Source organism: Streptomyces sp. NPDC059010 (assembly GCF_042740355.1).
In the GTDB taxonomy this organism is placed as follows: domain Bacteria; phylum Actinomycetota; class Actinomycetes; order Streptomycetales; family Streptomycetaceae; genus Streptomyces.
Genome location: NZ_JBHYJA010000023.1, coordinates 1 through 53,187, shown reverse-complemented (window position 1 = coordinate 53,187; position 53,187 = coordinate 1). Strand labels below are relative to the sequence as shown.

General features: G+C 71.1%; 30 protein-coding genes and 3 pseudogenes. 22 read left to right on the top strand and 11 right to left on the bottom strand.

What is annotated here, in order from left to right:
- Positions 1-172: 172 nt before the first annotated feature.
- Complete coding sequence (locus ACFWYS_RS24795; RefSeq protein ID WP_384772890.1) at positions 173-1,705, bottom strand: helix-turn-helix domain-containing protein; 1,533 nt, start codon at positions 1,703-1,705, stop codon at positions 173-175.
- 310 nt (positions 1,706-2,015) lie between these two features.
- Here ACFWYS_RS24795 and ACFWYS_RS24790 point away from each other — a divergent pair, with 310 nt between their 5' ends.
- The 5 genes from ACFWYS_RS24790 (at position 2,016) to ACFWYS_RS24770 (ending at position 7,104) form a co-directional block, all read left to right on the top strand.
- Positions 2,016-2,636 carry an L-threonylcarbamoyladenylate synthase gene (locus tag ACFWYS_RS24790; protein ID WP_384772887.1) on the top strand — a complete coding sequence of 207 codons (621 nt, stop codon included), beginning with the start codon at positions 2,016-2,018 and terminating at the stop codon, positions 2,634-2,636.
- 124 nt (positions 2,637-2,760) lie between these two features.
- Positions 2,761-3,516, top strand: a complete 756-nt coding sequence (locus ACFWYS_RS24785; protein WP_384772884.1) for a dienelactone hydrolase family protein — start codon at positions 2,761-2,763, stop codon at positions 3,514-3,516.
- A gap of 63 nt (positions 3,517-3,579) precedes the next feature.
- A complete protein-coding gene (locus tag ACFWYS_RS24780) occupies positions 3,580-4,770 on the top strand; it encodes an MFS transporter (protein WP_384772881.1) in 1,191 nt (396 codons plus the stop codon).
- Positions 4,771-4,894: 124 nt separating this feature from the next.
- Complete coding sequence (locus tag ACFWYS_RS24775) at positions 4,895-6,103, top strand: MFS transporter (protein ID WP_384772878.1); 1,209 nt, start codon at positions 4,895-4,897, stop codon at positions 6,101-6,103.
- Between the two features lie 68 nt (positions 6,104-6,171).
- Positions 6,172-7,104: a hypothetical protein gene (locus tag ACFWYS_RS24770; protein WP_384772875.1), complete on the top strand. Its 933-nt coding sequence runs from the start codon at positions 6,172-6,174 to the stop codon at positions 7,102-7,104.
- Between the two features lie 109 nt (positions 7,105-7,213).
- On the opposite strand, the gene ACFWYS_RS24765 is transcribed toward ACFWYS_RS24770, so the two are convergent.
- From ACFWYS_RS24765 to ACFWYS_RS24745, 5 genes and pseudogenes are all read right to left on the bottom strand, one after another.
- Entirely contained in the window at positions 7,214-7,705 is a 492-nt protein-coding gene (locus ACFWYS_RS24765) for a universal stress protein (protein ID WP_384772872.1), read from the bottom strand.
- A gap of 70 nt (positions 7,706-7,775) precedes the next feature.
- Positions 7,776-8,987 carry an SLC13 family permease gene (locus ACFWYS_RS24760; RefSeq protein ID WP_384773113.1) on the bottom strand — a complete coding sequence of 404 codons (1,212 nt, stop codon included), beginning with the start codon at positions 8,985-8,987 and terminating at the stop codon, positions 7,776-7,778.
- Positions 8,988-9,137: 150 nt separating this feature from the next.
- Positions 9,138-10,064 carry an arginase family protein gene (locus ACFWYS_RS24755; RefSeq protein ID WP_384772869.1) on the bottom strand — a complete coding sequence of 309 codons (927 nt, stop codon included), beginning with the start codon at positions 10,062-10,064 and terminating at the stop codon, positions 9,138-9,140.
- Positions 10,065-10,154: 90 nt separating this feature from the next.
- A pseudogene (locus ACFWYS_RS24750) lies at positions 10,155-11,161 on the bottom strand (IS481 family transposase).
- The gene (locus tag ACFWYS_RS24745) at positions 11,158-12,336 is read right to left on the bottom strand and encodes a Cmx/CmrA family chloramphenicol efflux MFS transporter (RefSeq protein WP_384772866.1); all 1,179 of its coding nucleotides are present in this window, start codon (positions 12,334-12,336) and stop codon (positions 11,158-11,160) included. Before ACFWYS_RS24745 ends, ACFWYS_RS24750 begins: the two are co-directional and overlap by 4 nt.
- Before the next feature lie 445 nt (positions 12,337-12,781).
- On the opposite strand from ACFWYS_RS24745, the gene ACFWYS_RS24740 reads away from it, so the two are divergent.
- From ACFWYS_RS24740 to ACFWYS_RS24730, 3 genes are all read left to right on the top strand, one after another.
- Positions 12,782-13,687: an MHYT domain-containing protein gene (locus tag ACFWYS_RS24740; protein WP_384772863.1), complete on the top strand. Its 906-nt coding sequence runs from the start codon at positions 12,782-12,784 to the stop codon at positions 13,685-13,687.
- 83 nt (positions 13,688-13,770) lie between these two features.
- Positions 13,771-15,273 (top strand): metallophosphoesterase family protein, encoded by a 1,503-nt coding sequence (locus ACFWYS_RS24735; protein WP_384772860.1) that lies wholly within the window; start codon positions 13,771-13,773, stop codon positions 15,271-15,273.
- Positions 15,274-15,383: 110 nt separating this feature from the next.
- The gene (locus ACFWYS_RS24730; RefSeq protein WP_384772858.1) at positions 15,384-16,478 is read left to right on the top strand and encodes an LLM class flavin-dependent oxidoreductase; all 1,095 of its coding nucleotides are present in this window, start codon (positions 15,384-15,386) and stop codon (positions 16,476-16,478) included.
- On the opposite strand, the gene ACFWYS_RS24725 is transcribed toward ACFWYS_RS24730, so the two are convergent.
- Together ACFWYS_RS24725 and ACFWYS_RS24720 are read right to left on the bottom strand one after the other, a co-directional pair.
- Entirely contained in the window at positions 16,423-29,088 is a 12,666-nt protein-coding gene (locus tag ACFWYS_RS24725; RefSeq protein ID WP_384772856.1) for an amino acid adenylation domain-containing protein, read from the bottom strand. The two genes, ACFWYS_RS24730 and ACFWYS_RS24725, sit on opposite strands and share 56 nt — an antisense overlap.
- Before the next feature lie 103 nt (positions 29,089-29,191).
- Complete coding sequence (locus tag ACFWYS_RS24720) at positions 29,192-31,453, bottom strand: BTAD domain-containing putative transcriptional regulator (protein ID WP_384772853.1); 2,262 nt, start codon at positions 31,451-31,453, stop codon at positions 29,192-29,194.
- A gap of 309 nt (positions 31,454-31,762) precedes the next feature.
- Between ACFWYS_RS24720 and ACFWYS_RS24715 the strand changes: the two genes are divergently transcribed.
- The gene (locus ACFWYS_RS24715) at positions 31,763-32,641 is read left to right on the top strand and encodes an alpha/beta fold hydrolase (protein ID WP_384772850.1); all 879 of its coding nucleotides are present in this window, start codon (positions 31,763-31,765) and stop codon (positions 32,639-32,641) included.
- Positions 32,642-32,676: 35 nt separating this feature from the next.
- Here ACFWYS_RS24715 and ACFWYS_RS24710 read toward each other — a convergent pair whose 3' ends face one another.
- Positions 32,677-33,651: a TauD/TfdA dioxygenase family protein gene (locus ACFWYS_RS24710; RefSeq protein WP_384772848.1), complete on the bottom strand. Its 975-nt coding sequence runs from the start codon at positions 33,649-33,651 to the stop codon at positions 32,677-32,679.
- 82 nt (positions 33,652-33,733) lie between these two features.
- Positions 33,734-34,102, bottom strand: coding sequence for a hypothetical protein (locus ACFWYS_RS24705; protein WP_384773128.1), 369 nt, complete (start codon positions 34,100-34,102; stop codon positions 33,734-33,736).
- Positions 34,103-34,141: 39 nt separating this feature from the next.
- Here ACFWYS_RS24705 and ACFWYS_RS24700 point away from each other — a divergent pair.
- From ACFWYS_RS24700 to ACFWYS_RS24660, 9 genes and pseudogenes are all read left to right on the top strand, one after another.
- A pseudogene (locus tag ACFWYS_RS24700) lies at positions 34,142-34,573 on the top strand (TraM recognition domain-containing protein); the annotation flags it as partial.
- Positions 34,574-34,620: 47 nt separating this feature from the next.
- Positions 34,621-35,223 carry a hypothetical protein gene (locus ACFWYS_RS24695; protein ID WP_384772845.1) on the top strand — a complete coding sequence of 201 codons (603 nt, stop codon included), beginning with the start codon at positions 34,621-34,623 and terminating at the stop codon, positions 35,221-35,223.
- 61 nt (positions 35,224-35,284) lie between these two features.
- Positions 35,285-36,097 carry a hypothetical protein gene (locus ACFWYS_RS24690; RefSeq protein WP_384772843.1) on the top strand — a complete coding sequence of 271 codons (813 nt, stop codon included), beginning with the start codon at positions 35,285-35,287 and terminating at the stop codon, positions 36,095-36,097.
- Positions 36,098-36,233: 136 nt separating this feature from the next.
- Complete coding sequence (locus tag ACFWYS_RS24685; RefSeq protein ID WP_384772841.1) at positions 36,234-36,998, top strand: hypothetical protein; 765 nt, start codon at positions 36,234-36,236, stop codon at positions 36,996-36,998.
- Positions 36,999-37,356: 358 nt separating this feature from the next.
- Positions 37,357-37,605 carry a hypothetical protein gene (locus ACFWYS_RS24680; protein ID WP_384772838.1) on the top strand — a complete coding sequence of 83 codons (249 nt, stop codon included), beginning with the start codon at positions 37,357-37,359 and terminating at the stop codon, positions 37,603-37,605.
- A gap of 97 nt (positions 37,606-37,702) precedes the next feature.
- Complete coding sequence (locus ACFWYS_RS24675) at positions 37,703-38,575, top strand: hypothetical protein (protein WP_384772835.1); 873 nt, start codon at positions 37,703-37,705, stop codon at positions 38,573-38,575.
- Between the two features lie 5 nt (positions 38,576-38,580).
- Positions 38,581-39,844, top strand: a pseudogene (locus ACFWYS_RS24670) (DNA cytosine methyltransferase).
- A complete protein-coding gene (locus tag ACFWYS_RS24665; RefSeq protein WP_384772832.1) occupies positions 39,844-40,968 on the top strand; it encodes a DnaB-like helicase N-terminal domain-containing protein in 1,125 nt (374 codons plus the stop codon). Before ACFWYS_RS24670 ends, ACFWYS_RS24665 begins: the two are co-directional and overlap by 1 nt.
- A gap of 169 nt (positions 40,969-41,137) precedes the next feature.
- On the top strand, positions 41,138-41,992 hold the full coding sequence (locus ACFWYS_RS24660; RefSeq protein WP_384772829.1) for a hypothetical protein: 855 nt from the start codon (positions 41,138-41,140) through the stop codon (positions 41,990-41,992).
- A 33-nt stretch (positions 41,993-42,025) separates the two neighbouring features.
- On the opposite strand, the gene ACFWYS_RS24655 is transcribed toward ACFWYS_RS24660, so the two are convergent.
- Entirely contained in the window at positions 42,026-42,481 is a 456-nt protein-coding gene (locus ACFWYS_RS24655) for an NUDIX domain-containing protein (RefSeq protein ID WP_384773110.1), read from the bottom strand.
- Positions 42,482-43,358: 877 nt separating this feature from the next.
- Here ACFWYS_RS24655 and ACFWYS_RS24650 point away from each other — a divergent pair.
- From ACFWYS_RS24650 to ACFWYS_RS24635, 4 genes are all read left to right on the top strand, one after another.
- Positions 43,359-44,942 (top strand): hypothetical protein, encoded by a 1,584-nt coding sequence (locus tag ACFWYS_RS24650; protein ID WP_384772827.1) that lies wholly within the window; start codon positions 43,359-43,361, stop codon positions 44,940-44,942.
- Positions 44,939-45,754: a hypothetical protein gene (locus ACFWYS_RS24645; RefSeq protein ID WP_384772824.1), complete on the top strand. Its 816-nt coding sequence runs from the start codon at positions 44,939-44,941 to the stop codon at positions 45,752-45,754. Before ACFWYS_RS24650 ends, ACFWYS_RS24645 begins: the two co-directional genes overlap by 4 nt.
- A gap of 24 nt (positions 45,755-45,778) precedes the next feature.
- Complete coding sequence (locus ACFWYS_RS24640; RefSeq protein ID WP_384772821.1) at positions 45,779-50,236, top strand: hypothetical protein; 4,458 nt, start codon at positions 45,779-45,781, stop codon at positions 50,234-50,236.
- A 176-nt stretch (positions 50,237-50,412) separates the two neighbouring features.
- Positions 50,413-51,291, top strand: coding sequence for a Wadjet anti-phage system protein JetD domain-containing protein (locus tag ACFWYS_RS24635; protein ID WP_384772818.1), 879 nt, complete (start codon positions 50,413-50,415; stop codon positions 51,289-51,291).
- Positions 51,292-53,187: the final 1,896 nt, after the last annotated feature.

Here is a 53,187-nt window from a genome sequence, read left to right as displayed (position 1 = left end):
GGGGGGGCCAGTTGGGGGGGGGGGGGGGGGCGGGGTGTGGGGGTCGCACGCGGGGGGGGCGGGGGCCGGGCGGCGGACCCGGGATGCGGAGCGCCCCCCGCGGCAGGTTGAACCTACGTCCAGGGCGGCGTGATGGGTATCGCATTGATGCCCGCTGTGCCGTCCGCGGGGCTCACCCGTGCACAAGTGAGTCCGGAAGGCCCGACTTGCCCCTGGGCAGTGCGGGCTGATCCAGGTCACCCACGGCGAGATGGGCCAGGACGACCTCGTACAGGTCGCTGCCGCCGGCTAGGAGCTGGCGTTCGAGCACGGGTTCCGCGCTGCGGACGTGCTCGCGGACGGTCTGGGCGTGGACGCCGAGGGTGTGCGCGGCGCGCTCGGCGTTGGCGCCCTCGGCGATCCAGGCGCGCACGGTGCGGCGCAGGTCCCGGGTGTCGTGGCCGAGGCGGGCGAGGAGGTCCTGCGCCCAGGTGCGCATGCCGGGCCCGGAGAGCAGGTCGCGCAGCGAGACGCGGGGCGTGGGCGGGGTGCCGGTGCCGGCCGGGGTGTCGGCCAGGCCCACCTGGATGTTGAGCGCCAGGTGGACCACGGCGCGGGCGGTGAGGTCGGTGAAGTCCGCCTTCAGCAGGGCCTCCACGCGTTCCATGCGGGCGCGGACGGTGTTGCGGCTGACGCCGAGGACCTTGGCCGCGCTGACGGCGGTGAACTCCAGGCCCAGCCGGGTCGTGGCGAGCAGTTCGGCGCGGGTGTGGTGCGGCAGCGTGTCGAGCGGGCGCAGCAGCCGGGCCGTCCAGCACTGCAGTGCCACCGGGTCGATGAGGCGCTCGGGGTGGGTGCGTTCGGCGTAGACGGCGGCCTTGTCGGGGCTGAAGTGCGCGACGGCGAGGGCGCTGACGGCCTGTCCGTACGCGGTGGCGGTGCGGGCGAGGCTCTGCCGGGCGCTGCCGCCGATGAACGTGCGCGGGCGCGGGCCGATGAGCGCGCGCAGTTCCCGGGCCTCGGCCTCGCCGGGTGTCACGACGATCACGTGCTCGTCCACCGCCGGGCAGAGCACCACCAGTGCCCGCTCGCCGGTCGCGTCGATGCACTCGTCGGCGAGCCGGTCGCGGTCCTGGACGGTGCCCTCGACGACATGGACGCAGGCGGTGTCCGTGTCGAGCAGGCCGGGCCACAGGCCTGCGGCGACGCGGCGCGCGGAGACGGTGTCCTCCACCATCAGCAACTGCAGGATGGCCAGCCGCAGATCGGACGTCGCCTGTTCGAGCCGGCGTCCGGCGGCGGTCGTCTCGCCGGCCCTGAGCAGGAGCTCGATCACCTGGACGGTGTGCATGACGATGTCGGAGGCACGCCGGTCGAACGGGGTGTCACGGGACACCGCGAGGACGCCCGCCGACGAGGAGCCCGGGTACTCCACGCCGACCAGCCGCAGATGACGGTCCTGCCCCTCCCAGGCGGCGGAGGCGATTCGGCCGGCGGCGACGGCGGCGACCAGGTGACCGTCCATGGGCGGACGCGTGCCGGCGAGGAGCGCACCTCTGTCGTCCTGCAGCGCGACGGTGCCCCGCACGGTCTCCGCGAGCCAGGCGACGACCCGGCGGACGTCCCGCCCGGTCGGCCGCAGATGATCCAGCAGTTCCCGCGTCCACACCGAGTCCTCGGCACTGCCCGCCCCCGCCCGACGAACCCCGTCCTCTCCGCCAGCCATGTCGGCCTTCACCTCGTCCTGCATTTATCCACGACGTACCGGTCGGGGACGTTACCTCACCCCCGGGCGACGGCACGCCGACGTGCGCACCGGGTCCGGGTTCCCAGCCTCGCGGCGCTCATCCCCACGGCTCAGGGATCGCGGCCGTGAGGGCGGGTGGCGGGGGTGGCACGTCCGTTGACACATCGTCATGACGGTACGCCCGCCAGCGCGCGGTACGCCCGCCACCGAACGCGCTGTACGCCCGCCACCGAACGGTCGCCGCCCGGGCGTGCGCGGCCCCCGGCCGTTCAGGGCATAGGCTCGGCGAATGGCGAAGTACTTCGACGTGCACCCCGACAACCCGCAGGCGCGCACCATCGCGCAGGTCGCCGAGAGCATCCGGTCCGGTGCGCTCATCGCGTATCCGACGGACTCCTGTTATGCGCTGGGCTGCCGGCTGGGCAGCCGTGACGGCATCGAGCGGATCCGGACCATTCGCCGCCTGGACGACCGGCATCACTTCACTCTCGTGTGTCAGGACTTCGCGCAGCTGGGCCAGTTCGTGCGGGTCGACAACGACGTGTTCCGGGCGGTCAAGGCGTCGACGCCGGGCAGTTACACCTTCATCCTGCCGGCGACGCGGGAGGTGCCACGCATGCTGCAGCACCCGAAGAAGAAGACGGTGGGCGTGCGCATCCCCGACCATGTGGTGACGCAGTCGCTGCTGGCCGAGCTCGGGGAGCCGTTGCTGTCGAGCACGCTGCTGCTGCCCGACGAGGAGGAGCCGATGACGCAGGGCTGGGAGATCAAGGACCGGCTCGACCATGTGCTGGACGCCGTGGTCGACTCCGGGGACTGCGGCACCGAGCCGACGACGGTGATCGACTTCTCGTCCGGCGAGGCGGAGATCGTACGGAAGGGAGCGGGCGACACCTCCCGGTTCGAGTAAAGCCGCCGCCAAGCGGGAGGGGGTGCCGCGCAGCCGTTCGGATGGTGCGTGCAACCATGCCTGCGGCCCGGTTCCGCCGGGGCCGGCGACCCGTTCGCCGAGGACTGCGCAGAGAGGCACCCCCATGACCTCCGTACAGACGACAGACGTGGACGTCCCCACCGAGGACGGCGTGGCGGACGCCTACTTGACCCATCCGGGCGACGGACTTCCCCGGCCCGGCGTCCTCCTCTACCAGGACGCCTTCGGGCTCCGTCCCCATCTGCGGTCGATGGCCGACCGGCTCGCCGGGGCCGGTTACACGGTGCTCGTGCCGAACGTCTTCTACCGTCACGGCCGCAGCCCGGTCTTCGAGCTGCCCGAGTTCATCGACCCGGCCGCGCGGCCGCAGCTGTGGGAGAAGATCGGCCCGGTGATGCAGTCGCTGACGCCCGAGCTCGCGATGCGGGACGCCGGTGCCTATCTGCGCTGGATGGCCGAGCGGCCCGAGGTCGCCGACGGTCCGGTCGCGCTCACCGGCTACTGCATGGGCGCGGCGCTCGCCCTGCGCACCGCCGGTACCTACCCGGACCGGGTGGCCGCCGCGGCCGGTTTCCACGGTGGACGGCTGGCGACCGACGCGCCGGACAGCCCGCACCTGGTCGCCGAACACATCACCGCGGAGCTGTACTTCGCGCATGCCGACGCGGACCAGTCGATGCCTCCCGAGCAGATGGAACTCCTCGACGCCGCGCTGACCGCGGCCGGGGTCCGCCACCGGTCCGAGGTCTACGAGGGCGCCCACCACGGTTACACCCAGGCCGACACCGCCGTGTACGACGAGGCCGCGGCCGAACGGCACTGGGCGGCGCTGCTCGATCTGCTGAAGCGGACGTTCTGACAGCACCGTGCCGGTGGCGCGGCGGCCCGGGGCGGGGCCGGGTGCGGGGTTATCGTCGGCGGCGTGGACGGTGATCGGCGAGGGTGGCGGGCGTGTCTGCTCAGCGGGGCGGTGTTCGCCGTGTGCATGGCCGGCACCACCCTGCCGACCCCTCTCTACCCCCTCTACCAGGAGAAGTTCGGGTTCTCCGAGCTGACGGTGACCGTCGTGTACGCCGTCTACGCCTTCGGGGTCATCGGCGTACTGCTGCTGATGGGCAACGCCTCGGACGCCGTGGGCAGGCGGGCGGTGCTGCTGTGCGGTCTGGGGTGCGCGGCGGCCAGCGCCGTGTGCTTCCTCGGCGCCACCGGGCTGGGGTGGCTGTATGCGGGGCGGCTGCTGTCGGGCCTGTCCGCGGGGTTGTTCACCGGCGCCGCCACCGCGTATGTGATGGAGCTGGCGCCGTCCGGCGGTGCCTCCCGGGCCACGTTCGTGGCGACGGCCGCCAACATGGGCGGGCTGGGCTGCGGTCCGCTGCTCGCCGGGGTGCTCGCGCAGTACGCCCCCTGGCCGCTGTACCTGCCGTTCGCCGTGCACCTGGTCCTGGTGGCCGCCTCGGCCGCCGTCCTGCTGCGGCTTGCGGAGACGGTGCGGGAGCGGGTGCCGCTGAGCAGCGTACGGCCGCGGCGCCCCGGTCTGCCCGCGCCCGTACGGGCGGTGTTCGGGCCCGCGGCGATCGCCTCGTTCGTGGGGTTCGCGCTGTTCGGGGTGTTCACCTCGGTCAGCCCGGAGTTCCTCGCCGATTCCCTGGACGTGACCAATCATGCCGTGAGCGGACTGGTCGTCGCGCTGGCCTTCTTCGCCTCGACCGCCGGGCAACTGGCGGTCGGCCGGGTCGGGGTGGGGCGCTCACTGCCGCTGGGCTGCGCCGGGCTCCTCGCCGGGCTGGCGCTGCTCGCGGGGGCGCTGCGATGGGATCTGATGGCGCTGGTGGTGCTCAGTGCCGTCGTCGGAGGGGGCGGGCAGGGGCTGGCGTTTCGCGGGGCGCTGGCCGCGGTGGCCGGGGCGTCTCCGGCGGACCGGCGTGCGGCGGTGATCTCGACGCTGTTCGTGGTGGCCTACGCGGGCATTTCGGTGCCGGTGATCGGTGTGGGGATGCTGTCGGGCCGGATCGGCCTGGAGAACGCGGGGCTGGTGTTCATCGCGTGCATGGCCGTCCTGGTCTCGACCGCGGCGGCCTATCTGCTGCGGAGGCCGGTGCCGGCGAACGCGTAAGCGGGTGAGCGCGTGAGCCAGTGAGGAGACGGCGGCCCGGTCGTCCCCGCCGCTCTCACTTTCGTCCAAGCGTCGTCGATCTTTGTCCATCGACTGATCCGCCACCGGGGATGAGGGTGGGTCCATGAAGGAAGGTGGACTCTTCGCGCTGGCCCTCGGCGGTTTCGGCATCGGACTGACCGAGTTCCTGATCGCCGGTCTGCTGCCGCAGGTGGCGTCGAGTTTCGCGGTGTCCGAGGCAGCCGCGGGCCGGCTGATCTCCGGGTACGCGCTGAGTGTGGCGGTGGGGGCGATCGTGCTGACGGCGGCCACGGCGCGGCTGCCCCGCAAGGGTGTCCTGGTCGGTCTGGTGGCGTTGTTCGTCATCGGCAACCTGTTGTCGGCTCTCGCGCCGAGCTATGCGGTGATGCTGCTGGGGCGGGTCGTCGCGGCGTTGTGCCACGGCTCGTTCTTCGGCATCGGCTCCCTGGTCGCCCGCGCCCTGGTCGCACCGGAGCGGAAGTCCCGCGCGGTGGCCGTCATGTTCGCCGGTCTGACGGTCGCGAACGTGCTGGGCGTGCCGTTCGGCGCACTGGTCGGAGAGCGCTGGGGCTGGCGGGCCGCGTTCTGGGCGGTCACCGCGATCGGTGTGCTGGCGCTGGCGGGCATCGTCGCCCTGGTCCCCGGCGGGGCGGGGAGTCCGGGCTCGCCTCCGCCCGCGGATCCGTCGGCCCCGGTACCGCCCAGCGGCCTGCGGGCCCAGGTCCGTGCCTTCCGGTCCGGGCAGGTCTGGCTGACCCTGGCGGCCACGGCGCTCGGCTACGGCGGGATGTTCGGCGCGTTCAGCTACTTGGCGTACACGTTCACCGAGGTCGGCGGCTTCTCCTCCGGGGATGTCGCCTGGCTGCTCATGGTGTACGGCGTCGGCCTGGTCGTCGGGAACCTGATCGGTGGGCGGGCCGCCGACCATGACCGTGACCGGGCGCTGGTCCTCTCCCTGCTGGGCCTCACCGTCACGCTGGTGGTGTTCGGTCTGCTGGCCGCCAGCGCCGTCGCCTCGGTGGTTCTCGTGTTTCTGACGGGCCTGTTCGGGTTCGCCGGTGTGCCCGGCCTGATCACTCGCGTCACCGACTTCGCCCAGGGAGCGGCACTGGCCGCGAGCGCGAACGTGTCCGCGTCCAACATCGGCAACGCCCTCGGCGCCTGGCTCGGCGGCCTGGCCATCACGGCGGGCCTCGGCTACAGGGCGCCGCTCTACGTCGGCGCCGGGACCGTGCTGGCCGCCGTCGTCATCATGGTCATCGCCTCGAACCAGGTCAGGGCATCGGGCCGGCGGACCGGCCGGCCTTGCTGACACCCTCCCGGTCGGCGGGTCGCGAGGTCCGGGATGCGGGGCCACCGGCTGCGGGTGAGGCTGGTGCCATGTCCGCGCGCAAGAGCACTCGGGACGGCCAGGACCCCGATGTGGAGGCGGTGCTCGACGAGCTCTATGTCACCCCTCCGGCCCAATTCGTCTCCCGCCGTGCGGAGATGGCGCTCGCGGCCAAGACGGCAGGCCGGGGCGAGGACGCCCGCCGCATCCGTGCCGCCCGCCGCCCCACCCTGGCGGCCTGGGCGGCGAACCTGCTGCTGCGTTCCCGGCCTGTGGAGAGCGGCCGGCTGCTGGAACTGGGGCCGGTGCTGCGGGAGGCGTACCGCACGCTCGACGCCTCCGGCATCAGCGAGCTGTCGGAGCAGCGGCGGCGTATGGTCTCGGCGCTGTCCCGGCAGGCCGCGCAGCTCGCCCTTGAGTCCGGGCACAGGCTGTCGGCGTCCGTACTGCAGGACGTCGAGTCCACCCTGCGCGCCGTGCTGGCCGATCCGGAGGCCGCCGACCTGTGGGCCACCGGCCGCCTGGAGGGCGCACTCACCCCGCCGTCGGAGTTTCCCGCCGGCGCCGAACGGTCCGTCGGCACTGCGCCGAAAGCGACCCGTACGGCGACTCCCCCGCCCTCGGCGCGCCCCCGGACGAAGGACGAACTCGCCGAACGGCGCCGCCAACGCGAGGAGCGGCTCGACCAGGCCCGGAAAGCGGCCGAAGAAGCCGCGCAGCGGCTGCAGGACAGACGGGCCGAACAGGCCGCTGCCGACGTCGGTTTGCGGCAGGCCCGTGACCGGCACGACAAGGCCCGGCAGCAGGTGTCGGCTGCCGAGCAGCACCTGCAACAGGCCCGGGAAGAGCTCCGGCAGGCCGACCACGGACAACGGGAGGCCGAGAAACAAGGCCGGGCGACCGCTGCCGCACTGACCCGGGCGGAGCGGGAAGCACACGAGGCCGAACAGACGGTGAAGCGCCTGAACCCACGACGGCGTTAGCCGACCCCTCTGGATGCGGACGTACGGTCCGCAGGTCGACGGGCCCGGGATGCGACTGCCCGACGGGTACGGGCGGTGACGCTCCCCCCGTGGCGTGTGCCGCTTGGCCTCAGTGGTGGTGCGGAGGCGGTGGCGGCATGCTGCCCAGGCCCGGGGTGGCCTCCGGCCAGACCAGGAGGACCGGGCACGGGGCGTGGTCCACGACGAACCGGCTGGCCGGGCCGAGGCTCTTGGGCCCCAGATGGGTGCGGTCGCCGTCCCTGGCCAGGATGAGCAGGTCGGCGCCCTCTGCGGCTTCGACGACCTCGCGTTCGACCCGGCCGGAGCGTTCCTCGCGTGTGCAGGGCCTGCCGAGCCGATCGGCCGCCTCCCGCAGCAGCCGGCGGGCGGAGTCGGCAGCCAGTTCCTCCATCCGGGTGCCGGGATCCCGCTCGGGGTGGCCCCGGCCGAGCAGACCGGCGAAGGCACCGTGCGCGGCTCCCGGGCTCTCGTGCCCGGTGACATGGAGGAGGACGATCTCCGAGCCTGCGGGTACCCGAGTGCGGGCCGCGTCCACGCAGGCCGGCCAAGTGCCCTCGACGATCCACACGATGACGGCCATACGGGTCAGCCTCCGGCTACTCGGTCCGGCCCCGGAGGGCCGGTCTCGATCAGGCTCCGTCAGATTCCGGTCAGGTTCCGATCACTTCCAGTGCGCCCCACAGGGCCACCACCGAGCAGGTGAGCGCGGCGGGCACCGTGTACAGGCCGAGCCGGGTGAACTCCCCCAGCTCGACGTCAGTGTCGTGCTGATGCACGATTTTCCGCCACAGCAGGGTCGCCAGGGAACCGGCGTAGGTCAGGTTGGGGCCGATGTTGACGCCGAGCAGCACCGCCAGCACCGCGCCGGGCCCGGCCGGTGCGGTGAGGGGCAGCAGGACGAGCACCGCCGGCAGATTGTTGATCACGTTGGCCAGTACAGCGGCCAGCGCCGCGATGCCCAGCAGCGTGGGCAGTCCCGTGCCGTCGGGGACGAGATGGCCGAGGGCCTCGTCCAGCCCGTTGTCGACGACGGCCCGGACGACGATGCCCAGGGCCAGGACGAACGCCAGGAACGGGAGGCCGGCGGCCCGCAGCAGGGCCCGAGGACTGGTCGGGCGCCGGGCCCGGGCGCGCGCGGCCCGCCCCCGCGCGCCCGCGAAGGCGGCCCACGCCGGGTCGATGCCCACCGCCGAGGTCGCCACGAACCCGGCCAGCGTGCACGCCACCGTGACCAGGGCGAACAACGGCAGCTCGGACGGCCCGGAGGCGGCCGGGGCCTGCGCGCCGGCATCCAGATCCACCGCGAAGAACCGTCGGAACACGACGTACTCGATCCCGATGGCGACCACCCACGGCAGCGTCATCAGCGCGGCGAAGCGGGTGAAGCTCAGCCCGCTCGCGGCGAAAGCCAGCAGGTTGGTGAGGTTGGAGACGGGCAGCAGCAGCGAGGCCGTGTTCGACAGGTGGGTGCAGGCGTAGACATGCGGCTTGGCACGGGCGCCGAGCCGGGCGGCGGTGGCGAAGACCACCGGGGTCAGCAGCACGACCGTGGCGTCCAGGCTCAGCACCGCGGTGATCAGTGAGGCGACCAGGAACACCTGCCCCAGCAGACGGCGCGGACGCCCTGCGGCGGTGCGCGCCATCCAGGCCCCGCACGCCTGGAACAGACCCTCGTCGTCACACAGTTGGGCCAGTACCAGGACGGCCGCGAGGAAGCCGATCACCGGTCCGAGCCGGGCGGCCTCGTCCGACCCGTGGGCGGGCGAGATCGCGCCGGTGGCGATGACCAGCCCCGCGGCCGGAACGGCGAAGACCGCCTCCGGCAGCCCCCGCGGGCGCACGACCGCGCAGACCAACACCATCACCAGGAGGACGGCGGAGAGCGCTTCCGCCAGCGGGCCGTTCAGGGTCGGAGCCTTTCAAAGGGGGAGGTCACAGATGATGTCGAGCATGCCATGCCACCTGCGACGGTTCCCCGGCGGGGAGCACGGGGATCGCCCGGACAGCGGGGATCACGTGCAGGCGGCCCGTGCCGACAGCCCGCGGCGCAGGCACTCGGCGAGGCGGGCGGCGATGGTGCCGTCCGGGTCGAGGCGCGGGTTGAAGATGGTGACGTCGAGTCCCACGGCCCGCGCGTCGCCCAGCGCCGTCCGCAGCACGCTCTCCAGTTCCTCCCAGGTCAGCCCGCCCGGCTGGCGGTAGTCGACGGCGGGCATGATCGCGTCGTCCAGGACGTCGACGTCGAGATGGACCCAGAAGCCGCCACCCGAACCGTCGCCTGTACCACCCTTCGCACCACCGACCAGCCTGTCGACCGCTTCCCGCGCCACCGCGTCGGCCCCGGCCGCACGGACGCCATCGAGGTCGACGGCATGCAGTGCCGCCGGGAGCGGCTGCATACCGGCCCGGGCGGACTCGACGCCGTCGCGGAAGCCGAGGGCCACGACGTCCTCGTCCCGCACGAGAGGGCCACGGCCCTCCAGGTCGGTGAGCAGCCGGGGGCCGCGGCCGGTGGCCAGGGCGAGTTCCATCGAGGCGGCCTCACCATTCGGCTCCGCCGAGGGCTGGTAGAAGTCGGTGTGACCGTCGAGGAAGAGCAGTCCGTGGGGGCCGCGGCGGCGCAGGGCGAGGAGGTTGCCGAGCAGGATGCTGCAGTCCCCGCCGAGGACGAGGGGGAAACGGCCGGCGTCGAGGACAGCGCCGACCGTGTCGGCGAGCCGGGCGGAGTAGCGGGCGATGGCGTGTGCGTTGAGCACTCCGGTGCCGGGGTCCCTCGCCGGGTCGTACGCCGGCGGCTCGACCCGGCCCACCCGGCCGGCCTGCACCGCACCGAGCCCGTCCGCCAGACCGGCGTCGAGCAGCGCCGTCGGCAGTTCCTCCACCCCGCAGGGCCGCAGACCGAGCACGGACGGTGCCTCGACGATCGCGAGTTCCCGCATCTTCGGCCCCTTTCGCCGCTGCCCTCCCTCCATCTGTGCCACACCCTGAGGTCCGGCACCACACGTGCCCGGGGCAGGCATGGGCAGGCACTAGCTGTTGCTGGCCATGACGTTGGTGACGCTCGCGTGGAGGCGTGAGGCTGAAGGACGGCTACCGGCGGCAGTGTGAGGCCGGTGGTAGTTGTGGTGGACGTTCCAGACCGCGATCGCCCGAGCCCGTTCTGCTTCAGAGGCCCACTGCCTGGCATACAGGAGTTCTTCAGCGAGGATGCGTTGGTGGCGCTCGACCTTGCCGTTGTGCCGGGGCGCGCAGGGCTTGGTCTGCTGGTGGCGGGAGGCCCACGGAATCAGTGAGCGCGGGAAGGCCGCTGCGGGGTAGTTTGCGCCGTTGTCGGTGACCACTCGCACGACCCGGTGGATGCTGTGGGTGGCCAAGAACGCGCGGGCTCGGCTGAGGAACGCCACGGTGGGGCGGCCTTCTCGTCGGGAAGGGGGCTCGGTGTAGGCCAGGCGGGAGAATCCGTCGACGGCAGAGTGCAGGTAGACGTACCCGCCCCTGGCGCCACTGGTCTTTGCGCGCTGTGCGGCCTGGCCTGCTCGGAGCCGTGTCCGTGGGCCCGCCACCCGCCGCCGTCCGGGATGCGTCCGACTTCCTTGACGTCCAGGTGGACCATGTGGCCCGGGTAGCGGGCCACGACCCGTTTCGGACGCCTGTTGGTCGAGCCGTCCGAGTCGAGGAAGCGGCGCTGGTTGATGCCCAGGCGCGCCAGCCACCGGCCTACGGTGTGCTCGCTGATCCGCACGCCTCGGCTCGCGAGTTCAAGGGTGATCCGGCGGGCGGACCACTTGTTGTCCCGCCGCAGCTGCTCGATCCGTTCGATGACATCGGGCGGGATCTGGGTCGGTGAAGACCGCGGGACGCTCGGGCGGTCCCGCAGCCCGGCTTCGCCGTGCGTGTCGTACCGGTTCTTCCACTTGGACAGGCAGGCGCGGGAGATACCGGCCTCGGCGGCGACGTGCGCGATCGGACGGGTGCGGCAGCGCTCCACGAGCCGTCGGCGTCCCTCGACGTTCAAGGGGGCGTGAGCATGTGTCACCGCAGCACGTCGGTGCTCCGGCCAGCCGTGATGACGGTCAGGAGGGGAAACGCGATGAGCAGCGCGACCGCGACGAGAAGCCCACTCGTCCAGAGCGGTCCGAGGACCCCGACTTCGGTGCCGAGCGTGGCCGCAGCGACGCCGGGGCCGACGGCGGCACCCATGTTGAGCGCCGCGGTCGCATACGAACCTGCCATCGTGGGGGCTCCCGCGGCCTCGTAGAGGACTCGCGTGATCAGCGTGCTGCCCAGCGCGAACGACAGCGCGCCCTGCACGAACACGAGGATGAACAGGGCAACCGGCTCATTGGCCAGCATCGCCAGAGCCGGCCAGCCGATGAGCAGCAACGGACCGCCGACCGCGATGACCGGACCGGGACTTCGGTCGGACAGCCGTCCGGCGGTGGTGACGCCCACGAAGGACCCGGCACCGAAGAGCACCAGAGCGACAGAGATCCACAACTCGCCCAGCCCGGCGCTGTCGGTCACCACGGGGGCAAGGAAGGTGAGGCTTCCGAAGGTCGCCGCGTTCACCAGCGCGCCGAGCAGCATCACCAGGAGCAACCGCGGCCGGGCGAGCTGGGCGAGCTCCACTGGCAACGCCGGCCTGCCAGTCGCCTGATCCTCACCACGTCCTGCTGGGATGCCTTTCAGGATGCCGAGAGCGGCAGGCAGGCAGAGAACGGCGACAGCCCAGAAGGTGGCCCGCCAGCCAAGTGCCGTGCCGAGCACCGACCCACCGGGGACCCCGGCGATCGTGGCCACCGTCGTGCCTGACAGCAGCACGGCCAGCGCGCGTCCCTTCCTGTCGGGTGAGACCAGCGCGGCCGCAGCCGTCAGAGCGACGGCGAGGAACCCTGCGTTCGCGACCGCGGCCACGACTCGGGTAGCGAACAGGAGGGGGAATCTCGTAGTGACGGCGCCCACGGCGTGAGCTGCCGCGAACACGAGGACGAACCCGAGAAGGACCGGACGCCTGGGCCAGTTGCGGGCCAGCGCGGCCACCAAAGGGGCGCCGACGATCATGCCGATCGCGAAGGCCGAGGTGAGCACGCCTGCTGTTGCGACGGTGACGTCGAGATCCGAGGCGATGTCCGGCAGAAGACCGGCGAGCATGAACTCCGAGGTGCCCATGGCGCAGACCGCCAGGGCAAGCAGGTACAGCGGGAGAGGCATCGAGTGGCTCCGAGGTGAGGAGAGGCACGAGGAGGTCATCTCGTCACCGCGGCCAGCCCCGAGCGCGCATACGTTCCACCGCAGAAAGCGGCGTGACGACAGGGCTACGAGTTCAGTGGTTCAGGGGGCTGACGGCGTGACCGAAAGCCCCCACCTTGTCTGACTCAGGACTCGACATGGCCCGCACGCTACCCGACCGATGCCCGTCGAAGCATCCTGGTTTCACAGGCATCGGCCTGCGTCACCAACGTCATGTCCCGCAACGGCTAAGCAGGCATTCCCGAATCCGGCTTCGAACTGGCCCGAAATTCAATCCTGTGTGACCGGAGTCGACTCATGGTGATGCAGAGTTCAACGGCTACCGGCGGTAAAGGCTTGCTTTCACACATCTCTGCCCCGTACACCTTGCTCCACAACTGGCCATGACTCTGGGGGGAGTTGGCATATGGAAGGCACGGTTGACGGGTTCCGCTACGGTGCGGTGACCCCGGTGGCGGCCTATCTGATGGCCTGCCTGGGCGGGGCGTTGGGACTGCGGTGCATCGTCCGGTCCCTGCTGAACGACCAGTCGTGGAAGCCGGGCTGGCTGGCGCTCGGCGCCGCCTCGATCGGCTGCGGCATCTGGACGATGCACTTCATCGCCATGATCGGCTTCCAGGTCGAGGAGGCCCGGATCCGCTACGACGCGGGCCTGACCGTCCTCAGCCTCGCCGTGGCCGTCGTGGTGGTGGGCATCGGCGTGTTCATCGTGGGCTACCGGGGCGCGGGCAGGGGCCCGCTGACCTCCGCGGGCGTCATCACCGGGCTCGGTGTGGCCGCCATGCACTACCTGGGCATGGCGGCACTGCGCCTCGACGGCACCATCCGGTACGACGCGCCGGCCGTCGGGCTGTCCGTCCTGATCGCGATCGTCGCCGCGACGGCCGCGTTGTGGGCGGCCGTCACCGTCCGCGGTTTTCTGACCAGTCTCGGCGCGAGCCTGGTCATGGGCGTGGCCGTCTCGGGGATGCACTACACGGGCATGGCGGCGGTCAGCGTGCATCTGCACGGCCCGTCCGGTTCCTCGTGGGCCGGTGACTCACCCACCTCGCTGCTGCTGCCCATGCTGCTGGGGCCGGCCGTCTTCCTGCTGCTGGCCGGGGTGGTGGTGATGTTCGACCCGCTGCTCGTCCTCGGCGAGCCCGAGCGGAACCGGTCCGTCGCGAACGGCTCACCGGGCCCCGCCGAGACCGACTCCGGTGCCCGGCCGGGCACCGCCTCATGGCAACGCCCCGACGGAGACCCGGAGTTCAGGGCGCGGACCGCCGGGCCCGCACAGCATCGCCGTAAACCGTACGCTCGCAAGTGGTGAGCCGGGGGAGGCAGGGCGGAGGCCACGTGCCGGACCCCGCCTCCCCCTCTCGGCCTTCTCTAGATCATTGTTACGGTGCACCGGTGTCTGACTCCTCACGCGATACCGCCGCGGGCGCCGGTTGGGGCGCCACCGAACCCGGCGCGTACAAGCGACTGCTGCCGCCCAAGATCGAGAAGATCTCCTGGCTCAACCCCAAGACGCTGTGGGCCGCCCGCAACGGCGTGCTCGCGTCCTGGTTCGGGGACCCCACGGGGCGCACCCGCAGCCGCTGGGTGGCGCAGCGGGCGGACGCCGGGGCGCCCGCCGACAAGGTGATCCGGCGCGACGACCCGGACCGCTTCTCGTTCCTCGTCATCGGTGACACCGGCGAGGGCGACGAGCCCCAGTACTCCGTCGTGCCGGGCTTTCTGAAGGTGGGTCAGGACTCCCGGTTCGCGGTCCTCGCCAGTGACGTGATCTACCCGGTGGGCAGCGCCGACGACTACGGCACCAAGTTCTTCCGGCCCTACCAGGACTACCGGGCGCCCATCTATGCGATACCGGGCAACCACGACTGGTACGAGGACCTCGGCGCGTTCATGCGCGTCTTCTGCGACGACGCCCCGCCCCTGGCCCCGGAGGCCGCCCCGCGCCCGCTCGGCAAGGCGTGGCTGCGCTCCCTTCTGTGGCACCGGCCGCGCGAGGGGGACGGCCAACGCCTGGCGGAGGACCGGAAGTCGAGGTCGGCTCCGGCCCAGCGGGCCGTACAGCCGGGGCCGTACTGGGCGATCGACGCCGGGCCGGTGCGGATCATAGGCATCGACACCGGGCTGCTCGGGGGCATCGACGCCGAACAGGGAGCCTGGCTGCGCGAGGTGTCGAAGGATCCCCGGCCGAAGATCCTCATCACCGGCCAGCCCCTGTACGTGGACGGTGAGCACCACCCGTGCGCGATCGAAGGGGGCGGCACCGTCGACGAGATCGTCCGTGACCCGGCCCACCGTTACGTCGCGGCGATAGGCGGCGACATCCACAACTACCAGCGCTATCCGGTGCCGGTGGACGGCCGCACCATCCAGTACGTCGTCTCGGGCGGCGGCGGTGCGTTCATGCACGCCACGCACACGATTCCGCGGGTCGACATCGCGAACGTCACCGAGAAGGAGTTCCGCTGCTATCCGCTGCGCGGGGACTCCCTGGCCTTCTACAGCGCGCTCTACGGCCGCAGGCTGCGCATGCGCCGCTTCTTCGGGCTCACCGAGGATGAAGCCACGGCCGTCATCGCCGAACGGCTGGAGATCCAGCCGGGTCGCGCAGCCGCCCCGGACGCCCGCATCACCTGGCGCACCCGCCTGGTCGCGGGCCTGTTGGGCACCGGACGCCGCCCCGACCGGGCCAAGCGGTTCCGCCTTCCCGTGCGCAAGATCCACACCCAGCTGTTCTCCCCGAGCTCGGCGACGTACAGCCCGCCGTTCTTCAAGCAGTTCCTCCGTCTGGACGTCACCCCGGAGACCGTCCGCCTGCGCTGCTACGCCGCCACCGGCAGCCTCGCCCATGAGGTCGACCCGCCGGTCGAGGACGAGGTGACGATCCCGTTGAGGTGATTGATCGCTGACGACCCTGCTGAACTGGCCGCGGGCGACGGGAACAGCGCGGGACGTGATCGAGTTGGCACGGGAACACGTCCATTGAAGGTTCAATGATGGAGGAGTCCATGCCGTCGACCTCACGCCCGCTGCGCAAGCTCGGCTTCCTCACGATCGGACTCTTCGACGAGGCGGATCCACGCCGGGGCCACGAGTCCACGCTGGAGATCATCGAGCTGGGCGAACGGCTCGGTTTCGACAGCGCGTGGCTGCGCCACCGCCATCTGCAGTACGGCATCTCCTCCCCCGTCGCCGTCCTCGCCGCGGCCTCCCAGCGGACCCGCCGTATCGACCTCGGCACGGCGGTCATCCCGCTCGGCTGGGAGAACCCGCTGCGGCTGGCCGAGGACCTCGCCACGGTCGACCTCCTGTCCGGCGGCCGCCTCAACCCGGGCGTCAGCGTGGGCCCGCCGATGCACTACGACCGCGTCAAGGAGGCCCTGTACCCGGACACGGCCGACGCCGAGGACTTCGGCTACGAGCGGGTGCGGCGACTGCTGGACTTCGTGCGGGGCAAGCCGGCCACGGACTTCAGCGGCACCGAGGGCTTTGAGGCCGCGCGGCGGCAGCCGCACATCGAATACAGCTCGGACCGGGTGCAGCCGCAGTCACCCGGCCTGGGCGGTCGTCTGTGGTACGGCGGTGGCAGTCTGCGTTCGGCGCGGTGGGCCGGCGAGCACGGGATGAACCTGCTGACCAGCAGCGTCGTCAAGGCAGAAGGCCCCGATACAGAAGACGCCGGGGCGGAAGGCCCGCAGGACCCGGAGCGGGCGCCGGACTTCGCGGAGATCCAGCTCGCGCACATCCGCGCCTTCCGCGCCCACCACCCCGACGGCGAGAACGCCCGCGTCTCCCAGGGCCTCGTCGTCATCCCCACCGACTCCGCCACGCCCGAACAGCGCGCGAAGTACGAGGAGTACGCCGCCAAGCGCACCCCTCGCACGACCGCACCGCAGGGCCCGGCCCGACTGCTGTTCGCCCCGGACCTCGTCGGCACCGCGGAGGAGATCGCCGAACGCCTCCACGCCCACGCCGCGTTCCGCGAGGTGGACGAGGTCGCTTTCGCGCTGCCCTTCACCTTCGAGCACGAGGACTATGTGCAGATCCTCACCGACATCGCCACCCGCCTCGGTCCGGCGCTGGGTTGGCGTCCGGGGGTCTGAGGGGCAGCCCCTCGCCTTCGAGGACGCTGTCGAGCAGGTGCAGCGGGGCGGCGCGTACTCCGGCGGCCTCGGCCGCGTCCCAGTGGGCGAGAGCCCGGGGCAGATCGACGAGGCCGTGGATCAGGGGCAGTTCGCTCGGGGAGCGGCCGGAGTCCGTGAGATGGGCGTGGAGGAGTGACTCCAGTCGGCACGAGGCCAGGGTGCCCGGAATTCCGGACCGAGTGGCGAACCCCGTGCTCGCCACGCCCGGCAGGTCCTCGCTCAGCCGTGGCCGCGTGGAGTCGACGGCCAGCAGGCCGCCTCCGACGACCAGCACGTCCTGGTCGCGGCTCATCCGGTCCAGTGCCCTCGCGGTGTCGAAGCAGTGCGGGAAGGAGTCGTCCACGACGATCGTGCCGGAGCGGAGCCGACCGACGTCCACCAGGGCCGTCGCGCCGCTCACGGCGGTGACGATCACATCGGCCTCGTAGACCGCCGCGGGCAGTGTCCGCCCCGACTCGGCGACCTCGATCGGCAGCGTCGGGTGTCCGGCCGACAGGTCCGCCGCCAGCTTCCGGAGTCGGGCCGTGCTGCCCGGCAGGTCGCAGAGCAGCAGTCGGGCCGGCGGGCCGGGCACGGTCGCCAGCAGCAGTCGTAGGGACGAGGTGCCGATCGAGCCGCATCCGACGACGGCGAGGGAGAGTTCGTCGAGCCGGCGGCCGGTGGCGGCGAGCGCGGAGCGGACGGTCCTGACCACGGCGACGGTCGTCGTGGCGTGTCCGGTGGTGAGGGCCGCGTCGGTCCTGGTCTCCCGCAGGACGTCGTAGCCGTAGCCGGTGAGGGACGGGATCATGCCCGCGAGCGAGACGCAGCGGGCGCCGAGGGAGGCGGCGTGTTCGACGGCTCGGGCGGTACGGGCCGCGAGGTCGCCGCCCGAGGCCAGTTCGTCGGCGAAGAGAGGGAGGGCGACGAAACCGGAGTTCCCGAGCGGGGTCCCGGTCTCCTCCAGCAGTCGGGCGTGGCCGTCCGGGAAGAGGAGCGCGCGGATCTCCTCACGGCCGAGGCCCGGACTCGCCGCCGGCAGTCCGGCGAGGGCGGCGAGGTGGTGCGGGGCGGGCAGGTATCCGACGAGCGCGGCGTCGAGGTGTGGGCGGCGCCTGCGGGCGGGGGCGAGGGCCGGGACTGGGGTGAGGGCGGGTTCGGTTTCGGTTACGGCTTCGGTTTCGGCTTCGGTCTCGCTCAGGGCCTCCCGCAGCTGTGTCTGTATCCGCTCGGCGAACCCGGCGGCTTCGCGGGGTGCGAGGGCCGCCACGGGGGCCCGTACGGTGACGCGCAGACCCTCCTCACCGTCCGCCAACGGCCGCACGGCCAGGAACACATCGGTGCCCACCGGCGGCGGGGCAAGGGCGGTGTCGGAGTCGTCCGCGCGCAGCGTCAAGCCACCGCCACCGACGCCGACGCCACGACCGGTCTCGGATCCGAGGGACGTGAAGTCGAGGAAGGTGAAGAAGAACTGGGCGTGGATCGGCAGCCCCGCCGCCGTGCGAACCTCGCTCGGGCCTTCGGCCCGGGCCCGGTCCGTCTCGGCCCCGATACACCTCAAGTCGTGCTCGAATGAGCCGAGTTGACCCGCGCTGCCGCTGCCTCCAACGACGGGCGGGGCGGCTGGACGCAGGGCCACCGCTTCCGCGAACGGGCCGAACACCCGATGCGCGTCCGCCGTGGACTCCTCGCGGCCGGTGACGGCTAGTCCGAGCACGAGGTCGCGGCGGCCGGTGAGCTCGGTGAGGGCGCGGTAGTACGCGGTGGGCAGCGGTGCGTACAGGGTGCGTTGTGCGTTGCGGGCGAGTCGCCGCAACGCGTCGGTCGTCGCGGCGTCGAGGGTGAAACCCGTGGTGTGGAACGGTGGTTGCCCATCGGCCTCCTCGCCCGCCGGCCGGCGCAGCACGGGGGGTGTGTAGGGCGCCCGGAGGCGGGCGCGGTAGCCGTCGGCCTCGGGTCCACGCGGGTGCGGGAGTACGGCGGACAGGGCGACGTGGTCGCGGAAGGAACTGTCGAGCGGTGGCAGGTCGGGTGGGAGGCCGCGGTCGAGGCGGTCGTACACGGTGAACAGTTCGCGGGCCAGCAGGGCGGCGCTGTAGCCGTCGCCGATGAGGTGGTGCGCGTGGACCAGGAGCACATGCTCGGTGGGGGCCAGGGTGAACAGCCGCAGCCTCAGCAACGGCCAGGCCCACGGCTCCAGTCGGCGCCGCGACTCCTCGGCCGTGCGCTGCTGAAGCAGGTCGGGGTGGGCGAGGGGCTCCACCTCCACGGGCAGGCGCAACGAGTCCGGCAGCTCCTGCTGTACGGGCGGGCGGGCGCCCGCGGGGAAGACGGTGCGCAGCATCGGGTGACGGGCCACCAGGACGTCGACGGCGCCCTGGAAGACGTCATGGCGCAGCGGTCCGCTCAGCCGGAACCGGGCGAGCCAGCCGGAACCCGCCCCGGGGTCGATGGTGTCGGCGAGCAGGAACCCGCGCTGGGAGGGGGTGAGGGGGTAGGCGTCCATGGGCCGCGCCGACCGTGAGGCCGAGCCCGGGTCATGCGCATTCTCGTCCTCGTCCGAAGCCGACGTCGGCTCGGTGGCGGCGGCGTCGAGGGCCACTGCCAGTGCGCTCAGCGTGCGGTGGGTGTAGAGGGCGGTCGGGCGTGGGACGGCCGGGAGTTCCTCGCGCAGGCGGGAGAAGAGTTCCAACACCATGATGGAGTCGCCGCCGAGCGCGAAGAAGTCGTCCTCGCGGGTGACGTCCGGGACGCCCAGCAGGGTCGACCAGATGCGCGCCAGCGTGAGCTCGGTCGGGGTGGCGGGAGGAGTTCCGGGGAGGGTTCCAGGAGGGGTTTCGAGGAGGGTTCCAGGAAGGGTCCCGGGGAGGGTTCCCTTGGCGTGATCACCGACTCTCCCGGTGCCAGCCGCGCCGGTCGTTCCCTCGACTTCGCCCGCCAGCAGGTTGCGGTCTATCTTGCCGGTGCCGGTGAGCGGGATCGCCGGGATCGTGTGGATGCGTCCGGGCAGCATGTACGGCGGCAGGGTTCGGGACAGGAAGGCGCGCACCTCGCGTGGGCCGGGCTCGTCCGGGCCGGGGCGGGGTTCGACGTACGCCACGAGACGTCCGTCGATGAGCAGTACGGCGGCACGGGCGATGTCCGGGTGGGCGAGCAGCGCGGCCTCGACCTCGCCGAGTTCCACTCGGTGTCCGCGGACCTTGACCTGGTCGTCGAGGCGGCCGAGGAACTCCAGCGCGCCGTCCTCGGTTCGGCGGACCCGGTCACCGCTGCGGTACCAGCGACGACCGTCGCGCTCCACGAAGGCCTGCGCGGTGAGCTGCGGCTCGCCGAGGTAACCGGGTGTCAGTCCCGTTCCGGCGATGAGCAGTTCGCCGGGCTCGCCACTCGCGCAGGGACGTCCGTCCTCGGTGACGACGGCCAGTTCGGTGCCGGCCACTGGTCGGCCGATGGGCAGCCGGCGTACGTCGTCGGCCGGCCGGGTGTCGATGACATGGCAGGTGGCGTTGATGGTGGCCTCGGTGGGGCCGTACAGGTTGGCGACCCTGTGCTCCGGTCCCCCGCGGCTGTCGAGCAGGTCGAACCAACGGCGGACATGGGCGGCGGGCAGCGCCTCGCCGCCCACGTGGACCCAGCGCAGTGCGGACAGGTCCGGGGGTGTCCCATCCTGTCGTACCCGGGTCTCGGCGGCGGTCAGCAGCCGCTCCCAGAGCGTCGGGACCGAACTCCACACCGTGACACGGTCGTTGACGATCCGGTCCAGCAGTGCCTCGGGGTCGCGCAGGAGGTCTCGGGTGAGGGTGTGGATGGTGGCCCCGGCCAGCAGCGGTGCCAGCAACTGGCGTACGGAGGCGTCGAAACAGACGGATGCCGTCTGCGCGAGGTGATCGCCGGGGCCGTAGCCGAACGTGGTCAGGGACCAGTCGAGGTAGTTGAGCATGGACCGGTGCGTGATCGGGACGGCCTTGGGGCGGCCGGTGGAGCCCGAGGTGAAGATCACGTAAGCGATGGCGTCCGGGGGCGGAGATGGAGACGAGGACGGGAACGGAGGCGGAGGCGGGGCTGTCGGGAGGGAGGGGGCGTCGGTGGCGACGGGGGTGATGCCGGTGAGTCGGCCGGTGGCGGCGTGCGTTGCCGTGTGGCGCACCACGACGCCGAGGCCGGTTCGTGTCACCTGGTCCTGGAGGCGGGCGATGGGGTGACCGGCGTCCAGGGGCACCCAACCCGCGCCCGTGCGGAGGATGCCGACCACGGCGACGACGGTGTCCGCGCCCGGCTCGGTGAGGAGACCGACCAGGTCGCCGGGGTGTACGCCGGTCGCCCGTAGCCGGGCGGCGAGAGTGGCGGAGGCGTGGTCGAGATCGGCGTAAGTGAGGGTCGTACTACCGGTGTTGATGGCCACGGCGGTCGGGGTCGCGCGGAACCGGGCGGCGAGGCGCTCGATGATTCCGTCGTCGCCGGGCGTCAGCGGAAGGGGGGAAAGGGCTGGAAGGGATGGAAGGGGCGCAAGGGGTGATGCGACGGCAGGCGCCGTGGCGGGCGGCGTGCGAGGTCGTACGACCGGTGAAGAGCCGGATCCCGACGGCTGCCACGAATGCTGCCGCGAGGGCTGCTGTCCGGTCGTGGCGCGGAGTTCGGCCAGGTAGTCCTCGGCGAGACGCTCGACTGTGGCGGGCCGGAAGAGGTGGGCGGGGTGGTTCCAGGAGAGGCGCAGGGCCGTGTCGGACTCCCAGCACAGCAGTCCCAGCCGGGTCGCGGCGGAGGCGGTGGCCGCAGCGGTCGGGGTGACGGTGACCGGCCAGTCGCGGCCGTGGCTCACGGGGAAGCGGGCGAAGCTGAAGCCGGCCGGGGCGACCGTGCGCGGGGCGGGCCCGGTGGCGGGCAGCAGCGCGGCGATGTCGGGGCTGGCGAGGGTCGCATGGGACTCCGCCTCGTGCCAGATCCGCCGCAGTCGCCGGGCCAGCGTGGTCGCGGGCTCGTCCGGGTCGACGGTGACGAACACCGGCAGCGTGTCGGCGAGCGGTCCCACGAGCCGGTCGATTCCGGGCAGGGGGACCTCGCGGCGGGCGCGCGCCACGTTCACGGCGACGGCCCGCTGTCCGCTCCAGCGGGCCAGACAGCGGCCGTACACCGCGAGCAGTAGGTGGAAGAGGGAGACCTCGTGCCGGGCGGCGAGTTCCCGCAACGCCGCCGTGAGCGTCGCGTCGACCGTCGTCTGGTGGTGGGTGAGCGGCGGCTGCGGGAGGGCCTCCGGGTCGCCGTCGTACGGGAGTGCCGGGGCCGTCGCCGACGCGGTGTGCTCGGCGATGCGATCACGCCAGTACTGCTGGTCGCGGGTGAAGGCGGGCGACTGACGGTCGGCGGTGAGGAGGTTCGCGTAGTCGGCGAACTCGGCGCGTGGGATGGGGCGTTGGAGGTGCGACCCATGGGTGAGTGAGGTGTACAGCGACCAGAGTTCCTCGCACAGGATCTTGAGGCTGTAGCCGTCCGCCGCGCTGTGGTGGACGACCAGCAGCAGGTGGGCGAGGTGGGCGTCCAGGCGGTCGCGGACCAGTACGGCACGCACCGGGTCCTCGGTGGTCAGATCGAACGGGCGGTTGTACAGGCGCTGTTCGAGGTCGGGCAGCGGCGGTGCCGTGGCGTCCGGTTCGTGCACCTCGTACCAGTGGGGAGCCGGGTGGGTGGGATCGGCGGGGGCGACGTACTGGCGCGGCTGTGTGCCGTCCATGGTGATGCGCAGACGCAGCATGGGGTGCCGTGCCGCGAGGTGGGCCAGCGCCTGGCCGAGGAGTTCGGGGTCGAGGGGGCCGCGGACGGTCTGCCGTAGGAAGCCGTAGGCGGTGACGCCGTCGTACAGGGCTTCCGTGGTGAGGAAGGCGCGTTGGAGCGGTGTGAGGGGGCGCGGGGTGTCCTCCTGGCGGCGGTGCGCTGAGCGGGCGGCCCGCGGTGCGGTGGACGTCTGCCCGCTGAGGTGGGTGGTCAGCTCGCCGATCGTCCGGTACTCGAAGAGCAGCGTGGCGGGCAGCGGCAGCCCGAGTTCCGTCTCCAGGCGGCGTGCGAGGTCGACGGCGGTCAGGGAGTCGAGCCCCAGGCCGAGGAACTGCTCGTCGTCGCCGATGTCCTCAGGGGTGCGGTGCAGTGCCTCGGCGAGCATGCGGCGTACCGCGTCCATGACGTGCGCGTCGCCCGGACGGTCCGCTTTGAAGGCCGTGCGGGACGCCGGTGCCTCCGAGAGCGTCGACGGTGTTGAGGGCGGCGCGAAGGCCGAGGGGGCCGCGGGGTTAGAGGGGTTCGCGGGGGCCAACCGTGCCGAGGGTGCCGCAGCGGTCACCAGCAGGTGCGCGGCATCGGTGGCGACGGCCACCCGCAGCGCGGCGATCGCGGCCCGTGTGGTCATGGGGCCGAGTCCGCGCTCGCGCAGTCGGGCCAGGGCCGGTGCCGGTGCACCGGCGGCCAGTCCCGCGTCGGAGACAGGACCGAACCCGATCGCCTGCCAGGGTCGGCCGTCCGCTCGCTCGGCGGCTGCGTGGGCGTCGAGGAAGGCGTTGGCCGCCGCGTAGTCGCCGAGCGCACCCGCCAGGCCGGGCAGTACGGAGGAGAGGGAGGAGAAGGCGACGCACACGGCGGGTGTCTGGCCGTGCCGCCGCAGCGCTTCGGCGAGCAGCACCGTGCCGCGCACCTTCGCGGCGAGCACCCGCTCGATCTCACCGCCGACGTCGCGGACGACCTTGCCGCCGACATCACCGCTCTCGCGACCGTTCTCGCCGTCCTTCGCGGCTTCCGTCTTGGCGCGGAGCGTGCCCGGACGGACGGTGCCGGCCGCATGGAACACTCCGTCCAGCGCGGGCAGCGTGGTGAACAGGGCCTCGACGGCGGCTTCGTCGGACACGTCGGCCGCGTGGTACCGGGCCCGGGCGCCCTGGGCCTTGAGCTCGACGAGCAGCTCGTCGGGGGCGGTGTCGGAACGCCCGGTCAGGATCAGTTCGCATGCGCCGCGCCCGGCCAGGTCACGGGCGAGCGCGGAGCCGAGCCCGCCCGCTCCCCCGGTGATCAGGTAGGTGCCGTCCGGCGGCAGGGCTTCGAGCGCTGCGGGAACATCCGGAACGTCCAGGACGTCCAAGACGTCCAAGACATCCGACACATCGGCCGGCGTACGGCTGAGCCTGACCCCGTTACGCCATGCGAACGCGCCCTCCGCGCCCGGCTCATGGACCGACCGCAGTTCCCGTTCCATTGCCTCGGCCCGGGCGTCGAGCGTGTCGCGAGAGGACAGGTCGACGCTGCGGGCGGCAAGTCCCGGGTGCTCCTCCGCGAGCGCCGGCGTGAAGCCGTGCAGGAGTGCCTGCGTCGGGCGCGCCTGTTCGGTCGAGGTGCTTCCGGTGACATACGCGTCCTCGGTGACCGCCACGAGGCGGCTGCAGCCGGCGGCGAGGACGTCGAGCACGGGGCGCAGTGACGTGACGGCGGCGTCGGTGGCGGCATCCACGCTCTCCCGGCTTCCGTCGCCGGAGCCCTCGCCGCCTCCCAGCCACACCACGGTGTCCGCCGACGCGGCACGCAGCCCGGCCGCACCGCTCTCCCCCAGCACCGTCACCCCGCGGCCGACGAGCTGCTCCGTCAGGGCCCGGCCCAGCGGCTGGTCCGCACCGATCAGCCGCACCACACGGGGCCCGGCCGCCGACGTGAGCGGCACGTCCCTCCAGTCGAGTCGCCGTACGACAGCCGCCGCGCCGGCCTTGCGCGGCCAGTGACGCCTGCGCTGAAAGGGATACGTCGGCAAGGGCACCCTCGCCCGCCCGGCAGCCCGGCCCGGCCGGTCAAGCCCCGCCCGACCAACCACTGCCCCATCGGGCCGTGCCCCATCAAGCGCTGCCCCATCAATCTCTGCTCGATCAAGCCCTGCCCGTTCAAGCCCTGCCCGTTCAAGCGCCGCCCGGTCCAGAGCCGCGCCGCGCGCCCACAATCGTCCCGCCGTCTCAAGCAGCACTCGCGCCCCGGCGGCCTCCCCCTCATGCCCCGGCTCCGAGGAAGGCCCCGTCGCCCCCGTCGTCAGCACCGCCACGTCAAGAGCACCCCGCGCACCGGCAGCCGCACGGACGCTCCCGCCCAGAGTGCTGCCCGGCCCGAGTTCGACGAAGGTGTCGTAGCCCTCGTCGAGAAGCCGTCCCACAGCCGCCCCGAACCGCACCGGCCGCACCGCATGCGCCTGCCAGTAGTCGGGGGTGAGGCCGGGCCGCCACTCCCCGGTGACCGTGCTCAGCATGGGTACGGCCGCCGTCTTGACGGTCAGCGCCTTGGCGGCGTCGTGCAGCGGGTCGAGGACCGGCTCCAGGAGCGGGGAGTGGAAGGCATGGGAGACGCGGAGCCTGCGCGCGGCCACGCCACGTGCCGCCAGCTCCGCGAGGGCACGCTCGACAGCGTCCTCGGCGCCCGAAATCACCACCTGGTCAGGCCCGTTGACGGCAGCCACGCTCAACGAGCCGTCGGCTGCCGCGACGAACTCGGCGACGGTGTCCTCGTCACCCCTGACCGCGGCCATGGCGCCGCCGGGCAGCGCGAGTTCCCCCACCAGGCGCCCCCGCTCCGCCGCGAACCCCACCGCCTCGGCGAGACTCAGCGCACCGCAGACACACGCGGCGGCGATCTCGCCCACGCTGTGTCCGGCGACGGCGTCCGCGGCCAGGCCCCACTCCCCCAACTGCCGGGCCAGGCCCACTCCGAACGCGACGAGGAGCGGCTGGGCCACCTCCGTCCTGGCCAACTCCGCCGGATCCGTCCGGGGATCGAGGCACCAGTCGGCGAGCGAGCGTCCGAGCACGGGTCCCGTCAGCGAGGAGGCCTCGTCCAGGACCTCCCGGAACACCGGGGACGACCGGTACAGGGCGCGCCCCTGGCCGGGTCGCTGGGCTCCCTGTCCCGGCAGCAGGAACACCGTCCGTGGACGCGACCGGGCCACCGTGAAGTCCGCCGTGCGGGCAGCGGCGAGGCGGGTCGCGAGGTCACCGTCGGCGATCACGGCGAGGCGGTGAGGACCGCTGTCGCGCGCGGTGTTGGCGGTGGCGCAGATGTCCGCCTCGGGCAGCTCGGGGTGCGTCCGTACGTACGTGGCCAGGTCGGTCGCGGCCGACAGGAGGGCCTCGGGGCTGTGGGCCGACAGCGTGAGCAGGTGCGGGCCGTCGGCGGAGGGCGATGCGGAGGGGGTCCGTAGGGCCGGTGCCTCCTCCAGGACGGCGTGTGCGTTGGTGCCGCCGAAGCCGAAGGCGTTGACGCCCGCGATCAGCGGCCCTGCCGTGCGCCATTCCCGCTGCTCGGTGACGAGTTCGAAGCCGGGGGCGACGCGTTCCAGGTAGGGCGCGGGCGAGGTGGTGTCCGGGGAGGGCGGGATCCGGCGGTGCTGGAGTGCCAGGACCGTCTTGACCAGTCCCGGCATTCCGGCTGCGTTGAGCAGGTGTCCGATGGTGGCCTTGACCGAGCCGAGCAGGCGCGGGCGGCCGTCGGTGCGGGGCGGGAAGGCGTGCCCGAGCGACTGCGCCTCGATCGGGTCGCCGACCGGAGTGCCGGTGCCGTGTGCCTCGACGTAAGACACCGAGTCGGGGTCGATGCCGCACTCGTCGTAGGCCCGGGTGATGACCTCGCGCTGGGTGCGCGGGTTGGGGGCGAGCAGGCTGAGTGACCGGCCGTCGTTGTTGACGGCTGTGCTGCGGACCAGGGCGAGTACCGGATCGCCGTCCCGCAGCGCGTCGTCCAGGCGGCCGAGGACGAGGGCCGCTCCGCCTTCCCCGGGCACGATTCCGTCGGCGGCGGCGCCGAAGGGGCGGCTGCTGCCCGTCGGGGAGAGCGCGCCGGCGCGGGCCAGGAGCCGGTGGCCGGTCGCGGTGAGGGCGAGTTGGACGCCGCCGACCACGGCGATGCCGCACTCGCCGCTCTGGAGGCTGCGCCGTGCCAGGTGGAGCGCCACGAGCGCGGAGGAGCAGGCGGTGTCGACCGCGAGGGCGGGGCCGTCGAGGTCGAGTGTCTGGGAGAGGCGGGCGGCGATCAGGTTGGGGAGGTTGCCGGTGAGCGCTCCGGGGTGGGCGGTGAGGTCGCCGTCCGTGGCGGCGGCCAGGATCTCGCGGTATCCGCTGTCACCGACGGCGGCGAACACTCCGATCCTGCGGCCGGTCCTGCGCGGCCCCGCGTACCCGGCGCGCTCCAGCGCCTCGTGGGCCAGCTCCAGGAAGATCCGTGCCTGCGGGTCGGTCGCCCGGGCCTCGTCGTCGTCCAGGCCGAAGAAGGCGGCGTCGAAGTCGGCGGGGTCGGGGAGGAAGGAGCCGAAGAGGCCGGGGGTGCCCGGCGCGCTCGCCCAACGGCCGTCGGGAACGGCCGTCACCGTGCCGCGGCCTGACCCGAGCAACTCCCAGAAGTCCTCGGGGCTCTGCGCACCGGGAAATCGGCAGGCCATTCCGAGAATCGCAACTGGCCGCTTCTCGCTGCTCGCGCCGGACGGCACGTGCCCGGCGTCCGCCCTCGTCTCCCGCTCCGCTCCCGCTGACGCTCCGTCAAGGTCCGTGAGCAGCAGACCCAGCACATGCCCGGACAGTGCCCCGACCGTGTCGTGGTCCCGCAGCACCCGAGGCTCCAGCGTGACGGAGAAGGCGTCCTCGATCCCGGCGAGCACCGCCATCGCCTTCAGCGAGGAGCCCCCGAGGGCGAAGAACCGGTCATCGCGGCCGATGTCCGTCGGCGCAAGTTCCAGTGTCCGTGCCCAGATCCCGCGCACCACGTCCTCGACGTCACGCCGAGAACGCGGCACGGCGGCAACCTGCGGGCCGCCCTGCTCCCGGACCTCCGGGGCGGGCTCGGCCCCGGCCCGCCCCGCCGACAGCCGCCCCGCCGGCAGCCGCCCCGCCGGCAGCCGTCCCGCAGACAGCCGCGCCGCCGACAGCCGCGCCTCGACCGCCGCGTAGGCGCCCGCCTCGAACCGGGTGCGCATCAGGGCGCGCCGCAGCTTGCCGCTGGTCGTCCGGGGGAACGCGCCCGGGGGCAGCGGCAACACCCGTACGTCGTCGTGTCCCAGCGCCTCCCGGACCCGCGCCGCCGCCGCGTCGAGCACCGGAAGGGCCGCGGCCAGGGCGGGCCGCGCCCACTGCACGAACACCACCACCCGATCGCCCCCGGTGTCCGGATCGGTGGACCCGATCGCCGCCACCGTCCCCTCGGGCAGCCCCGCTGTGGTGGCGGCGGTCTCTTCGAGGTCGGCTGCGTGGAAAGTACGGCCGCCTGCGAAGACGACGTCCTTGTGACGGCCGGTGACACACAGGCGGCCCTCGTCCAGGAAACCGAGGTCACCGGTGCGCAGCCAGCCGGCGGCGGAGAACGCGTCGGCGTCCGCGGGGAGGTCGGGGGCGCGGTGGTAGCCGCGGGCCACCTGGGGGCCGCGTACCTCGATGTGACCGACGCGCCGGTCGCCGAGCGGCGCCCCGGAGTCGTCGGTGATCCGTATCTCGCAGTCGGGCACCGCGCGGCCCACGTCCATGAGTTCGACGGCGTCCGGTCCGGGCCGCGCGGCAACGGCCCGGCCCCGGCTCAGCGCCGCCCGGTCCAGTGCGCGGGGCTCGGCGATCTCCCCGAGCGGGGGCACGGTCACGGCGAGCGTGGCCTCGGCCAGCCCGTACACGGGCAGCATGGCCCGGGCGTCCAGCCCCGCCGCCCTCGCCTTCGTGCCGAACTCCCGCCACACACGCGGCGCGATCGGCTCGGCGCCCACGAGCATCAGACGTACGCAGCTCAGGTCCAGCCCCGCCCAGGTGCTCGCCGGCACCCTTCGTACGGCCAGCGCCAGTGCGAAGTTGGCCGCCGACAGCAGGGTGGCCCGGTGCCGCGCCACCGCTTCGAGCCAGCGGGCGGGGCGCTTGGCGAAGGTCAGCGGTTCCAGCCGTACCTGCTTCAGGCGCGCCGCCATGGGCACGAGGTGGGTGCCTATCAGACCCATGTCGTGGAAGTACGGCATCCAGGTCGCGACCACGTCGTCCGAGGTGACCGCCGTCGCGGCGCGGATCTGCCGGAGGTTGGCGAGTACGGCCTCGTGGGTGAGTTCCACACCCTTGGGGGCGCCGGTGCTGCCGGAGGAGAACTGCAGGAAGGCGAGGTCCTGTGGATGCCGCGCGGGCAGCGAGCGCAACGGGCGGGCCTCGCGCAGCGCCCCCAGCCGCAGGGCGCGCACCGGCGCCGGGAACTCGCCGAGCATGGCTTCGGTGGAGTCGTCCACCAGGACGGCGGGCCTGCCGAGGAACTCCCACACCGGCCCCGCCCGACCCGCCTCCGGAGCGAGCGGCACGGGCACGAGCCCCGCCGCCAGGGCACCCCAGAACATCGGCTGAAAGTCCTCGCCGAGGCCGGCGAGCAGCGGAACGGGCGTACCGGGCTCGACGCCCGCCGCGCGCAGGCCCGCCGCCACGCGCAGGGCGTCGTCGTGGAGTTCGGCGAAGGTGACGGAGTGTTCGCTGCCGTCTCCGCGGACATGGACGACGACCTGCTCCGGGGTCTCCTCGGCGGCACGCAGCAGGATGTCGAGGAGCGTGGAGGCGGTACGGCGCCCGGGAGTCGGCATGCGCTTCCTTTCTCGTCCGAGCAGGATTTTCCTGATCTTCACCAGTACGACGACGAGTATCGTCGAACGGTTGGCCGACTGACCGACATGTCCTTGCCTAGGCCTAGCGCCCAAGAGCGTCGGCCAGGTCGGCAAGGTGCGCCGAGACCGGCCCCAGGGTGAGCAAACCGCTGCCGGCACCGGCCAGTTCGTTCGCCGCCGGGGTGAGGGCGGTGTGGGCGCGGACCATGGTCTGCCGGTCGCCGAGGGCCAGTGCGGCTCGGGCGGTGAGGCACCACAGGGCCTCCTGGAGGAGGTCGCGGGGCGGGTCGGGTGTCGCGCGGAGGGCCTCGGCGGCCACGGCGCGGTGGCCCTGGTCGAGGAGGAGCAGGGGGTGCGCCCAGGGGGCGTACGGTCCCCAGTCCATGTCGGTCTCGGCCTCGGTGTCGGCATCGGCATCGGCATCGGCATGGAGGGGCTGTGCGTGGCGTAGGCGCAGGCACAGGAGGGCGAGCGGCAGGAGGCCCTCGGTGAGGCCCGGCATGCCCGCGTCGTGGAGGAGGGTGGCCGCGTCGCGGTAGGCGGCCTCGACCTCCGTCACCGGTGCCTGGCCCGTGGCGTCCAGCCGCAGTGCGGCGTACCACCCGGTGAACACGCCCACCAGCGGCCGTTCGTGGCGTACGGCCAGTGCGTCCGCGGCGGCCGCATGGCGGTCGGCCGTGGTGAAGTCGCCGAGGGCGCTGCGGGCCTGGAGCCGGACGAGGTGGCCGAGGATCTCGAAGTTGGCCAGGCCGTTGCGGGCGGAGAGCGCGACCAGCTCCGCGCCGATCCCGTCGCGGCGGGGCGCCAGCCCGGTGCGGTCGAAGCACTGCATGAAGGACGCGTTGAGGGCGAATGCCAGCAGCACCGGATCATCCAGTCGGCGGGCGATCTCCTCGGCCTGGCGGGCGGCCTGGGGGGCACGGGCGTGGGCGGTGGCGTCGGCGGGTGGGGTGCCGCGCGACTCCAAGGCGATCGTCGCCAGCAGCCGGCCTTTTGCCGCCTCATGGCCCTGGCCCTGGCCTTCGCCTTGCGCATGCAGGGCGGTGAGGGTGCGCTCGGCCGCCGCGACCACGCTGGCCGCCTGTTCCGGGTCGTCGACGCGGGTCCAGATGGCCGGGACGTCGTAGGCGCCGATCACCCGGGCCGTCAGTTCCGCATCGCCCACTTCCTCCGCGGCCGCGATCGCCGCGACCCGGTGCTCGCGGGCGGCCAGCAGTCCGCTGCCTCCGGTAACGGCGAGGCTGCGCAACAGGCCGGTGGTCGACTCCAGGCGTGCCCGCGCGTCGGGCGCGACGGTGCGGTCGTAGGCGGCGGCGACCTGCTCCCAGACCCGGCCCGCGGGGTTGTCCCACTCACGGGCGGGGTTGTCCGACTCGTGGGCGGGGTTGTCCGACTCGTGGGCGGGGTCGTCCGACTCGTGGGCGGGGTCGTCCAAGCCTCGGGCGCGGGGGTCCTGGGCCTGGCCAAGGTGGTCCTGCGCTTGGCCGAAGGAGTCCTGCGTCCGACCGAGGCGGTCCGGCGGCTTGCCGAGTCGATCCCGTGGCTGAGCGAAACGGTCCGGCGCCTGGCCGTGGCCATCCCGCGCCTGCTCCAGGTGGTCGGCCTGCCGCAGGATGTCCGTCTCCAGGGTGCGCAGTCGCGGGCCCGGGTCGACGCCCAGTTGCCCGGCAAGCAGTGCACGGGCCTGGCGCAGCACGTCCAGCGCGTCGGCCTGTCGGCCGGTGCGGTACAGCGCCAGGGCCAGCAGGCGCCAGGCGTTCTCCCGCCAGGGGTGCTCGGCCGCGTGCGCGTGAAGGTCCGCTGCCGCCCGGTCGGCCAGGCCGAGGGACATCAGCGTCTCGGCGCGCAGTTCCACGGCGTGCAGGCGCAGTTCGGCCAGGCGGCGGCTGTCGGCGTGCGCCCACGGCTGGTCGGCGAACTCCGCGTAGGCGGGCCCGCGCCACCAGCCGAGCGCCTCGTCGAGTCGTACGGCCGCGTCCTTGGGCGGCAGTGTCACGGCCTCGGCGACCGTCTGCTCGAAGCGCCAGGCGTCCACCGTGTCCTTCGGGGCGCGCAGGGCGTAGCCGGGGCCGTCGGTGACCAGCAGCCGGGCCGGGCTGCGGGGCGGGCGGCCCGGTTCGAGGGCGCGGCGCAGCGCGGCGACGAAGGTGCGCACGGCGCCCACCGCGTCGGCGGGCGGCTCCGTCCAGAGGTCGTCGACCAGCCGGGAGACCGGCACGACACGCCGTCGCGCGACGATCAGCCGGGCCAGCACCGAGCGGTGTCTCGGCCCCTTCAGGGCGATCGCGTCCCCGTCCGCGTCCCACGCCGTGACCGGCCCGAGCACGCCGAACCCAGGGCCCATGTCCTCCACCGCCCTCCACTGTCGCGGTCACACCGGCGTTGCTCATCCACTGCTCATCCGCCCGCAGGAGGATCAAGGAACGGATCCCCGAAGGAACAAGATCCCCCGAGAGACCCCCGCCGCAAGGATCTCCCGGGGGTGAGTCTCCCGGATCCCGGATCCCGGATCCCCCAGGTCCCCCGGATCCCCCAGGGCCCCCAGGTCCCCCGGATCCCCCAGGGCCCCCAGGTCCCCCGGATCCCCCAGGGCCTCCGGGTCCCCCTGCGAGGCATCCTCCACCCATCCCTTCACATCGGAAGGAGCGGCACCGTGGCACCTGTCATCGCCGGCTTCGATCAGCACCGTGTCCCCGTCGCCGACGGAGTCTCCCTGCACACGGCCGTCGGCGGATCCGGTACGCCGGTCATCCTGCTGCACGGCTTCCCGCAGACCCACCTGATGTGGCGCCATGTGGCCGCCGACCTCGCCACCGAGCACACCGTGATCTGCCCCGACCTGCGCGGCTACGGCGCCAGCGACAAACCGGCGGAGACCGACGGCACCGTCTACGCCAAGCGCACCATGGCCGCGGACATCGTGGCCCTGGCCAGCGAACTCGGCCACGAGCGGTTCGCGCTGGCCGGGCACGACCGGGGCGCCCTGGTGGCCTTCCGCGCCGCGCTCGACCACCCCGGCACCGTGACCCACCTCGCGTGTCTCGACATCCTGCCGACCCTCGACATGTGGGACGTGCTGCACGGCGTCACGGCCGCCGTCGCTTTCCACCTCTACCTGATGGCCCAACCGCCCGGCCTGCCCGAGCGCATGATCGGCGCCGCCCCGGACGCCTTCTTCGGCCACTTCCTCGACATCTGGACGACCGACCGGCAGGCCGTTCCGGACGAGATCCGCGCCGCCTATCTGGCGGCCTGCCGCGAGGCGGTGCCCTCCATCGTCGCCGACTACCGGGCCTCCGCCGGCATCGACATCGAGCACGACCGGGCCGACCGGGCGGCGGGAAACACGCTGCGGATGCCGGTCGGTGTGCTGCAGCAGGACTGGGGCGCGGCCCTGGGCTTCGACGCCGCCGCACTGTGGCGCGCCTGGGCACCCGACGTACGGCACACCACGGTCGGCTGCGGCCATTTCATGGCCGAGGAGGCACCCGCCGACATCGCGAAGGCACTCCGGGAGCTACTCGCCCGCTGAACCGAACCGAACTGAACCGAGCCGCAGCCCTCCGGTCACCAACGCCCCGGCTCGGTCCCGACGATCGGCTCCGACGGCTTCCCGTCCACCCCGACCGGCACCTCACCGGCGAGCATCACGCGGTGCATGATCCGGGGGAAGTCGAGGTGGACGTTGTCGCCGGGGGCGAGGTGGATGGTGGCCCGGTTGTCCCAGAAGGCCACGCTGCCGGGCTCCCAGCGGAAGCGGACCGTGTACTCAGGCCGCACCGCCTGCTCCAGCAGCATGTCGAGGATCGCCCGGCTCTCGGTCCGCGAGAGGTCGGCGATCTGCTCGACGTAGTAGCCGTTGACGTAGAGCACCCGCTCCCCTGTCTCCGGATGGACCCGCACCAGCGGATGCAGCGAGGCGACCTGATGGTCCAGCAGATGACGGACGTACGCGTCGTCACCGGGCCGTGGCTGGTAGCCGACGCCGAGACGGTGCTCGGCGCGCAGGCCGTCCACGAACTCCCGCACCGGGCCGGAGAGTCCGGCGTACGCCGCCGCCAGGTTCGACCAGGTGGTGTCGCCGCCGTAGGGCGGTACGGTCTCGGCGCGCAGGATCGTCGCGGCGGGCGGGTCGATCCGGGCGCCGTGGTCGCAGTGCCAGCCGCGCAGCAGGGTGTGCCGGCGGCGCCGTAGCCACTCGTCGTGCTCCATGCCGAACTTCCCGCCCAGCTCCAGCCGGTCGGCGGTCGTCTCGACCTCGGGGAAGTCCGCCGGGGACGCGCTGCCCCGCTTGCGCAGCACGACCGGCTCCCCGAACCGCCGCGCGAACGCCACATGCCTGGCGTGGTCCAGCCGCTGCCCACGGAAGAACACGACCTTCCAGCGCAGCACCGCCGCCCTGATGGCGGCGACCGCGGCGTCGTCCAGCTCCCCGGCCAGGTCGACGCCCGTGATTTCCGCCCCGATGTGCCCGGCGACCGGTTTCACCTCGATCCCCGCGACCTGCTCCGTCCCTTCCGCGGTGGCCCTGTCCGTCGTCATGCGCACTCCGTCGATGGTCCGCACCGGCTCCGGTCCGAGCCGGTTCCAGGAAGATCGTGACAGGGTCCGGCGGGTGTGGCGACTAGCGGGTGGAGGCAGTCAGGTCCCACACGCCGACGCCGCCGTCAGAGGTCGTGACGGCGACGGGGATTCCTGCTGCCTCGGTGACCATCTGGAGATGGTGGCCGGTGAACGGCTCTCCGATCTCCTCACAGCCGGCCAGATCCCACAGACGAGTGGTGCCGTCATTGCTGCCGGTCACGGCGATCATGCGGCCGGCGACAGTCGCGGTGCCCAGTGTCTGGACGCTGTCGGTGCGGCCGGTCATCGGTGCCCCGATCGGCTCCTGAGTGGTGAGGTCCCACATGTGCCATGTGGTACCCAGTGAGGGACCGAGGATCAGGACCGGGGCGTCTTCTGGCCCGTCAAAGCGGTATTGCAGGGTGTTCATCGGTGTCTCACTCACCCGCCCGACCCTCTCATCTGTCACCTGCAGTCCTACCGCCAGGGCCAGAAGGTGTGGGGTGACGCGGGCATGGACGCCATGTGGTCCGCTTCCACGGTCAAGGTGATCGGCTCCGGCATCGACGACCCGGACTTCGCCGACAAGCTGTCCCGCCTCATCGGCGACCATGACGTGGAGACCACCTCCACCTCCCTTTCCGAGTCGGGGAAGTCGACGTCGGTGTCGATGCGGCAGGAACGGATCCTGCCCGCGGACGCGATCCGGGCCCTGCCCAAGGGCACCGCCCTGTGCTTCGCCACCGGCATGCGCGCCGCCATGCTCGACCTTCGCCCCTGGTACGCAGAGCCCGGCGCCGACACCCTCGCCTCTTCCTCCGCCCGCGCCTCAAAGGCCATCACAGCGCGCGCCGTTGCCAAAGCCGCTCCCTCACGCGACGACTTCGGCCAGGCCGCATGAGACCCGCCCCCCTTGCAGCATGCTGCCCCGAGCGTTTGGAGAATCCCGTGTCCTTCGTGGACGTGCCTGACGTGTTCATTGGGTCCACCGATGACGCGCACACGTTCGTCGTCCTCAACCGCCATATTCGCAGCGCCGACCGTCTGCTGACCGACGCCGGTTTCACCGCCCGCAAAGTGAACGGTCGGACCGTCTATCTGCTCCCGCCCACCGCTTCCGAGGAGGCCAACGAGCGGGCCGGCATAGCGATGTACGGACTCCTGTCCCATACCCACGACCTCGTCGACCTGTCCTGGACCACCCGCCGGAGCCGACAGAGCCCCTGCCCCGAGCCCGACCTCCGCTTCACTCTCACCGACACCACCCTCACCGCGACCGCCACCACGGACGAGGCCCGATCCCTCCTGGAACAGCACGGCTTCACGCCCTCCACCGACGGCTCCTCGTACGAGCCGTCGATGCCGCTGAGCGAGCATGACCTGCTGGGCGCGGTCGTCCGCGCCGAATCCCACGCCTACGCCCATGGACTCGATGTCCACGTCGAGCTGGGCATCCCCACCCCCGACGCGATCCCCGCCGCGCCCCAGCGCACTTCGGCCGCCATCCCCTGCGGCCCGGCCACAGGGCCGGTGCGGCGCCGCACCCACTGACCTCCCGGACCACCAACATTCTTGAGGACCCACCATCGCCATCCGCCAGATCGACCTGCCCGTGCAGGTGGACCACCTCCGCCAGCTCGGCGCCGACTTCGGCGCCCTGAAGACCAGCGTCAGCACACTGAAGGCGCAGCCGGGCAGCGAGCTGCTGAAGCAGCTCGCCCCGAAGATCGCCCAGGTGCACGAGCTGATCGGCCGCACCGTGATGCGGCTGGTCGCCCTCGACGGCAGCCAGTACACCCTGGTGCCGGGCAGCCGTCCCGCCCTGGAGGCGCTCGGCTCCGTCGTGGAAGCGGCTTCCGTGGCCGCTCTCGATCTCGCGAGCGCGGTGGCTGACAACCCGCTGGAGGGAACCGTCTTCGCCGGCAGCCCGCCCTTGGACGACGACACCGTGCGCAAGGCCCGGCACGCCGAGGCCGCCCCTCGTCTGGCCGAGGCCCTGGGCGACGCCGCCCACCAACTGGACCTGTGTGCAACCGGCTGCCTCTACACCGCATCGGGCATCATCCGCGACCTCAAGGAACACCCGGAGCACCTGCCGCCGCTTCCCCAGCTGACCTCAGCCCAGTACGCGGCCCTGGAGGAGATCGCCCAGGGTGGCACCAGCGTCTCCCGGTCTCTGCGGAGCAGCCGGGAGACCGTCCTGGCCGACGACGGCAGCACCATCCACAGCAAGCCCTTCACCGTGCTCGCGGACAACAAGCTGATCCGCATCCAGCAGGGGACGTCGCTCTTCGTGAGCCGGAAGGTCACGGTCACCGCTGCTGGACGGCTGGCCCTGGACACCCAGAAACCCGCCCGCACGCCGACAACCTCAAACGCCAAGGCACCCGTTCCCGCTGCCGCCGCGGCCGGGAGGCGGCGGTGAACGGCTTCGTCCCCGGCGGCCACGCCGGCCAAGCCCTGGCTGCGGACCGCGCCTGGCTCGGTGTACCCCGCCGCCCCGCGACACCGAGCACGACCGCCGCCATATCCGTGGCCGCCCCAACCGTACGGCGCCGCTCATGACCACGCCGCCCGCCGAGGCCCTGTTGTTCGACATGCCGCCACCGCTGACACCCGTCGAGCGGCTGCTCCACCTCGCCGATCAGTACACCCGGCACAACGACGCGCTCGACGTCCTCCTTCGCACGGCGACGGAACCCGAGCCGCAGGCCCACGCCGACTCCGCGCAGCGCCTGGCGTCCGACACCCGCATCGCGGTCAAGGCCATCCAGGATGAACGGCTCTACGAGAGCACGGAGTTGATGGAGACGCTGGTGCGGCTGAAACAGCTCGCCTTTCTCACCACCGCATCAGCCTCCTTGGGCATCCAATCGGCTCGTGAGCTGACCGCCCTGGCTCCCGAAGCCGCGGTCGGCTGCGCCGCGATTCTCGCCGCGGAGACAAGGCGACGCCACTGGTCGACCGCCATCGCACCGGATGAACGGCTCACTGCCACCCAGCGCACCGCCCTGGCGCAGATCGCCTGCGGTCATGTCGCGGCCAGCAGCGCCCTGGGGCGGGAGTTCACGCGTTCCCGGGAACGCAAGGTCCTGATGAGCACGCTGCGGGCCCTGGAGTCGAAGGACCTTGCCGCACGGATCCCGAACTCCGCCCCCGGCGCATACATCGGCGGCCCGGCCCAAGACCGCGTGCACCTCACACCAGCAGGCATCACCGCTCTTGCCTCCGTCATCGGACTACCCCCTACAGGACCAGGGACCGCTCCAGGCGCGACGCCCCGCCCGATCCCCGCTGCCACGCAGGCAACCACCCGAAGCCGTTGAACCGCCGCACCGCGCGAGCCACCCCACCTCCACGCCCCGGGAAGCCGCCCTCGCTCAACAGCCGGAGATCAGCGACGCGCCACGGCCTTCCGGGCCCCACCAGCAACAACTCACTTCGCCGTACAAGACCCCGCAGACATATCCGGAGCCGCTCATCGTCCCGTCCGACCTCCCCACTCCGCCACAGCACCCCCACGACTGGCGCGCCCCGACACTGGACTTCCAGAGCAGTCCGGACATTTCAGCTGCTGAGCTGTCGGCCCTTACGCGTGGCCTGACGTGGCGGCAGCGCGCCGCTCTGCGCGTCCTCACTCGCACGCCCAGCCGGATCAGGCAGCGCACCACCGGCTCGCTCTACGTGGACACCCAGACCTCGGCGCACATCGCGATCACCACCTGGCACGCCCTGGAACGCAAGGGCCTCGCCCACCGTGACCGCGCCGCGCACCCCGCCTCGGCCATCGGCCAACGCCTTGCGCCAACCCCGCTCGGGCTGACCGTCCTAGCCCACATCTCCGGCTTCACCTTCCCGCCCGCTGCGGTCCAGCTCTGGCCGCCGGATCCTCCGAAGCACTTCACAACAGCCCCCGCCGCCCACCGACGCTGACCCCGCCTGCCTCCAGCGTCTCCCGCAAGGAGCCCCTATTTCCACAACCCCTGTCTTCCGATCCATCTCGCTCGGCGCGGGCGTGCAGTCCAGCGCCATGCTGGCACTGTCCGCTGAGGGAATCCTCCCGAAGGTCGACTACGCAATTTTCGCCGATACCGGCTGGGAACCCCGCGCAGTCTATGCCCATCTCGACCGCCTCGAACGGGAAATCGCAGCACCCGCAGGAATACCCGTCCTGCGCGTCTCCTCCGGACACATAAGAAAAGACGCCCTAGACCCCGATCACCGGTTTGCCTCGATGCCCCTATACATCCTCAATCAGGACGGCAAGCAGGGCATGACCAGGCGCCAGTGCACCGGTGAATATAAAATCAAGCCTATCAAGAAGAAGGTCCGGGAACTCCTCGGATACCCATACCCGCTGCGCATCCCGAAGGGTGTGTTCGTCGAGCAGTGGGTCGGCATCTCCACCGACGAATTCCACCGGGCCAAGGACGCAGACGTCAAGTACATGCGCAATCGGCACCCGCTCATCGACCTCAATTGGTCGCGCGCGGATTGCGTCCGCTACCTCACCTCCATTGGCCTGGCGGATACGCCAAAATCGAGTTGTCTGGGCTGCCCATTTCACGGCAACGCTCAGTGGAGGAATATCCGAGACACCAGCCCTGAGGAATGGGCGGACGTGGTTGCGTTCGATGCGGCCATCCGCCAGGGCAACGCCCGCGCCAACGCCTCCGGGAACCGGCTGCTCGGTCAGGCGTTCCTGCACCGCTCCCGCGTACCGCTCGATCAGGCCCCCATCGATCACGTCACCGCCGCCGAGTGGGCCGCGCGGCAGCAGGCGCTCGACGACCGCTCCGCCGCGGTCGAGGAGCTGGAGAACGGCGTGGCCGACGGCTGTTCCCCCTGGGCCTGCCGGGGTGAAGTCGAGCCCGTGCAGGACGACTTCGGGCTTGCTTCTTGAGACGGATCATCCTCGACCTGTTCGCCGGCCCCGGCGGCTGGAGCCACGCGCTCAATGTTCTCGGCGCACGGGACATCGGCCTGGAATGGGACGAGTGGGCCTGCAAGACCCGCGCCATGGCCGGGCAGTTGACGATCCGTACCGACGTCGCCCGCTATCCCGTGTGGATCTTCTCCGGCCGCGTCCTCGGGCTGATCGCCTCCCCTCCCTGCCAGGCATGGAGCATGGCAGGCAAACGTCTCGGTCTGGTCGACCAGCCGCTCGTCCACCAGGCCGTCGCCGACCTCGCCGCCGGACGCGACACCCGTGAGCAGCTGCTCGACGCGTGCGCGGACGAACGATCTCTCCTCGCCGCCGAACCCATGCGCTACCTCCACGCCCTCAACACCGTGGGCGAGCCCGAGTGGGTGGTCATGGAGGAAGTCCCCGACGTACTGCCGCTGTGGAGGCAGTACGCGGCCATCCTGCGCGGCTGGGGCTTCTCCGTATGGACCGGGATCCTCAACGCCGCCGACTACGGCGTCCCCCAAACGCGGCGGCGGGCGATCCTGCTCGCCTCCCGCGTCCGCACCGCCCAGCCCCCGCCACCCACCCACGCGCAACACGCCGAGCCAGACAGCCTGCTCGGGCCCGGCCGCGCCCGCTGGGTCTCCATGGCCGAAGCCCTGGGCTGGGGCGCCACCGACCGCCCCGTGCCCACCGTGTGCGCTGGCGGGGGACCAGGAGGCGGCCCCGAACCCTTCCCCTCCGGCTCCCGCAAGACCCTCACCGACGCCCGCAACCGCGGCACCTGGACACCCCACCCCGACTCCGAGACCGCCCCGGCCACCCGCACAGAGGGCTCCGGCTGGGCCGCCCGGCCCGGTAAGAATCGCCCCGCAGATGCTCCCGGTCCCCGCCTTCACCGCCGAGGCGCACGGCTGGTCGTGGTCGCTGCGCAGCAACAACCAAGCCAACGCCACCGTGCGCCGGGCCGACGAACCGGCCGGCACGCTGTTCTTCGGCCACCGGGCCAACGAATGCGCCTGGATCCCCGACACCACCGGAGCATCGGGCGGCGAACAGAGGCGTGTACCGGAGCCGATCAGAATCACCGCCCGGGAAGCCGGCGTGCTGCAGTCCTTCCCGCCCGACTACCCGTGGCAGGGCAACAAGGGCCAGCAGTTCTCCCAGATCGGCAACGCCGTCCCCCCGCGCCTGGCCGCGCACCTCCTCGCCCCGCACCTCAACAAGCCTCTCAATCCCGACGACTTCGCCCTCACAGCCTGATGCCCCAGACCTCCGATCCCGACGAGGACGACGGCCTCGACCGCGTCCCGGCCCCGAAACCGGTCCACTACGCCGAGCAGGCCCTGCTCGGCGCCCTCCTCCTCGAACCCCCGCGCCTGTCCGATACCGAGCAGTTGAGCGCAGAGCACTTCGAAAGCCACACCCACGCCGCGCTGTTCACCGCCATCCGCACCCTCCCGCCGCCCGACCCGGACGACCATGCCAAGGACACTGCCTGGCTCAACCAGGTCCTGCATCACGCCCGCCCACACGCTCCCGGCCTGAACGTGTCCTACGTGCACGCACTCATCCAGTTCTGCCCTTCTCCCAAGCACGCGCCGGCGTACGCCAGGATGATCCGCGCCGACCACGCCCGTCGGATCCTTCGCAGGCACGCCGAGCGTCTCGACTCCACCGCGAGCGACCCCGGCCTGGCCCAACCTGCAGCCACGACGCTCGGCTTGGCCGACGGCATCGGCCGCGTCCTGGACGCCCTCGCCGGACAGTTCGCCCTGCACCCTGGCTCGCTCCCCCGCACCGCGCACCCGGTCGAGGTGCCCCGTCAGGCCCGCGAGGAAGAGCTAGACGAGGAACGGCTCCTACTGGCCACGGCCACCGCCTACCCGGCAGAGGTGCAGCAGATGCAGTGGCTGGCCGCAGAGGACTTCATCCTGCCGCTGCATGCCGCGCTGTGGCAGTGCGTGACCGCCCTGGTGCACCGCGGCGACATGGTCGACCCGGTCACCGTCCTCGGCGAGGCCCAGCACCGCGGACTGATCACCGACTCGCTCACCCCCCGCGAACTGATGGCCCTGGTCTCCACCCCAGCCGGCTCCCCCGAACACTGGGGCGAGAAGGTCCTCCAGCGCGCCCTCCTCGCCCGCGCCCGCGCGGTCGCCCAACGCATCGCCGCCTACACCGACGACCCCGCCAACACCCCCCACCAACTCATCACCGGCAGCCGCCGCGCCCTGGCCGACCTCAACTCCCTGCGCACCCGCTGGAACCGCGCCACCACGCCGCCGCCCGCACCCGCCACGCCTGCACCCGCGCGCGCCGCCTCGCCTCCCCGGGCCGGTCCGTCACACCGGCCGGCCATCGCCACCGCGCGCGCCCACCGATGACCTCACCGTGCCGCGGTTCAGATTCAGCAACTGCGTCAGACCGGCGAGCCCGTGGCCTTCTGCGACGAGAAGCGGCGGTGCACCAGGAAGACCGAGACCACGCCGCCGTAAAACCGAAATAGCCGGATGTCTCAGAATCCGGCTCCGGTGGGTTGCTACGGTCCCGCGCATGACGATGTCTGCGCCTCGTGCTGTTGATCTACGCCGGGAATCGCTCAGTGGAGTGTTGGACCGTGTGGAGCGGTCACTGCAGGTGCGTCTCGACCGGGAGACGGTGGTGCGCAAGCGCCGTACGGTCGGGGCGCGGACGGACCGCGGTACCTGGGTGCGCATCGAGCGGCGTGGGTTCGACCGGATCAGTGCCCAGGGTTGGAACGGCCCGGAATCCGCTGCTGTCCTGAGCGGGGTCGTCATGCCCTGGTGGTACGCCGGGTTCGCATGGCGTGAGCCAGGTGAATCGGTGATGTGGCGGGCGGACGAGATGGAACTGGTCAACGCCGCGCCGGTCGGTCAGGCCGCTCTCGTGATCGAAGACCCTCGTCTCCCGGATGCGTGGTGGTCCGCGCTGAATGCTTCGCTGGACGCGCTCGCCGCTCAGGCCACGCCTCGCGTCGCCACTCCGGACACCGAAACCATCACGCAGGAGCTGGTGACAGCAACCCTCGAGGAGACTTTTCCCGGGGTGGCCGACACCGCTGTAGAGGAGTGGCTGCCGGCTCATGCTGATCTGACGTGGGCGAACGTGACTGGTCCGGAGTTCTGCATGATCGACTGGGAGGACTGGGGCATGGCGCCCCGAGGGTTGGACGCGGCAACGCTTTGGGGCAATTCTCTCGCTGTCCCGCCCTTGGCAGAACGTGTGTGGAGCGAGCGTCGGCCGGACCTGGAGAGCAGATCCGGCCTGCTGATGGCGCTGTTCTTCTGCGCGAAGGTCGCAGGGCCGCACGCGCAAGCCAAGGATCCCAGGCTGGAGCCAGCCAGGAAGGAAGCCGCGCGGCTCACGGCCCGGCTTCACGCCTATTGACCACAGTCCTACGGCAGCCGCCCGGACTGACCGTCATCCGGCCTCTGACCAACCGTCGAACGAAAGGATCGGGCCCCCGTCCAGGTATCGCTTCACGGCGTCCAGGGTCGTGTGCGTGAAAGGCTGCGGAAGGTCGTCCGGAGGCACCCAGGCGATGGTGTCGTGCTTGTGCGGTTCCGCGTTGTGGGGCGTACCGCTCCACTGGTCCGTGTGGAAGACCAGGGCCATGAACATCCCCGGGACCTCCGATCCCCAGGCACCATGGACGATGTGGACGAGGCGCAGGTCCGACTCGGCGACCACGACGCCCGTCTCCTCCTTCAGTTCTCGTACCGCAGTCGCGGTGATCCGTTCCCTGGGTTCGCCCTTGCCGCTGGGAACATCCCACTCGCCGGGCGCGAAATCCAAGTGGCTGCTTCGCTGCAAGATGAGGAGTCTGCCGTTGTCAGGATCCGTGACGAGCACAGCTGCGATGAGCCGCGTCGTCATCGGTTCGCTCTTCCACCGAGCCTCCTGCTGATCGGACTCAGTCAATCGTGCTCCTCCAAACGCTCTCAATGGGTGGGAGTGATACCCCCAGCGCATGGGCTCGGTCAGTCTTTCGCAGAAGCTGCACGGTCCGCCTCCAAGTTCCGGGGCACGTACGCCCCCTGGTCGTCCTTCTCCGCGTAGCGCGCCGCTGCCGGGAGTCGCGCTGAGCAGACGCGCAGCCGAGTTTTCCACTTGGGTCCGCGGCCAGACTCCCAAGCAACGAGAGGCGTCCCTCCAAGGAGGAATGGACCTCGGCGTGATCTGGAAAATCGACAGGTCCACCGGTGGACTGAGTCTGGGAACGGAAAACAGGCCAGGGCGCTCGCCAACTAGCACACGAACCCCGGTTACCGAAACCGGGGTTCATCCACATCCTGGAAATCCATCGTCCGACTCGACCCAGCCGAAGAGGAGCTCTGACGTGAATTTCCTCCCACTCGGCTACCCAGCCCCGCCCGCATCACCCAGCTCAGGCCGGCCCATAGCAACGAAGCATCCAACAGGACGCGGCACTATTCATCGCCATCCGACTATCTACCGAGCCTACGGGACCGACCGACTCTCGGGTGAGGTACGCCCCGTCTCAACACCGGTGGCCCCCGAGAACCCACACATCTCGGCCCGACGATCAAGACAGCACCTTTGAGCCATTGAATTCACGCCAGCCGCAGGCATTCATGCCCACACGACGCCATAGCGGCTATGCCAACTGGGAACGGACCCGGGAGAGCAAGCACGCCTGTCACCGCCAGGCCGGCTCACACCCCATCAAGGAATGGCGCAACAGTTCGAATTCGGGGTGATTGTCAGTGCCGTGTCCTAGCTTGAACTCACAGTGCCAGACAAGGAATTGGGGGCAGACCTGGTGATCTTTGAAGAGCCGTCCGCGGTCTACGAAAGCATCACGTCGCGGATGCGGGCCCTGGCGGTCGTCTATCCGCTGCTGGCCTTGGACACCAGCAAGGTCAAGAAGGAGCGCGGGTGGGATCAGTACCGCATGGCCGAGTTGGCCTTGGCCGCGATTGATGTCGTGACGCTGCGCACGGACATGCGGACGGCCGTGCGGCAGGAAGCGGTCGTGGAGCACGTAGCCGAGTTCGCGGCATTGCAACTGCCGGGGCGGACGGGCGAAGAGTATCGGGCGGTCGCGCGCTGGGTCACCGAGCGGCTGATCAATACCGAGGAACGCGATCGCGCGTTTCGTCACGAGATCGGGTACGTGACGGACGACGGCTTCGAGACACGCGAGGCGTCCTTCCAGATCCTCAAGGAAGTCCCCGATCAGGTGGGGCAGGCCGCCCTCATCGCCACCGATGCGGCGATCACGGTGCTGGTGCACGCGATCGATGTCGATATCGCCTCGGAACAGATCGCCGCCGAGGCCAAGCTTGAGGCGCTCCTGAAACGGGCCCGCATCAGCGAGGCGTGGCAGATTGCGCACGGCGCACGCATCCAGAGCATCCGGTACGCCAAGGACATCCATGGGCGCGTCGAGGCGATGAAGCGCAATGTGCGGAGTGTGGACTGGGACTCGGAGGTCAAGGACACGGTCGAAGAGGCGCTGGAGCATGTTCGCAGCAGGTCCGCGGCCGAGACGCAGCTCAAGGAGCGTGTCAACCAGCTCCTCGAAGCCACCGACGACGAGCGTAAGCGCAGGCAGCTGGAGGACCTCGGAGCGCTCATCCATGAGTGCTGGCAGCGTCATTCCGTGCTGATCGACATGCTGATGAAGGTCGGCCCGGAATTTCGGCGACAGCAAGACCGTCAGGTGTTCGTGGCACCAGCGATTCACGCGCGCGTACATCTGCATGAGCAGCTTCTTCAACCGGCCCTGGAACTTTCACTCGACGCCTGTCTTGGCCCCTTGGAGGCGTTCACCCGCGCCGTCTTGGGCCCGGTGCGGCCTCGAGTGATGTATCTGCCGGACTTCTTCGAGGCGCTGGCCAAGGTCACCGAGCAGGTAGGCGGCGAGTTGGTTCCGGTTCAGAGCGAGCACAACTGGTCGGAGATAGAGGACTCATCCGCGTTCAGCGACGAACAGCACCGCGCCGTGGACACGTTGTTGGAATCCGTCACGGACCAGGGCGTTCGGCTCTCCACCCTGCTGGAGGCGACACGTCATCCCGGTACGGGGACCGGCCCAGAATCCGGTACCGATGAGCTGCTCGCCAGCCGCGTGCAGCAGCTGTTCCGGCTGATTCCCGTGCGCCAACTCGCCGATGGCGAAGCCACCGTGGTGGCCGTGGACGACGGCGCCACCTTGGATGACGAACGCTTTGGTGGCAGCGACTTTCTCCTGATCCGCACCAGCGGGACCGCTATGGCAGAGCCGCAGACGAGCCCGCTCCCGCCCGCTGTTCCCGCCCCTCGCCGCCTGGAAGGCCCTGGCGCCCGTCCACTCGATCAGGAGAGCGCATGAACCGTCACGAGGATGCTGCCGAGGCCGCCAGGATGGTCGCCTTTGCCATGGCACGCGGCAAGGCGCCCGCCCGCTCGGGCGAATACGCCCGGCTCGTGCAGCGTTTCGATACCGAACCGGAGTTTGCCCAGCTCGTACGGAAGGTCGCTCAGGGCTTCGACTTGACTGTGTTGGAAGTCCATCACATGCCGGGGCTGGTCCTGGGCACCACGCCCGAGACCGACTTCGCGGTGTCCGTCCCCGAACTCGTCCCGCAGACCACCGATCGCCCGCTGTACCTGCTGGCACAGCTCACCATCGCTGCTCTGGCCTTCCCCCGTCCCGAGGACCTCGACGATGACGAGTACATCGGCCGGATCTCGGTCAAGCAGGTCGATGAAGAGGTCCGGGCCGTGGCCGCCACCATCGAACGACGCCTTGCGCAGGCCGATGGTGACGTGGATCCGCCCTCCGATCAGCCGGGGCTGGAAGGACTGTGGCGGGCCTACCTGCGCCGCAACGCCACGGGCAAGACACAGGCGGATAAGACGCCACGGGCTACGACGCGGGCCCTGGTGCGCAGGGCGTTTACGCATCTGACCGAGCACGGCTTCGTACGGAAGGTCAGCGACGAGGATGCCGGCACCTACGTCACCAACGTCAAATACCGGCTGCAGATCCGCGACCAGGCCGCAGGCGACATGCTGCAGGAACTAGCGGCACTGGGCGTCGCCGTCCTGCCCACCGGCGGCGCGACCGCCCCCGCCCGGCCATCCGCAGGCGACGACCTGCCGCCGACGGATGCCGTGCCGGTGACCGACCTGTTCAGCTGACCGCTTTCTCCAAGGACGTCATTCATGTATGAGCTCAACCGCATTCTGCTGCGAAACTTCGGGCCCCGAGATGCCCGCTACGAGGACGTTCCCCTGGACTTCTCCGGCGCCGGCGCCGAGGTGGAAACGGCCTCGCTGATCCCCGACGCCGGCCACGTCAACCGGCGCCCCGCACCTGCCAGCCTGGTCATGCTGCAAAACGGCGGCGGCAAGGGCGTGCTGCTGACCGGTATCACCTGCACCACCATCCCGTACCGCCATAGCGACCTGGAGACGCTGCGCAACTTCGTCGTCTCCATGGCCCAGCCGTCCCACGTTGTCCTCGAATGGGCCGACGCCCGCACCGGACGCCTGCTGGTCACCGCACAGGTCCTTGCCCTCGATCACGACGGCAAGCTGCACCGCTGCTTCTACAGCTTTCATCCGTCCGCAGCTCTGGACGCCGACCGGCTCCCCTTCCACCGCGACGGGCACTGGGTGCCGTTCGAGGACTACTGCACCGAACTTCGCGACTGGGAAAAGCGAGTTGAAGCCCTGGAGCTGCGCATCGTCGAGGGCCAGGAGAAGTGGGAGAAGCATCAGCGCGGTCTCGGGTTGCAGCCCGATCTCTTCGACGTACAGCGCAGGATGAACGCCAAGGAGAGCGACGCCGCCGCGGCCTTCACCACGAACAGCGCCGACGCCTTCGTCGAGTGGCTGCTCCGCAAAGCCACCGACGATGACCAGTACGCCGAACTCGGTACGGCCTTCCAGGGCTATGCCGCCGCGCACGACGCGCGTGCCCTATGGGAAAGGGAACGGCAGTTCGCGCTCGAGATGCGGCAGGCGTGCGAGGACGTCGCCGACCTTCATCACGCCCTGGAAGAGCATGCCGGTGCGGCTGACGCCGCTGAAAAGGACCTGGTCCGCCTCGCCGCCGCCCTCCGCAATCGCCACACCTCGCTGACCGCCGCGGCAGCCGAAGACAACTCCACCGTCAAGAGCACGCACCGCACATTCGAAGGCGTCAAGCGGGCCCGCGAACTCGCCCAGTCTCGCCTGCAGCACGTGCAGGCTCAGTCGCATGCCCTCGAATTGGACGAGATCACACGGCAACGGGGCCAAACCCAAAAGGACAAGCAGGAAGTCGAGGACCAGAGCGCGGCGTGGCAGACCGTGCCGATCGCGCTGCGTCATGCTCAGGCGCTGGACAACCACAACCGTGCCCAGCAGGCCCTCGCCGAGGCAGAGCGCAACGCCGCACCGTACGTACAAGCCCTCGACGCCGCGGCAGCAGCGCTACGCGCGGGATACACCCGCGCCGAGAAAAACGTCCGGGACACGATCCGCACCCACGAGGACGCCACCGCCAAGACGCAGCGCCTGATCGAACAGTGGCGTACCCGCAGCGACGAGCTCCTCACCGAGGTGGGGGCCGCGAATGAGGAAACCCGCACCCTGCAGGGGGTGACCCGCGCCTTCGCGACACGCCTGAGCGCTGCCCGGGACAAGGAACTCGTCGCCCCGCAGGAGAGTGCCGCCGACGCCGCAGCGCGCATGCAGGGGCACGCGCGCCACAGCGAGCAACTGCTCCGGGAGGCCAAGGACAGCCGCGACGCCATCCGCGCCCTGCGCGACCAGGCATACAACGTCCTGGCGGCGAAGGAGAAACTGGCCTGGTCCGCGCGGACCGCCGCGACGGCCGCCGATGAGGAGGTCAGCCGTCTGCGGACTCGAGCCGAGGCCGTTCGCGACAACCCGCTGTGTGCCGAACTGCTGGAGACTGACAGCGGCGAGCTGCGCACTGGGGACGCTTTGCGCTGGCTCCACGACCATGCCGTCGGCCTGCACCAATTCGCTGAGCGACGCGCCGGCGGCCTCGAATCCACCCTGACACGCAAGCGCATGGACCTGCAGCACGACCAGGACCTGCTCGCCCTCCTTGACACGAGCGAGGGTCTTCTGCCTGCGGCCGAAGAAGTCCGGGACCTGTGTGGGCAGTTGTCGGACCACGGGATCCACGCCGTGCCCGGCTGGCAGTGGATGCGCGACAACGTCCCGACCACGGAGCGCCAGCAGGTCATCAGCGCCCATCCTGACCTGGTCGGCGGGATCATCGTGGGCGGGCCTGACGGCTTGGAAGCCGCCAGGAGCCGCGTGGAGCACCTGCGGCCCTTGCCGTCCGCCGCCGTCACGGTGGGAACCGGAGAACGGATGCTGAGCTCTCACGCGGCTTCCGAGAACGGCCGGTTCGTCGTCGAGCCCACTCCCGCTCTCCACGACGAGGAGGCCGCCGCAGCCGAGCGCGCCGCGGTCGACGCCCGCATCACCGCCGTCACCCGCGAGGTGGACGCGCTCGGCCAACGCATCACCGCAGTACGGGATCTGGTGAGCCAGATCGCGAACTGGCGTGATGCCTGCGGTGACCTGCCCGTGCCCAACCGGCTTGAGCAGCTGGGCGAACTGCAAGACGCAGCGGAGGCGGCTGAGGCCGCAGTGGAAGGTGCCCGCACAGCAGCCAGCGAGCATGCGGCCGCGCTGGAAGGCGCCGAGGGCGAATGTGATCGCCTCGCCGAGGAGGCGCAGGACGCGCAGCGCACCGCCGACGGCCTGGCCCATCTGGCGCAGGACGAGTCTGCTGCCGCCCAGGCGCAGACCCGGATCGCGGTGCTTGCCACCGAAGGCGCAGCGCGCACCGATGAACTCGAATCCCTGGGCAGCCAGATCAGCCAGGCCGGGGACGAGATCGTGCGTCACGCCCGCGCGATCGAGGCGGCCGAACAGGAAGCACACGGCTACGCCCGGGCACGGGACGCGATCACCGCCACCTCTCAAGCACAACAGGCCCAGGACGCGCACGACGCCGCTCTGGAGCCACTTCCCGTTCTCCAGCATCGCTACCGCCAGGCGCAGGACGAGCTGAAGGGCGTCGAGGTCGGCGAGGACCAGCAGCAACGGGCCGACGCCGCGCAGCAGGCCCTGCTCCATAGTCAGGAGGAATGGAATAGGGTCCCCGGCCACGTACAGAGCCTGGCCATGCAGTACAGCCACGATGCGCGGGCCGGCAACGAGGTACAGGTCGATGCCATTCTGCGCGCCCTCGGAACCCGTGTGCGCACCTGCGACGAAACCCTTCAAGGGCTACGCGACCAGGCGATCCGCCTCAAAGAACGTGCCACACGCCTGTCCCCGGCTGCCCCGCTGAGTGAGGAGGACGCCACCGCGTGGACACCGGCTACCCTCGCCGAAGCCCGCAGCCTTCTGGCCCTGGCCACAGGCGAGCACAACACGGCTCAGGAGGGCGAACGCGTTGCCGCGGAAGTGTTCAACGCGGCCCGCCGCGCTCAGACCGATTCTAGTCGGGAGTTGGCGGCATTCGATCGTGTCCTGCCGCTGCTGGAGTCCGCTGTCCGCAGCTTGGTCATCCCTTCAGACCAGGCCCCTTACGACGGTAGCGCGGAAGCTGCCGAGCGCACCGCACGCCGAGTCACAGCCGAGTACATCAGCTCCCGTGAGAAAGCCCTCCAAACCGAGCGGAAGCTGGAAGGCGGCGTCGGCCGGCTCAAAGAAGTACCTGCCGATGTCCGCTTCGAACGACTCGACATCCCGCTACGAACCCAGATCTCCGCCCTGGACAGCCGCCACATCCCCGCCATGGCAGCCACCTGGACCGCAGCCCTCAGTTCTCGCATCGCAGCCCTGAACTCCGACCTGGAAGGCATGGCCAAAGCCCGCGAGGCCCTCGCCTCGCAACTCGGCGGCCACGTCACCGACCTCCTGCAACGCCTGGACCAGGCCAGCCGCTTTTCCGCCTTCCCCGACGGGGACACCCCCTGGTCCGGACAGAAGTTCCTCACCATTCGCTACAAGAAGCCGGACCTTGCCGCTCTCGCCGCCCAGATGCACGAAACCGTCAACGAGCTGGCCGGCAATCTGCGTACCCGCAAGCTCAAGGGCACCGATGTCGTCATGCGCTGCCTCAAAGCCGCCGTCCCCCGCGGATTCAGCGCCGAGGTCATGAAGCCCAACGCCGCCCAACGCGTGGACCGCGTGCCGGTGGAGGAAATGAGCCGGGTCTTCTCCGGGGGCCAAGAACTAACCGGGGCCATCCTCCTGTACTGCGCGCTCGCTGCTCTACGCACCTCGCCGGGACCGCGCAGCCGCACACGCAACGGCGGACTGCTCCTGCTCGACAACCCCATCGGCCGAGCCAATGCCGGATACCTCGTCGACATCCAGATGGAGATGGCCTCCGCCCTCGGAATCCAGCTGATCTACACCACCGGACTGAGCGACGAGGACGTCACCTCACGCTTCCCCATGCGCATCCAGCTCCGCAACGACGCCGAGGCCCGAAGCGGCCTCTCCCTCATCCGACTTGAAGACCAAGTACGCAACGCCCTCATCCCCACGCCCCGCATCGCCCCCGACCAAAACGCCCCCGAACCCGCCGGCTACCTCACCTCAGCCCGGCTCTACAGGAAACAGGACGACGCCCGATGACCTCACCCCCGGATCAGGTCCGCGCGCTGCTCTCCCCAGCGGCAGCACAACTCAGCGCCGCGCTCCAGGCCCGCGCCGAACGCGTCACCGTCGGCCGGGCCACCCTCATGGAGGCATTCCGAGAGGCTCTGCCGGGCCCTGCCAGCGGCGAGCACGCACGCAGCACGCTCGCCACCTTGCTGTACGAAATCGCCGAACACGGCATCATCAACCTCCCCACCGCCCGTACGAAATGGGATGCCGGCCACCCGGCCCTTCCCGAGCAGGTCCGGCTCCCCACGGCCACGCCCACGAAATCCGCCACTCCACGCAGGCATGTCTCGTGGAGACCAGAACTCGACTGGGCCTACCGTGCCCGGCTGACCGCATCACAGACCGAGGACCTCCTCGCCTGCAACCGCTGGTTCCGAGACACCCACAACCGCCCCGACCGACGAGCTCCACTCCCCCTGCGCGAGCGCTCGTACGACATCTTCCGCCACGAAAAGCGCCTCGACACCCTGATCACCGGTGCGCTCTTCGCCCCGGGCAGGCTGACCCTCGAACAACTCGCCACCTACCGCGAACCGCCACCGCTGGCCTACCGTCGGCTCGGCGGCGGCAACACCATGCTCGTGGTGGAAAACAGCGACACCTACGCCACCCTGCGCGAGGTACTCAAGCCCGACCCTGGCCGCATCGGACACATCGCCTTCGGATCCGGAAGAGCCTTCGAAGCATCCGTCGAAAATATCGCCGAACTCTCCGACATCCACCGCATCGTCTATTACGGCGACCTCGACGCCGAAGGCATCGCCATCCCGGCCAGAGCCTCAATCAACGGCCTCCAGCACGGGCTGCCACCTATCGAACCGGCAACGGGGCTGTACCGCCTGCTACTCGCCCACGAACCCACCACCGGCGACGTCATCGCCAGCGACCGGGCCCACAGCCTGACGGCATGGCTTCCCGGAGAACTTCGGCAGGCAGTGCACGCCCTGCTGGCCAAAGGACAACGCCTCGCGCAGGAGGCAACCAACCGGAACGAACTCGGCACCGAATCCGCCTGGCGATGAGCAATCTCCATACCCTCGCTCGGCGACAATGGCTCCTGCAGAGGGAACGCGGCCGCTAACGCCAGTTCAGTGAAGTACGAGCCTGAAGTCGGCACCCGATTGGATCCGGCCGCGGAGGGGTTTCTCTGACGCGGCCTTCTCCAGCTCATGGCCGCTAATCAAACTGATGCTGCCCGATATGGCCCGCCGGGGCTCGCGCGCTCTTGCACTGGACCACTGGTGCAAGAGCGCAGCCCGCCGGATAGGTAACGGGCGACAGCTCCTGCGAAGCCTGATTGGGGGGAGTCCAAGTCAGCCCGTCAGGTCCCACGCTTGTTGCGATCCTCGGTCGCCCCAGAGGGCGACTGCCAGGTACGTACCCGCCTTGACCGCCATCTGCCCGAGGTGGTTGCGATCCTCGGTCGCCCTGAGGGCAACCGCCAGGCGGCGCGGTGCTGCGCGGCCCGAGCCGCCTGTATGTTGCGATCCTCGGTCGCCCGCAAGGACGACCGCCACCCCTATAGAAGAAAAGCCAGTCCCCGGCACCCCTCGGTTGCGATCCTCGGTCACTCCAGGAGACGACCGTCACCGCCCTCAGCATCCTAGTGCTCGCGCAAGTGCGGCTCGTTGCGATCCTCGGTCGGCCCAGAGGACGACGGCCACCCTGGGATCGCCCTTGGAGACGTCCGGATTTTCGTTGTGCTCCTCGGCCGTCCCCGAGGGCGACCGCTACGACATCGCCGACCACTACAACGAGTTCGTGGAGCAGTTGCGATCCTCGGTCGCCCCGGAGGGTAACCGCCACGCGGGTCTACTGCGGCAAAGGCGACTGGTACTACACGTTGCGATCCTCAGTCCCCCCGGAGGGCGACCGCCACGACACTGGGTTGGTCAACGCCCCCACGCACCCGCCGTTGGGATCCTCGGTCACCCCAGAAGGTAACCGCCATGTGTCGCCCACAGCGGCCTCGTGGAGCAGCTGCGTGTTGGAATCCTCGGTCACCCCGGAGGGGAACCGCAAGTACCGGCCACAACCACCCTGCCCCTACGCAATAGTCGTTGCGATCCCCGGTCGCCGTGTGCGGGCGACCGCCACGTGATGCCGTGTTGGGCTCGGCCAGTGTCAATGTTACTGCGATCCTCGGTGGCCCGGATAGTGACCGCCACCCAGGCTTCACCCCTCCTGCAGAGGGTGGGACACAAAGTTGCGACCCTCGGTCACCCCGGAGGGCGACCCCCACTCGCCGTCAGCATGACCGTATGGTCCGGCCTGGTACAGGTTGCGATCCTCGGCCGGCCCGCGGAGGGCGACCGCCACCGGGCTGGCTCCAGTTGTGCGGCGGATCGGTACGGAAGTTGCGATCCTCGGTCGTCCCGGAGGACGACCGCCACTCTTACCGACTGCTGATGCTGGTGGACCGGTTGGAGCCGTTGCGACCCTCAGACGCCTTGCAGGGCGACCGCCACCAGGTACTCGGTGCGGATGTACTCGCCGTCTTCGGTGTTGCGATCCTCGGTCATCCCGGGGGGGGCGACTGCCGCTCTGCCTGGGTCTGCCGATCGTTGCCCTGCGGTACATGTTGCGATCCTCAATCACCCCGGAGGACGACCGCCACGCCTCGGCTACCTGCTCCGGCCGGATGAAGTGCTTGACGTTTCGATCCTCGGTCACCCCGGAGGGCAACCGCCACCCCAAGGCGCACTGGTTCGCGCGCCAAGTTCTCAACGTTGCGAACCTCGGTCACCCCGGAGAGCAACCGCCGCACTCGTCGTCCTCCTCCACCTCCTGGTCCTACGCGTTGTTGCGATCCTCGGTCGCCCCCTGGGGGGTCCCCCCCAGGGGGGGGCGTGCAAACCATACACCCCGGGTCGGTGTTTGGATACACGGGCGCCCGGGGGGGCCACCCCCCCCGCGTG

Coding starts and splice junctions, on each gene's coding strand:
- ACFWYS_RS24795 (WP_384772890.1), bottom strand. CDS start 1,705: ATGGCTGGCGGAGAGGACGGGGTTCGTCGGGCGGGGGCGGGCAGTGCC.
- ACFWYS_RS24790 (WP_384772887.1), top strand. CDS start 2,016: ATGGCGAAGTACTTCGACGTGCACCCCGACAACCCGCAGGCGCGCACC.
- ACFWYS_RS24785 (WP_384772884.1), top strand. CDS start 2,761: ATGACCTCCGTACAGACGACAGACGTGGACGTCCCCACCGAGGACGGC.
- ACFWYS_RS24775 (WP_384772878.1), top strand. CDS start 4,895: ATGAAGGAAGGTGGACTCTTCGCGCTGGCCCTCGGCGGTTTCGGCATC.
- ACFWYS_RS24770 (WP_384772875.1), top strand. CDS start 6,172: ATGTCCGCGCGCAAGAGCACTCGGGACGGCCAGGACCCCGATGTGGAG.
- ACFWYS_RS24765 (WP_384772872.1), bottom strand. CDS start 7,705: ATGGCCGTCATCGTGTGGATCGTCGAGGGCACTTGGCCGGCCTGCGTG.
- ACFWYS_RS24760 (WP_384773113.1), bottom strand. CDS start 8,987: ATGGTGTTGGTCTGCGCGGTCGTGCGCCCGCGGGGGCTGCCGGAGGCG.
- ACFWYS_RS24755 (WP_384772869.1), bottom strand. CDS start 10,064: ATGCGGGAACTCGCGATCGTCGAGGCACCGTCCGTGCTCGGTCTGCGG.
- ACFWYS_RS24745 (WP_384772866.1), bottom strand. CDS start 12,336: ATGCCTCTCCCGCTGTACCTGCTTGCCCTGGCGGTCTGCGCCATGGGC.
- ACFWYS_RS24740 (WP_384772863.1), top strand. CDS start 12,782: ATGGAAGGCACGGTTGACGGGTTCCGCTACGGTGCGGTGACCCCGGTG.
- ACFWYS_RS24730 (WP_384772858.1), top strand. CDS start 15,384: ATGCCGTCGACCTCACGCCCGCTGCGCAAGCTCGGCTTCCTCACGATC.
- ACFWYS_RS24725 (WP_384772856.1), bottom strand. CDS start 29,088: ATGCCGACTCCCGGGCGCCGTACCGCCTCCACGCTCCTCGACATCCTG.
- ACFWYS_RS24720 (WP_384772853.1), bottom strand. CDS start 31,453: ATGGGCCCTGGGTTCGGCGTGCTCGGGCCGGTCACGGCGTGGGACGCG.
- ACFWYS_RS24710 (WP_384772848.1), bottom strand. CDS start 33,651: ATGACGACGGACAGGGCCACCGCGGAAGGGACGGAGCAGGTCGCGGGG.
- ACFWYS_RS24705 (WP_384773128.1), bottom strand. CDS start 34,102: ATGAACACCCTGCAATACCGCTTTGACGGGCCAGAAGACGCCCCGGTC.
- ACFWYS_RS24685 (WP_384772841.1), top strand. CDS start 36,234: ATGACCACGCCGCCCGCCGAGGCCCTGTTGTTCGACATGCCGCCACCG.
- ACFWYS_RS24675 (WP_384772835.1), top strand. CDS start 37,703: ATGCTGGCACTGTCCGCTGAGGGAATCCTCCCGAAGGTCGACTACGCA.
- ACFWYS_RS24665 (WP_384772832.1), top strand. CDS start 39,844: ATGCCCCAGACCTCCGATCCCGACGAGGACGACGGCCTCGACCGCGTC.
- ACFWYS_RS24660 (WP_384772829.1), top strand. CDS start 41,138: ATGACGATGTCTGCGCCTCGTGCTGTTGATCTACGCCGGGAATCGCTC.
- ACFWYS_RS24655 (WP_384773110.1), bottom strand. CDS start 42,481: ATGACGACGCGGCTCATCGCAGCTGTGCTCGTCACGGATCCTGACAAC.
- ACFWYS_RS24645 (WP_384772824.1), top strand. CDS start 44,939: ATGAACCGTCACGAGGATGCTGCCGAGGCCGCCAGGATGGTCGCCTTT.
- ACFWYS_RS24640 (WP_384772821.1), top strand. CDS start 45,779: ATGTATGAGCTCAACCGCATTCTGCTGCGAAACTTCGGGCCCCGAGAT.